This window comes from Nocardia sp. NPDC051321 (assembly GCF_044455225.1).
Classification (GTDB): domain Bacteria; phylum Actinomycetota; class Actinomycetes; order Mycobacteriales; family Mycobacteriaceae; genus Nocardia.
This window is the reverse complement of sequence record NZ_JBITEM010000022.1, coordinates 1-55,653: the sequence shown is the minus strand read 5'-3', so window position 1 is coordinate 55,653 and position 55,653 is coordinate 1. Positions and strand designations below refer to the sequence as shown.

55 protein-coding genes and 1 pseudogene (1 of these 56 only partly in view) are annotated in these 55,653 nt (G+C 65.9%); 30 read left to right on the top strand and 26 right to left on the bottom strand.

Translation table 11 applies throughout. The features are described from left to right. Positions 1-334 carry the 3' portion of a type I polyketide synthase gene (locus ACIA8C_RS39310; protein WP_397143897.1) on the top strand. It extends 5,168 nt beyond the left edge of the window, so only the last 334 of its 5,502 coding nucleotides appear in the window; its start codon lies off the left edge, out of view; its stop codon occupies positions 332-334. Continuing rightward, the gene (locus ACIA8C_RS39305) at positions 331-7,989 is read left to right on the top strand and encodes an amino acid adenylation domain-containing protein (protein WP_397143894.1); all 7,659 of its coding nucleotides are present in this window, start codon (positions 331-333) and stop codon (positions 7,987-7,989) included. The genes ACIA8C_RS39310 and ACIA8C_RS39305 overlap by 4 nt, the downstream gene beginning before the upstream one ends. A gap of 53 nt (positions 7,990-8,042) precedes the next feature. On the opposite strand, the gene ACIA8C_RS39300 is transcribed toward ACIA8C_RS39305, so the two are convergent. The 5 genes from ACIA8C_RS39300 to ACIA8C_RS39280 form a co-directional block, all read right to left on the bottom strand. Beyond that, positions 8,043-8,585, bottom strand: coding sequence for a hypothetical protein (locus ACIA8C_RS39300; protein WP_397143892.1), 543 nt, complete (start codon positions 8,583-8,585; stop codon positions 8,043-8,045). Further along, complete coding sequence (locus tag ACIA8C_RS39295) at positions 8,582-8,857, bottom strand: helix-turn-helix transcriptional regulator (RefSeq protein ID WP_397143890.1); 276 nt, start codon at positions 8,855-8,857, stop codon at positions 8,582-8,584. The genes ACIA8C_RS39300 and ACIA8C_RS39295 overlap by 4 nt, the downstream gene beginning before the upstream one ends. A gap of 309 nt (positions 8,858-9,166) precedes the next feature. Continuing rightward, positions 9,167-9,370 (bottom strand): hypothetical protein, encoded by a 204-nt coding sequence (locus ACIA8C_RS39290; RefSeq protein ID WP_397143888.1) that lies wholly within the window; start codon positions 9,368-9,370, stop codon positions 9,167-9,169. A 40-nt stretch (positions 9,371-9,410) separates the two neighbouring features. Then, the gene (locus tag ACIA8C_RS39285) at positions 9,411-9,605 is read right to left on the bottom strand and encodes a hypothetical protein (protein WP_397143886.1); all 195 of its coding nucleotides are present in this window, start codon (positions 9,603-9,605) and stop codon (positions 9,411-9,413) included. A 71-nt stretch (positions 9,606-9,676) separates the two neighbouring features. Continuing rightward, the gene (locus ACIA8C_RS39280; protein WP_397143884.1) at positions 9,677-10,405 is read right to left on the bottom strand and encodes a hypothetical protein; all 729 of its coding nucleotides are present in this window, start codon (positions 10,403-10,405) and stop codon (positions 9,677-9,679) included. 111 nt (positions 10,406-10,516) lie between these two features. Here ACIA8C_RS39280 and ACIA8C_RS39275 point away from each other — a divergent pair, with 111 nt between their 5' ends. Next, positions 10,517-11,230, top strand: a complete 714-nt coding sequence (locus tag ACIA8C_RS39275) for a TetR/AcrR family transcriptional regulator (protein WP_397143882.1) — start codon at positions 10,517-10,519, stop codon at positions 11,228-11,230. Between the two features lie 59 nt (positions 11,231-11,289). Here the strand turns inward: ACIA8C_RS39275 and ACIA8C_RS39270 are convergent, their stop codons facing one another. Together ACIA8C_RS39270 and ACIA8C_RS39265 are read right to left on the bottom strand one after the other, a co-directional pair. Continuing rightward, entirely contained in the window at positions 11,290-11,742 is a 453-nt protein-coding gene (locus ACIA8C_RS39270) for a hypothetical protein (protein ID WP_397143880.1), read from the bottom strand. 18 nt (positions 11,743-11,760) lie between these two features. After that, positions 11,761-12,615, bottom strand: coding sequence for an oxidoreductase (locus ACIA8C_RS39265; protein WP_397143878.1), 855 nt, complete (start codon positions 12,613-12,615; stop codon positions 11,761-11,763). Between the two features lie 113 nt (positions 12,616-12,728). On the opposite strand from ACIA8C_RS39265, the gene ACIA8C_RS39260 reads away from it, so the two are divergent. Next, positions 12,729-12,908: a hypothetical protein gene (locus tag ACIA8C_RS39260; protein WP_397143876.1), complete on the top strand. Its 180-nt coding sequence runs from the start codon at positions 12,729-12,731 to the stop codon at positions 12,906-12,908. A 166-nt stretch (positions 12,909-13,074) separates the two neighbouring features. Here the strand turns inward: ACIA8C_RS39260 and ACIA8C_RS39255 are convergent, their stop codons facing one another. From ACIA8C_RS39255 to ACIA8C_RS39240, 4 genes are all read right to left on the bottom strand, one after another. After that, positions 13,075-14,313 carry a hypothetical protein gene (locus tag ACIA8C_RS39255; protein WP_397143874.1) on the bottom strand — a complete coding sequence of 413 codons (1,239 nt, stop codon included), beginning with the start codon at positions 14,311-14,313 and terminating at the stop codon, positions 13,075-13,077. Positions 14,314-14,384: 71 nt separating this feature from the next. Further along, a complete protein-coding gene (locus tag ACIA8C_RS39250) occupies positions 14,385-14,894 on the bottom strand; it encodes a hypothetical protein (protein ID WP_397143872.1) in 510 nt (169 codons plus the stop codon). 461 nt (positions 14,895-15,355) lie between these two features. Further along, positions 15,356-15,577 carry a hypothetical protein gene (locus ACIA8C_RS39245; RefSeq protein ID WP_397143870.1) on the bottom strand — a complete coding sequence of 74 codons (222 nt, stop codon included), beginning with the start codon at positions 15,575-15,577 and terminating at the stop codon, positions 15,356-15,358. A gap of 178 nt (positions 15,578-15,755) precedes the next feature. Further along, the gene (locus tag ACIA8C_RS39240) at positions 15,756-15,899 is read right to left on the bottom strand and encodes a hypothetical protein (protein WP_397143868.1); all 144 of its coding nucleotides are present in this window, start codon (positions 15,897-15,899) and stop codon (positions 15,756-15,758) included. Between the two features lie 874 nt (positions 15,900-16,773). Here ACIA8C_RS39240 and ACIA8C_RS39235 point away from each other — a divergent pair. Beyond that, entirely contained in the window at positions 16,774-17,913 is a 1,140-nt protein-coding gene (locus tag ACIA8C_RS39235) for a helix-turn-helix domain-containing protein (protein WP_397143866.1), read from the top strand. A 270-nt stretch (positions 17,914-18,183) separates the two neighbouring features. Here ACIA8C_RS39235 and ACIA8C_RS39230 read toward each other — a convergent pair whose 3' ends face one another. Then, positions 18,184-18,930: an alpha/beta fold hydrolase gene (locus ACIA8C_RS39230; RefSeq protein WP_397143864.1), complete on the bottom strand. Its 747-nt coding sequence runs from the start codon at positions 18,928-18,930 to the stop codon at positions 18,184-18,186. A 429-nt stretch (positions 18,931-19,359) separates the two neighbouring features. On the opposite strand from ACIA8C_RS39230, the gene ACIA8C_RS39225 reads away from it, so the two are divergent. The 4 genes from ACIA8C_RS39225 to ACIA8C_RS39210 all read left to right on the top strand — a co-directional run bounded on the left by ACIA8C_RS39225 (position 19,360) and on the right by ACIA8C_RS39210 (position 23,758). Continuing rightward, the gene (locus tag ACIA8C_RS39225) at positions 19,360-19,860 is read left to right on the top strand and encodes a MarR family winged helix-turn-helix transcriptional regulator (RefSeq protein WP_397143862.1); all 501 of its coding nucleotides are present in this window, start codon (positions 19,360-19,362) and stop codon (positions 19,858-19,860) included. A gap of 2 nt (positions 19,861-19,862) precedes the next feature. Then, a complete protein-coding gene (locus tag ACIA8C_RS39220) occupies positions 19,863-22,460 on the top strand; it encodes an MFS transporter (protein ID WP_397143860.1) in 2,598 nt (865 codons plus the stop codon). Next, positions 22,457-23,266: a YceI family protein gene (locus ACIA8C_RS39215; RefSeq protein WP_397143858.1), complete on the top strand. Its 810-nt coding sequence runs from the start codon at positions 22,457-22,459 to the stop codon at positions 23,264-23,266. The genes ACIA8C_RS39220 and ACIA8C_RS39215 overlap by 4 nt, the downstream gene beginning before the upstream one ends. Positions 23,267-23,392: 126 nt before the next feature. Beyond that, a complete protein-coding gene (locus tag ACIA8C_RS39210; protein WP_397143856.1) occupies positions 23,393-23,758 on the top strand; it encodes a DUF2834 domain-containing protein in 366 nt (121 codons plus the stop codon). 11 nt (positions 23,759-23,769) lie between these two features. Here ACIA8C_RS39210 and ACIA8C_RS39205 read toward each other — a convergent pair whose 3' ends face one another. The 3 genes from ACIA8C_RS39205 to ACIA8C_RS39195 form a co-directional block, all read right to left on the bottom strand. Then, positions 23,770-24,168, bottom strand: coding sequence for a PPOX class F420-dependent oxidoreductase (locus tag ACIA8C_RS39205; protein WP_397143854.1), 399 nt, complete (start codon positions 24,166-24,168; stop codon positions 23,770-23,772). 71 nt (positions 24,169-24,239) lie between these two features. Further along, the gene (locus tag ACIA8C_RS39200) at positions 24,240-24,716 is read right to left on the bottom strand and encodes a DUF1772 domain-containing protein (protein WP_397143852.1); all 477 of its coding nucleotides are present in this window, start codon (positions 24,714-24,716) and stop codon (positions 24,240-24,242) included. Between the two features lie 193 nt (positions 24,717-24,909). Next, complete coding sequence (locus ACIA8C_RS39195; protein WP_397143850.1) at positions 24,910-25,317, bottom strand: hypothetical protein; 408 nt, start codon at positions 25,315-25,317, stop codon at positions 24,910-24,912. 269 nt (positions 25,318-25,586) lie between these two features. On the opposite strand from ACIA8C_RS39195, the gene ACIA8C_RS39190 reads away from it, so the two are divergent. Then, positions 25,587-25,973, top strand: a complete 387-nt coding sequence (locus ACIA8C_RS39190; protein ID WP_397143848.1) for a hypothetical protein — start codon at positions 25,587-25,589, stop codon at positions 25,971-25,973. A 269-nt stretch (positions 25,974-26,242) separates the two neighbouring features. After that, on the top strand, positions 26,243-27,376 hold the full coding sequence (locus ACIA8C_RS39185; RefSeq protein WP_397143846.1) for an FAD-dependent oxidoreductase: 1,134 nt from the start codon (positions 26,243-26,245) through the stop codon (positions 27,374-27,376). A 42-nt stretch (positions 27,377-27,418) separates the two neighbouring features. Here the strand turns inward: ACIA8C_RS39185 and ACIA8C_RS39180 are convergent, their stop codons facing one another. Continuing rightward, positions 27,419-29,008 (bottom strand): FAD-dependent monooxygenase, encoded by a 1,590-nt coding sequence (locus ACIA8C_RS39180; RefSeq protein WP_397143844.1) that lies wholly within the window; start codon positions 29,006-29,008, stop codon positions 27,419-27,421. Positions 29,009-29,104: 96 nt separating this feature from the next. Between ACIA8C_RS39180 and ACIA8C_RS39175 the strand changes: the two genes are divergently transcribed. Then, positions 29,105-29,701, top strand: coding sequence for a TetR/AcrR family transcriptional regulator (locus ACIA8C_RS39175; RefSeq protein ID WP_397143842.1), 597 nt, complete (start codon positions 29,105-29,107; stop codon positions 29,699-29,701). 150 nt (positions 29,702-29,851) lie between these two features. On the opposite strand, the gene ACIA8C_RS39170 is transcribed toward ACIA8C_RS39175, so the two are convergent. Both ACIA8C_RS39170 and ACIA8C_RS39165 read right to left on the bottom strand, forming a co-directional pair. Further along, positions 29,852-31,330 (bottom strand): amidase, encoded by a 1,479-nt coding sequence (locus tag ACIA8C_RS39170; RefSeq protein ID WP_397143840.1) that lies wholly within the window; start codon positions 31,328-31,330, stop codon positions 29,852-29,854. A 247-nt stretch (positions 31,331-31,577) separates the two neighbouring features. Further along, positions 31,578-32,306 (bottom strand): alpha/beta fold hydrolase, encoded by a 729-nt coding sequence (locus ACIA8C_RS39165; protein WP_397143838.1) that lies wholly within the window; start codon positions 32,304-32,306, stop codon positions 31,578-31,580. A 159-nt stretch (positions 32,307-32,465) separates the two neighbouring features. Here ACIA8C_RS39165 and ACIA8C_RS39160 point away from each other — a divergent pair, with 159 nt between their 5' ends. Then, a complete protein-coding gene (locus ACIA8C_RS39160; protein ID WP_397143836.1) occupies positions 32,466-32,849 on the top strand; it encodes a winged helix-turn-helix transcriptional regulator in 384 nt (127 codons plus the stop codon). Positions 32,850-33,083: 234 nt separating this feature from the next. Next, positions 33,084-33,887, top strand: coding sequence for a HEAT repeat domain-containing protein (locus ACIA8C_RS39155; RefSeq protein ID WP_397143833.1), 804 nt, complete (start codon positions 33,084-33,086; stop codon positions 33,885-33,887). Between the two features lie 11 nt (positions 33,888-33,898). Here the strand turns inward: ACIA8C_RS39155 and ACIA8C_RS39150 are convergent. The 3 genes and pseudogenes from ACIA8C_RS39150 to ACIA8C_RS39140 form a co-directional block, all read right to left on the bottom strand. Beyond that, a pseudogene (locus tag ACIA8C_RS39150) lies at positions 33,899-34,039 on the bottom strand (peptide chain release factor-like protein); the annotation flags it as partial. Between the two features lie 122 nt (positions 34,040-34,161). Next, positions 34,162-34,518 carry a hypothetical protein gene (locus ACIA8C_RS39145; RefSeq protein ID WP_397143831.1) on the bottom strand — a complete coding sequence of 119 codons (357 nt, stop codon included), beginning with the start codon at positions 34,516-34,518 and terminating at the stop codon, positions 34,162-34,164. 122 nt (positions 34,519-34,640) lie between these two features. Further along, positions 34,641-35,102, bottom strand: coding sequence for a MarR family winged helix-turn-helix transcriptional regulator (locus ACIA8C_RS39140; RefSeq protein ID WP_397143829.1), 462 nt, complete (start codon positions 35,100-35,102; stop codon positions 34,641-34,643). 84 nt (positions 35,103-35,186) lie between these two features. Between ACIA8C_RS39140 and ACIA8C_RS39135 the strand changes: the two genes are divergently transcribed. Then, positions 35,187-36,203, top strand: a complete 1,017-nt coding sequence (locus ACIA8C_RS39135; RefSeq protein WP_397143827.1) for an NAD(P)-binding domain-containing protein — start codon at positions 35,187-35,189, stop codon at positions 36,201-36,203. A 69-nt stretch (positions 36,204-36,272) separates the two neighbouring features. Here ACIA8C_RS39135 and ACIA8C_RS39130 read toward each other — a convergent pair whose 3' ends face one another. After that, a complete protein-coding gene (locus tag ACIA8C_RS39130; RefSeq protein ID WP_397143825.1) occupies positions 36,273-36,701 on the bottom strand; it encodes an O-methyltransferase in 429 nt (142 codons plus the stop codon). A gap of 77 nt (positions 36,702-36,778) precedes the next feature. On the opposite strand from ACIA8C_RS39130, the gene ACIA8C_RS39125 reads away from it, so the two are divergent. The 5 genes from ACIA8C_RS39125 to ACIA8C_RS39105 all read left to right on the top strand — a co-directional run bounded on the left by ACIA8C_RS39125 (position 36,779) and on the right by ACIA8C_RS39105 (position 40,834). Further along, on the top strand, positions 36,779-37,366 hold the full coding sequence (locus ACIA8C_RS39125) for a TetR/AcrR family transcriptional regulator (RefSeq protein WP_397143822.1): 588 nt from the start codon (positions 36,779-36,781) through the stop codon (positions 37,364-37,366). Between the two features lie 245 nt (positions 37,367-37,611). Beyond that, complete coding sequence (locus ACIA8C_RS39120) at positions 37,612-38,451, top strand: SGNH/GDSL hydrolase family protein (RefSeq protein WP_397143820.1); 840 nt, start codon at positions 37,612-37,614, stop codon at positions 38,449-38,451. A 54-nt stretch (positions 38,452-38,505) separates the two neighbouring features. Then, entirely contained in the window at positions 38,506-39,219 is a 714-nt protein-coding gene (locus ACIA8C_RS39115) for a PP2C family protein-serine/threonine phosphatase (RefSeq protein WP_397143818.1), read from the top strand. A gap of 189 nt (positions 39,220-39,408) precedes the next feature. Continuing rightward, positions 39,409-39,903, top strand: coding sequence for a beta-class carbonic anhydrase (locus ACIA8C_RS39110; protein WP_396989995.1), 495 nt, complete (start codon positions 39,409-39,411; stop codon positions 39,901-39,903). A 499-nt stretch (positions 39,904-40,402) separates the two neighbouring features. Next, positions 40,403-40,834 (top strand): 2-keto-3-deoxygluconate kinase, encoded by a 432-nt coding sequence (locus ACIA8C_RS39105; protein WP_397143816.1) that lies wholly within the window; start codon positions 40,403-40,405, stop codon positions 40,832-40,834. Positions 40,835-40,887: 53 nt separating this feature from the next. Here ACIA8C_RS39105 and trxA read toward each other — a convergent pair whose 3' ends face one another. Beyond that, positions 40,888-41,262, bottom strand: coding sequence for a thioredoxin (gene trxA / locus ACIA8C_RS39100; protein WP_357391371.1), 375 nt, complete (start codon positions 41,260-41,262; stop codon positions 40,888-40,890). Positions 41,263-41,581: 319 nt separating this feature from the next. Between trxA and ACIA8C_RS39095 the strand changes: the two genes are divergently transcribed. The 4 genes from ACIA8C_RS39095 to ACIA8C_RS39080 all read left to right on the top strand — a co-directional run bounded on the left by ACIA8C_RS39095 (position 41,582) and on the right by ACIA8C_RS39080 (position 45,449). Further along, positions 41,582-42,655, top strand: coding sequence for an isocitrate/isopropylmalate dehydrogenase family protein (locus ACIA8C_RS39095; RefSeq protein WP_397143814.1), 1,074 nt, complete (start codon positions 41,582-41,584; stop codon positions 42,653-42,655). Positions 42,656-42,834: 179 nt separating this feature from the next. Continuing rightward, positions 42,835-43,701: an ABC transporter substrate-binding protein gene (locus tag ACIA8C_RS39090; protein WP_397144002.1), complete on the top strand. Its 867-nt coding sequence runs from the start codon at positions 42,835-42,837 to the stop codon at positions 43,699-43,701. Between the two features lie 3 nt (positions 43,702-43,704). Continuing rightward, positions 43,705-44,664, top strand: a complete 960-nt coding sequence (locus ACIA8C_RS39085; RefSeq protein WP_397143812.1) for an amino acid ABC transporter permease — start codon at positions 43,705-43,707, stop codon at positions 44,662-44,664. Between the two features lie 32 nt (positions 44,665-44,696). Then, positions 44,697-45,449, top strand: coding sequence for an amino acid ABC transporter ATP-binding protein (locus ACIA8C_RS39080; RefSeq protein ID WP_397144000.1), 753 nt, complete (start codon positions 44,697-44,699; stop codon positions 45,447-45,449). 109 nt (positions 45,450-45,558) lie between these two features. On the opposite strand, the gene ACIA8C_RS39075 is transcribed toward ACIA8C_RS39080, so the two are convergent. Then, positions 45,559-46,467 (bottom strand): LysR family transcriptional regulator, encoded by a 909-nt coding sequence (locus ACIA8C_RS39075; RefSeq protein WP_397143810.1) that lies wholly within the window; start codon positions 46,465-46,467, stop codon positions 45,559-45,561. Between the two features lie 71 nt (positions 46,468-46,538). On the opposite strand from ACIA8C_RS39075, the gene ACIA8C_RS39070 reads away from it, so the two are divergent. From ACIA8C_RS39070 to ACIA8C_RS39055, 4 genes are all read left to right on the top strand, one after another. Beyond that, positions 46,539-47,894, top strand: a complete 1,356-nt coding sequence (locus tag ACIA8C_RS39070; protein WP_397143807.1) for an FAD-binding oxidoreductase — start codon at positions 46,539-46,541, stop codon at positions 47,892-47,894. A 114-nt stretch (positions 47,895-48,008) separates the two neighbouring features. After that, positions 48,009-48,893: an SPFH domain-containing protein gene (locus ACIA8C_RS39065; RefSeq protein ID WP_397143805.1), complete on the top strand. Its 885-nt coding sequence runs from the start codon at positions 48,009-48,011 to the stop codon at positions 48,891-48,893. 5 nt (positions 48,894-48,898) lie between these two features. Then, entirely contained in the window at positions 48,899-49,051 is a 153-nt protein-coding gene (locus ACIA8C_RS39060; RefSeq protein WP_110293694.1) for a toxin-antitoxin system HicB family antitoxin, read from the top strand. A gap of 134 nt (positions 49,052-49,185) precedes the next feature. Then, positions 49,186-49,785 (top strand): hypothetical protein, encoded by a 600-nt coding sequence (locus ACIA8C_RS39055; protein WP_397143803.1) that lies wholly within the window; start codon positions 49,186-49,188, stop codon positions 49,783-49,785. 21 nt (positions 49,786-49,806) lie between these two features. Here ACIA8C_RS39055 and ACIA8C_RS39050 read toward each other — a convergent pair whose 3' ends face one another. Further along, positions 49,807-50,655, bottom strand: a complete 849-nt coding sequence (locus tag ACIA8C_RS39050; protein WP_397143801.1) for a class I SAM-dependent methyltransferase — start codon at positions 50,653-50,655, stop codon at positions 49,807-49,809. 245 nt (positions 50,656-50,900) lie between these two features. On the opposite strand from ACIA8C_RS39050, the gene rpsA reads away from it, so the two are divergent. Together rpsA and ACIA8C_RS39040 are read left to right on the top strand one after the other, a co-directional pair. Beyond that, positions 50,901-52,379, top strand: coding sequence for a 30S ribosomal protein S1 (gene rpsA, locus ACIA8C_RS39045; RefSeq protein WP_397143799.1), 1,479 nt, complete (start codon positions 50,901-50,903; stop codon positions 52,377-52,379). 103 nt (positions 52,380-52,482) lie between these two features. After that, entirely contained in the window at positions 52,483-53,115 is a 633-nt protein-coding gene (locus ACIA8C_RS39040) for a TetR/AcrR family transcriptional regulator (RefSeq protein WP_397143797.1), read from the top strand. Here ACIA8C_RS39040 and ACIA8C_RS39035 read toward each other — a convergent pair. After that, complete coding sequence (locus ACIA8C_RS39035) at positions 53,102-55,312, bottom strand: MMPL family transporter (protein WP_397143795.1); 2,211 nt, start codon at positions 55,310-55,312, stop codon at positions 53,102-53,104. The two genes, ACIA8C_RS39040 and ACIA8C_RS39035, sit on opposite strands and share 14 nt — an antisense overlap. Positions 55,313-55,653 lie beyond the last annotated feature (341 nt).

Genomic DNA, 55,653 nt, shown 5'->3' with positions numbered 1-55,653 from the left:
CGCGCTGAACACCCCGCTCACCGCACTGGGTTTGGACTCGTTGATGGGCCTGGAGCTGAAAAACCGTATCGAGTCCGCCTTTTCGATCCGCGTGCCGACCGCACTCATTCTGCGAGGACCGACGCTGCGCGAGTTGGCTGAGCATGTCGCCGACCAGCTTGCGACCCCGGCGGCGGTGTCGCGGGACAACCTCGCCCCCGAGACGTTGCTGGGCCGACTCGACGAGCTGTCGGATACAGAGCTGGACACACTGCTGGCCGAATACGCCGACGATGCCGAGATCGACGGGCCGGGACAGATCATCGGGTCGCAACAGAAGGGCCACCGAGCATGACGAACTCCCCTGTCGCCGAAACCGATCCGGTCCGGCACCTCTCATCGACCGAGAAGCGCCGGCTGCTGGCCACGCTGCTGCGTGACCGTGCACAGCGACCCCCGATCCGATGGCCGCTGTCCTACGGGCAACGTGCCCTGTGGTTCCTGCACCAACTCGCGCCCGACGCCACCGCCTACAACCTCGGTGAAGCGTTGGTGTTGCGCGGACCGCTGGATTCGGCCGCGCTGCACCGCGCGGTGGCCAGACTCGCACAGCGTCATCGCGTGCTCTGCTCCTGCGTCGTCACCGACGACAGGGGAGAACCGCACCAGGAGCAGATTCCGACCGACACGCTACGGATGTCGGAGACCGACGCCACCGGATGGGAAAAGCGGGAACTGACAGCACATCTCGCTCGAGAGGTCGACCGGCCCTTCGACCTGACCGCCGGTCCGCTCATGCGGCTCGGCATCTACCGCACCGCCCCGGATGAACACGTCGCCCTGCTGGTGGTGCATCACATCGTCGGCGAGTTCTGGACGCTGGTTCTGCTGGTGAACGATCTGGCCACCCTCTACCAGGCCGAAATCGCCGGCACCGAACCGGTACTGCCCCCGGTGACCCGGCACTACGCCGAGTTCACGCGATGGCAGACCCGAATGCTGGCCGGCCAGGAGGGTGCGCGCCTGTGGGAGTACTGGCGCGATAATCTCGCCGGTCCGCGCCCCGTGCTCCAACTGCCGACCGACCGACCGCGGCCGCAGACCAAGTCGTTCCGCGGCGCGATGCACGGGTTCCGGATCGAGGCTCGGACCGCGGACCGGGTGCGTGAGTTCGCTCGCGCTGCCGGTGCGACCACCTACCAGACCCTGCTCGCGGTCTTCGCGGTCTTCCTGCACCGGCACAGCAATCAGCACGATCTGCTGATCGGCACCCCGATGACCGGTCGAACGGACGCTGAATGGGCGTCGGTGGCAGGCTATTTCGACAACGCGCTGCCGCTGCGGGTCGGGGTGGATCCGACGACGTCCTTCGATGATCTGGTGCGGCAGGTGCGTTCGACATCCGTTGAGGCACTGATCCATCAGGCACTGCCGTTCCCGATGCTGGTGGAGCGGTTGCGGGTGCCGCGGGATCTGAGCCGCTCGCCGCTGTTCGACGTCATGTTCGTGCTGCGCCAGGCGCGGTCACGGGAGATGAGCAGCCTGGCGTTGATGGGGATGGGCGGCGCGGGCGGGCACATCGCCCTGACCTCCGAGTTGACGGCCACCTCAGCGGAATTGCCGCGCACCGTCTCCCAGTTCGATCTCACCCTGTCACTGGCGGAATCCGCCGACGGCCTGCATGGCAGTTGGGAGTACAGCACCGATCTGTTCGATCCGGCCACGATCGAGCGTTTCACCGATCGCTTCATGGTCCTGCTGGACGGACTGCTCGCTGCCCCGGAACTCCCGGTCGGCTCGGCACCGATATTGCCCGCCGCGGAGTATCGCCGCGTCGTCGAGGAATGGAACGACACCGCGGGACCGGTGCCGTCCGATATCGCGTTGCACGACGGATTCCGGGCCATGGCGGCGGCGCGCCCGCAGGCCGAGGCGGTCATCGATCATCGGATCCGGCTCAGCTATGCCGAGTTGGACGAGTTCTCCGATACCGTCGCGGCCTGGTTGCAACGCGCGCAGGCTCGTCCCGGTCAACTGGTGGCGATCTGCATGCGTAAGGGCTGGGAGCAGATCGTCGCGGCATTGGGTGTCTGTAAATCCGGTGCGGCCTACCTGCCGGTCGACGCCGAGCTGCCGCCCCGGCGCATCGCGGAGTTGCTCCGGTTGGGTGGCGTCGACCATGTGCTGGTCCAGCCCGAGACGCGGGCAGCGCTACCGGAATTCGCCGGACAGGTCTTCGAGGTGGACGTCTGCACCCTGCGTGCGACTCCGGCGACACCTCGGGTCTTGCCTGCCGACCCGCACCGGCTCGCCTACGTGATCTTCACCTCCGGCTCGACCGGCACACCCAAGGGGGTGATCATCGATCATCTCGGCGCGACCAACACCATTCGTGACATCAACTCGCGCTTCGTCGTCGACGAGAACGACCGGGTACTCGCCTTGTCGTCGCTCAGCTTCGACCTGTCCGTCTACGACATCTTCGGCGTGCTCGCCGCAGGCGGCACCATCGTGTTGCCGCAGTCAGCTGGGCTCAAGGACCCCGGACATTGGCTGGAATTGGTGCGGCGGGAACGGGTGACGATATGGAACTCGGTCCCCGCACTGGCGGGGCTGGCCGCCGAAGAGGCAGAACACAGCACCCGCGACGCTCTGCAGTCGTTGCGGATCTGCCTGCTGAGTGGTGACTGGATTCCACTGAGCCTGCCCGATCGACTCCGTGCACTGATTCGATCCGTGCGGGTGATCGGCCTCGGCGGCGCCACCGAGGCGTCGATCTGGTCGAACTGGTATCCCGTGGCGGAGGTCGATCCGCGGTGGAACTCCATCCCGTACGGGCGCCCGATGACCAACCAGCGGTTCCACATCCTCAATGAGGTCGGTCACCCCTGTCCGCCGGGGGTCACCGGCGAACTCCACATCGGCGGTATCGGTGTGGCGCAAGGCTATTGGCGGGACAGCGAGCGCACCGAGGAGCGGTTCGTCGACCATCAGGAGTTCGGCCGCCTGTACCGCACCGGCGACCTCGGGCGGTATGGCCGAGACGGGCTCATCGAATTTCTCGGCCGAACCGACCAGCAAGTCAAGATCGGCGGATTCCGGGTCGAACTCGGGGAGATCGAAGCGGTGCTGCGTGAGCACACCGCCATTCGCGACGCCGTTGTGCTCGCCACCGGCGGACACCTGGTCGGCTACGTTGTCGCGGACACCGACACCGAGGTGGCCGCGCTCGCTGCCGAGCACTGCCGAGCTGTCCTACCCGGCTACATGGTGCCCCCGGAAATCGTTGTCGTGGCACGATTCCCGCTCAGCGGCAACGGAAAAGTCGACCGCAACGCACTCGTTGCGATGGCCGTCGGCCGCGGCGCCGATGTAGCGCGACCCACCGACGAGCGTCAGACGCTGTTGTGCCGTCTGCTCGCGGAACTGCTCGACCGACCGGATATCGGTATCGGCGCGGATTTCTTCGCCCTCGGCGGTGACTCGGTGCTGGCGATCAGACTCAGCGCGGCGGCGCGCCGAGCCGGTCTGCTGCTCACCCCGGAGCAGATATTCGCTCATCGGACGGTCATCGAGATGGCCGCGGCGAGCACGACGGCCGAACACGATCTCGACGCATACTCGAACCTGGACGCCGAAACGACGCAGTCTCACCAACTCTCACCCATGCAACAGACCATGCTGTTGCACTGCGTCACCCAGGAGTCGCCGCAGCTGTACTGCGAGCAGGTTCGCCTCCAGCTGAGCGGGCCCGTCCGAGTCGCGGCATTGCGTACCGCCTGGCAACACGTGCTGGACCGGCACGAGACGCTGCGGATGCGCTTCGGCTTCGATTCGGCCGACCGGCCCGTCCAGCATGTCATCGCCGAGGGAGATGTCACGATCGCGGTCATCGATCTGCGTGGACTCGACCCCGCCGAAGGCGATCGGCGGATGGCACAGTTGCTCGAGACCGACCGGGAGCGCGGTTTTCCGGACCTCGCCGGGCCTCTGCTGATGCGCTGGACACTGGTGTGGCGATCCGCGGAGCAGTTCGAGCTGATATGGACCCATCACCATCTCCTGCTCGATGGATGGAGCCTCGGGACCGTACTGCGCGAAGTAATGTCGTGCTACCAGGCGGCATTTCAGGATCAATCGCCCATACTCGTTGAGCCACCGGCATATTCGGCGCTCTTGGCGCGGCGGGCGGCCTTGCACGCCGAACGCGCCGCGGCGCAGGAGTCGTTCTGGCGCACGGAGTTGGCCGGTCTCACGGCACCCACCAGGGCACTGCCCGCGGGTAACGCATTGCCGGGCAGCGCACTTCGCCACGGCGTTCGAGAGTTGCGGTTCACCGAGGACGAAACGGCCGCGGTGCGGCGCGGCGCGATCGCGCTCGGCGTCACGGTCAACACACTCTTCCAGGCCGCGTGGGCGCTGCTGCTGGCGCGGTGGACCGGTGAATCCGACGTCGTGTTCGGCGTGACGACCACCGGACGATCCGCGGAGCTGAACGGTATGGAGTCCGCGGTCGGATTGTTCATCAATACGCTGCCGCTACGGGTTCCGGTCGATCCGGCCATGCCCGTTGCGGCATGGCTGCGCGGTATTCAGGATCGTCAGCTTCGGATCAGCGCCAACGACGGCCTCACCCTGGCCCAGGTGGAGCGGTGCGGCGGGGTGGCGCGGTCCGTCGGCGAAATGGCATTGTTCGACACCATCATGGTCTTCGAGAACTACCCGGCGGCAGACGATCTGGCCGCCGAGGGGACCGGTCTGTCGATCACCGACGTCCAGTTCGACGAGGTGACCGGAACTCCACTGATGCTGTACGTGATTCCGGAGACCGAGATGGTGCTGCGTGCCACCTTCGGTGCCGCCCTCGACGGACAGCACGCGCACGGCATGCTCGCCCAGGTACGGACCGCTGTGCTGGAATTGCTCGGCGGCTCCGATCGGCCGATCGCCCAAATCCGTTCGCTCCCCGCGTCCGAACGCGACCGAGCCGTACTGGACGGCGGTCCGTTGTCCACACCCGGGCGATCCGTGGTCGATCTGATCCTCGAATGCGCTCGTCGGCAGCCCACTGCCATCGCTATCGAGCAGGGAACGCGGCAGCTGACCTATCAGGAATTCGCTTCGGCCGCACAACAACTGGCCGACACCGTGCGCCGACGTGGCGTTCGACCCGGCCAGCTTGCCGCGGTGCTGTTGCCGAACGGCATCGAAGCGGTGGTGGCGATAGTCGGAGTACTGCTGGCGGGTGCGGGGTATCTGCCGATGGATCCCCTGGGGCCACGGTCGCGGCGGGCGGCCATCCTGGCCGACGCCGAGCCGTGCGCGATCATTACCACGGCGCAGCACGTCGACCTGGTCGAAAACCGCGGCGAGGACGTGATATTGATCGATGACGCGATGTCGGGCGGTTCGGACTTCAGTAACGCGTTCGGGCCTGTCTCATCGGCAGGGACCGATGATGCGGCCTACGTCATCTACACCTCCGGTTCCACCGGTCACCCCAACGGTGTGCTGATCACCCGAGGCGCGCTGGCGAATTTCGTTGCGGGGGCGCGGGATAGCTACCGTCTGGCGCCGGATGACCGGGTATTGCAGTTCGCCCCATTGCATTTCGATGCCAGCGTCGAAGAGATATTCCTGACCCTGGTGACCGGTGCCACCCTCGTCGTGCGCACCGCGCAGATGCTGCAATCCATGCCGAATTTCGTCGACGCCTGTGTGCGACACCGCATCAGCGTGCTCGACCTGCCGACAGCGTTCTGGCACGAACTCACCCATGCCCTCGCGACGGGCCTTGCGAACTTGCCGAACAGCGTGCGGATGGTGATCATCGGTGGCGAGGGGGCGCTGCCCGAGCGGATCGTCCAGTGGAACAACGTCACCGATGGTTCGGTGCGCCTGCTCAACACCTACGGGCCGACCGAAGCCACCGTGGTGGCGACCACGGCCGAGCTGAATGTCGCAGGCGGACCGGGAGATACGGTGCCCATAGGTGTGCCTCTCCCCGGCGTACGCGCGGCGGTGCTCGATCAGCACGGACAACCGGCGGCCCCGAACACCGTTGGTGAGTTGTATTTGACCGGCGCCGGATTGGCGAGGGAATACGTGCGCCGACCCGAGCTGACCAACGAACGGTTCGTGTCACTACCAGAATTGGCGGGTCGGCCGCGCGCATATCGCACCGGCGACCTGGTCCGTCGCGGCGAAAACGGACAGCTCGTCTTCGTCGGCCGGATCGACGAACAGTTCAAAATCAGTGGCCACCGGGTGGATCCGGCCGAGATCGAGACGCTGCTGCTCGGTCATCCCGGCGTCGCGGAGGCCGCGGTGGTCGGACGGGTCCTGGCCGATGGCGCGAAACACCTGTCCGCCCATGTCGTTCCCGTGGCGTCGGCGGTCTGTCCGTCCCCGGCCGAACTTCGAACGTATCTGGGCTCGGTCTTGCCCGCCGCCTCGATTCCGGGCTCGGTGGTCATGGTGCAGCGGCTGCCGAGGACGCCTTCGGGGAAGGTGGACCGAGGTGCCCTGCGGAATTCCCCGCTAGCCACCGACACGACACAGTCGAGCGGGACCGCACCGGCAACGGAATTGGAAAGCACGGTGCTGACCGTGTGGGAACAGGTACTCGGTGTGCGGATCCGGTCTACGACGGACGATTTCTTCCAACTCGGCGGGCAATCGCTGCAGACCATTCAAGCGGTGAACCGGATCGGGGCCGCGCTGGGCCGCGATGTTCCGGTCGCCCTGCTGTTCCGCCACCCCACGGTGGCCGGACTCGCGGCGGCCCTCGACAGCGGGCCCGGCGCCGCACCACAGCGCATCACCGGCATGCCCGCCGCGGCGCTGGCCGATGCGATCCTGCCCGACGATGTGGTGTCATCGATAGTGACCCCGGCGCTCGTGTCTCCGCCGCGACGCGTACTTCTGACCGGCGCAACAGGTTTCGTGGGCGCGCACTTGCTCTCCGCGCTGTTGGCGCAGTCCGAAGCGCAGGTGGTGTGTTTGGTCCGGGCCGACGATCCGGCACAGGGCTTGGCGAGGATTCAGCGGGTGCTTGCCGAGCAAGGATTGTCCGCCGCGGCGCTGAGCGACCGCGTGGTAGTGCTGCCTGCCGATCTCAGCATGCCGCGCTTGGGATTGGACGACCGGCAGTTCACCGAGCTGTCGGTAAGCTGCGACGCGATCTACCACAACGCGGCGGTGATCGACATCCGGCGCGCGTACTCGAGTTTGCGGGTGACGAATGTGGTTGCGACACATGAGATCCTGCGCATGGCCGCCGCACATCGGTCGATACCGGTGCATTATGTCTCGACCCTGTCCGTCGCGGCTCCGGCACGCATCCACGCCGACGTGGCCGAGGAGTTCCTCCCCGCGCACGAAGAGCTGTGGGATGGCTATCCGCAAACCAAATGGGTATCCGAGCGGCTGCTCCAGCAGGCCGCCGAACGCGGGCTGCCGGTGGCCGTCTACCGGCTCGGGCGGGTGACCGGCGCCACCGGCACCGGCATCGTCAATCCGAACGATTTCCTGTGGCGAATGCTGTTGGCCAGCATTCGAACCGGGACCGCCCCCGATCTCGACGCCACCGAGGTCTGGACACCGGTGGACTTCGTCGGCTCGGCGATCGTCCGGCTCTCGCTCGCCGAACGGCCCGACGGTCGAGTGTTCAACCTGGCCCCCGTGCCCGCGGTGAACCTGGCCGACATCTTCTCCTGGGTCCGCGAATACGGTTTCCCGCTCACCACCCGGCCGATCATCCAGTGGCGCGACACCCTGGCCGCCGACCCGACGACCGATCCGACCGTGCTGGCCTTCCTCGAGCTCCGATCCGAGGACGCCGACCGAGCACTGTCCTTCGACAGCCTCGGTCGGGTGCACAGCGCCAATGTCGTTCGCGGCCTTGCCACCAGCACGGTGCGCTGTCCCCAGATCGATCGTGAATTGCTGCACCGATACCTGGACCACTGCATTCGTACCCACCTCCTACCGCCGCCGCACAGCAGGTGACGGGAGTGCGGTGGCGAGCATGATCGGCACGAATGGTCTTGCGGTGCAGTCGCTCAAGATTCTTGGTCCGGATCCGGTCGAGTCCAGCCGAGGATCATCGCCGGCGAGCAGCCGCCGGCAAGCAGCGCGGCCAGCGCCATGATGCCACCGGCGTAAGCCGTCTGAAAGGCGTTGGCTTCCGGGAAGATCGCGCCGCTGTAGACCAGATAGAAAACCGGCGCGATGACCAAGGCCTGCGTGATGGTGAGCCCGACGGAGCGAGCTGTGTTGCGCTGTGCGATCTCCCATTCGTCGAGCGTCTGCGCGGGTGCGTGGTCATGACCCTGCGAGGCGATGCGCAGCATCGTCCACGAGGGCAGGAACACCAGCACGGCGGGCAGGCTGACCATCGGTGCCCATCGCAGATCGAAGGCGGATAGCACGCCGGTCGCGAACATGGCGAAAAGGCTTGCGACGACTGTGATCACCAGCGCGCGGCGCCGTGCCCGGGTGCGCCAGCGGGGCAGCATGCCCGCCAGTCGCTCGTCGCGGACCTGCCAGCGGCGCACTCGATAGTCCTGGTAGCGATCGAGCAGGCCGATTGTCGGATGAGTCATGACTGTCCTTTCGGGCGCGAGTAGACCTCGGCCGAGAGCGGGCTGAATTCGGTGCGCGAGAACACGGCCTCGACGGGCAGGCCGAAGACGTCGCAGATGCGCATGGCCAGGTCGAGGCTGGGGTAGTGGTCGCCGCGCTCGAGCGCGCCGACGGTCTGGGTATTGACGTTCACGGCCTCGGCCAGGGCGGCTCGGCTCATGCGATGTTCCGCCCGTAGTACTGCGATTCGGTTGAAGATTGGGAGGGTTTCACCCCTTCTCACTGGGCTCACACAACAAAGTGTTGTAAAAACCCAACAAGATGTCAAGTGGGTATCCACACCCGAGTTCGACACCGCCGCGTTGGCAGCGGGCAGGCAATGGCAGCCCCGGCAGGCAACCGTGCGGCCTGGATAATGGTCAGGCCGTGGGCAATCCGAGGTCGGTGCACTGGGCGAGCATGGTGCGAGGGTGCTGCGTCAGAGTACGTCTGGGCGGAGGTGGAAATGCCGACGCCGACGACCCCCCGGCCGCCGGCGTCGGCATGCTATCTCGTTGTCAGGATTACTGCGGCGACGGCCGCGATGGTCCCGATTTCATGGCTAGGCGCAGGACGCGGGGCCTTGGTTGAGCAGGATGAGCCGCAGGATCGTGCACGTGAGCGACTGCATGGACGAGCCACTGCTACCGTCGGCGCTCACCTGCTCCAGCGCGGGCTGCGGGGCCTCGGCCTGTGCGGGCGCGAGGGGGAGCAGCACCGCGGCCGAGAGGAGAACGCCCGTGGTGAGTGTGGAAATTCGGTTCATCGTGAAAAGCCCTTTTCAGCAATAGTTTCCGGAAAGATTCTTACGCCGACTGGCTGGCGATCAAGCACCACGCGCCGATCAACGGATTCAGGTCGCACCATCCTCCGGCGACCGGTTCGCTGGAAAGTGGCGCGGGCGTTTCGAGTGAAAGTGGCGCGGCCTCAGCCGGTGTGGGGCAAATGAGGATCGAAATGCCGACCAGGCTTCCGGTACCGAGCGCACGCAGTACGCGCATGTAAAAACTCCTATCGGTGTGTGATTGCGTTGCGTGTGGATCCGATGTGATGCCACCGCCGGGCACTGCGTTTACCCCTGTCGAGTCGCCGGCGATTTCTTCCCGGGCAGCAGGGCCAGCACGTCGCCGACCGATTTCCGGGACCCGGCGTGGCGGTCGGGCAGCACCGCACGTAGCGCTAGCCACGCCACCACGCCGAGGACGTATCCGTAAACGACGACCAGACCGTGCGCGTTGTCTTGGGCGAGCCACAAGCACATACCCGCTACCGGCGCGGCCAGCGAGCGCAGGCGTTCGGGCAGCGAGCTGGCGCTGAGCAGCAGGACGGCCGCGGCGGTGGCGCCGAGAAAGTATGTCGCGCCGGAGCTTCCGGCGAAATTGCGGGGATCGGCACTGACGCTGCTCAGGCCGAAGAGGGCGTCGAGATGACCGGGCACGAGCGCGCCGACGAGGAACAGCGCGAGCATGACGGCGGCGCCCCAGAGCCATTCGGCGAGCACGGCGATCACGGCGAGCGTGACCAGGTTCCATATCGCGCCGCTCACGCCGCCGTTCTGCATGAACACCGAGGTGAGCGGACGCCACCAGCCGGATTTGCCCGGGTCGCCATCCAGCGCGCCCATTGCCCCGGACCACAGCAGTTGGGTGAGCACCGCGGCGACCGCGATCACCGTCAATGCGGTTGCCGCCCAGGGGATTCGACGGTGCGGGATGGTTTCCGGCCGGACCGCGGTGCGCGCGGCGGCGAACAGCAGCACGAACAGGGCCGCGGTGGTCAGGTTGTACAGCACGGTGTCCATGTGCGGCCCTACCTCCTTTTCAAACAGTGTTTGAATTCGTCGCTGACGACCGTAGCTCATGCATAGGGGGTAATTCAAACGTTGTTCGAAAATCCGCTAGAGTGGGAGCCGATGAAGCTGACCATCGAACGGATCGTCGACGCGGGGATGGCTACGTTCACCGAGGTCGGCTATCAGGGGCTATCCATGCGCCAGGTTGCCGAACGGCTCGATGTGCACGCCGGAAGCCTCTACTACCACGTCAAGAACAAAGAGAGTCTGTTACGCCTCATGGCGGAAAGAGTCGCGCGCGGGGGCTACGAGGCGGGCAGTTCCGCGCTGGCGCGGTTGCCTGCCGAGGCGGACTGGAGCGCGCGGGTGGAGGCGCAAATCGTGGCGTTGCGGCAGAGCATCCTGCACCATCCCGGCGGCGCCCTCTTATTGGCCGAGAGTCCGAAATCCCTTAGTGATAGCGCGCTTTCGCTCATGGAGCGGCTCTTGGACACGTTGGTCGACGGCGGCGTGCCCACGAGCGACGCCATCATCGCCGCGGACACGATGTTGAGTCATGTCACCGGCTTCGTGCTGCAGGAACAAATCGAACCGCACCCCCTGCCCGTAGACGTGTCAGTGGTGGCCGATCTGCGGGCGCGCTATCCGCTCACCACCTCCGGAGCGGCAGCCTACGAGCAAGACGAGCAGTTCGTGCGCAGCGTGCGACTGATCTGCTGGGGCATACGCGCGCTGATCACGGAGTCGGACGCGCACGGTGACGCGGGGCGCCCGGGACACGGAACCCTCAGTGCCGGTGAGACGTTGAGTGATCTCCTCGGCGATCGGCCATGACGGATCGCCGAGGAGATCGTTGCCGAAGTCCTCGGGCGGGGCTCCGGTGCTCGTCGGGGTCAGCGTAGGACGACCAGCGGCTGGTCGCGTTCGGTGTGCAGCCGCCACAGCTCCTCGGCCACCGCGTCCGGTTCATGCCGGGCCCCCGGGCCGATCGGGCCGACGACCGTGACCTGCGCGGCGTGCACGCCCTCAGCGGCGAGTGTGTCGTGCAGCATCCGCACGTAGGCCGACTCGGCCGCGTAGGCGATGCCGGACACCGCGCGGTCGCGGTGCGGCTCGACGGCGGCGCCGCCGGTGGTGAACAGCAGGGTGCCGCGTCCTCGGTGGCCCATGTCCGGCAGGACCGTGCGGACGGCCGCAACGGCGGCGAGCACGCTCAGCGCCAGCGCGTTCGCGACGTCCGACGGCTCGGTGTCGAGCACCGGCTTGATCCACCCGAGGCTCGGTCGCGGGCTGAACAGCACCGCCTCGATCGGGCCGAGCCGTTCGCGTAACGCGCTGAGCGCCACCTCGAGCGCCTGCGCCGCTCATGCTTCCACCAGGTCCGCGCTCTGGGTCAGTGCCTCATTGGCGTCGATCGCGCGTCGCGTCCGGTCCAGGCGGGCGCGGGCTCCGGCGAGCGCGTCGGAGCCGAGTAGCAGGCGCAGGGGTGGTGTTTCGGCGTCCACGACTGTTGCGATCGCCGCGGCCGCTCGTGCCGGGTCGCCGGGCTGGCGGCCGGAAACGGCCAGCGTGGAGTCGCGGCGCTTGCCCGCGGTCTGCTCGTAATCGTCGAGGCGGGTAGGGGATTGGCGCATCGACGTGCCTGCCCACTCGGTGCGCAGGCCACCCGGCTCGGCGATCGTCACCGTGATGCCGAGCGGCGCGAGCTCAGCGGCCAGCGATTCCGACAGACCCTCCAGCGCGAACTTCGTTGCGTGGTAGTAGCCGGTCGCGGCGAAGGCCGCAAGGCCACCGAACGACGAGACGTTGACGATCCGCCCCGAGCGGCGGCCCCGCATCCCGGGCAGCACCGCCTTGAGGACGGTCACCACGCCGTGCACGTTGGTGTCATACAGGGCGCGAACTTCGGCGTCCTCGCCTTCTTCGATGGCGGCCAGGTAGCCGTATCCGGCGTTGTTCACCAGGACGTCGACGCGCCCGAATGTTTCCTCGCACGCCTGGACGGCCGCGGTCACCGACGCGGGTTCGGTGACGTCGAGCTCCAAGGCCAGCGCCCGGCCGCCGTACCGGTCGGCGAGATCGGTCACGCTCGCGCGGTCGCGGGCGGTGACCGCGACCCGGTCACCTCGGCCGAGGGCGTGTTCGGCCAGGGCACGGCCGAGGCCGCTGGAGCATCCGGTGATCAGCCACACCGGCGGTTCGAGTATTTCGTTCGACATCCCTCCATGCCACCAGCGCGTCCGACAAGGTGCCACACCCCCTCGAGGGTGGCTCTCACAGGGGTAGCTTCCGCAAGTGATCGAGCTGGTGGGCGCCGGTAAGGTCGTTCTGGATGGCACTCGACGACAACCAGCTCGGCTCCTTTCTGCGTACACGCCGGGAGAAGGTCGATGCCGCCTCCGCCGGGGTCGTGGACACCACACGACGGCGGGTCACCGGGTTACGCCGCGAGGAACTGGCCCTGCTTGCCGGGGTCACATCTTGGTTACGCACTACAAAGACGCGGTCGTGAAGGCTGTGTGGCAAGCCCCGAAGGGGTGCGGCAGCGTTCTGAACCCGCGACGGCGTGGGGCTATGCGGAACCTTTCGCGGCCTGCGGTTCCTGTTATTGCTGTTCAGGGTGATGAATGGGCTTTCCGACGATCGCGAATCGAGATCGTTTATTCGCTGTCGAGCCGTCAACGGTCGCGCGACTGCCCTCGTTCGCGTCCTTGTCCTTGCCCGTCTCTGCCGTGGCCCTGAACCGGGGGCGCGTGTCCGGGTGGCTCCCGCACCGCTCCACGCGGGTCTGTGCCTTGGCCTAACCAGTGGAGCCGTTGTACTTCGGTGAGTCGACCTTGTTCCTGTAGTCGTTCGTAGGCTGCGTTGCGGGCGGCGTCTTGCTCTCTGGCCGCCTCGCGGGCTTGTTTCTGCGCCTGGTCTGCCGCTTCGCGTTCAACGGTGGCAGCGTCGGCCAGCTCCGGGGTAGACCGTTCCCCGATCTCGATGGTTTCCCGTTCTCTGGGCTTCTCGGGCACCGGGAACGGGAATTCCCTCGCCACCCGTTCGGCCGCTTCCCGCGCGACTCTGGCGCGTGCAGCTTCGGGTGTCTCGCGTTCGGGAGCGGTCTTCTCGAGTGCTTTGCCTGCCGGGGTAGGCCCGGCCGCAAGTCGGGCCTGAAATTCCCGCACCGCCTTCTCGGCCGCTTCACGGACTGTCCGATCGCGCTCGGCCTGCGGGGCTTCTCGCGACTTAGCCCGCTCGGTCTGCTCCCGTGCCCGCTGCGCCCGTTCGGCTTGCACTCGTTGGGGTGCTTCCACCCGACCACGAATGACTCCCTCCCGGAACTTTTGCATGTTCCGAAACTTCTCTCGTACTTCACGAGCCTTGGCGAGCCCCGCTTGCTTATCTCTGGCGTTTTGGAGTGCCTGCGCCTTGCCCTCTCGCGCTTTCTCGCGGACCTTATCTAATTCGAGCTGCTGACCGAGTCTTTTACTGACTTCTTTTTGTTGACCCTTGGCCCAGATTTCACGCGCGGTCTCTCGGTCGATGACTAGATGCGTGGACTTTTCCGGAAAATCTCGGCGTATTTTGTCTATCAGCTCCTGACATCGCTCGGAAATAAGCTCACGCTCCACTGTGCGCAAGGTGTAGTGGTCGATCCTGCCCGTCCTGATCAGCTCGTAGACGACTTCCAGCTGCTTCTCGTCCTTCGGCCCCTTCATTTGTCCGGAATTCTCTTCGATGCTCCGAACCTTGTCGCCGACTTGCTTGACTTTGTCGAATTTAATCTTGACGCCAGCGGCACGGTATTTCTCCGAGCCTTGTACATAACCGTTTTCACGGTCACGGAAGTGCTCGTACGTACCGTTTTCGAATATCCTCCCGCGCGAGTTGTTATCGTATCCGTCGCGGTCTTTGTCGTATCCGTCCGGCATAGCTGACCACCCCCCGGTGCGCTGGAATTTCTAGATAATAGACACTCGGCCGTCAGCTGCTACGTGACGGCTCAGGCTTCGCTGCGGCGCTTCTCTTCGTGATCGGTGGCGTAATCGCGCAAGGCTGCTGCTGCATACGAAAACATGCCGTCGTAGCTGCCGTGGGGATAATTGATCATGTCGTTCATCAGTGCCCACACCGATATTTCATCCTCGTCCTGGGTGTCGCATTCCAAGGCGGGATTGATGTTGTCGTAAAACGCGTCTTCGCCATCAACCCATTCCCATTCGATCCACTTCGCCCCTGCGAATCGGATATAGCATTCACCTATGAAGCAAATGAAGGCGTCGGCAATGTCGGAGCCCTTAGCCGTATCTATATCCGGGAACAGCTCTGCGACGATCGGATCCAGCCGTTTAACCTCTGTCGAGTCTTCCGGCCACGGCTCCGAAGGAATCTCGCTTATGCCCGCGCGGTCCATGAATTTCTGAGATTGTGATTGTCGGCGCTCCGGGTCGACCCATTTGCCCCATGCGGTTTGCTCTACGCCCAGATCCATACTCAGCTGTTCGTCAGCCATAATGCTTCCTTCGGTAGTCGGTACCGTCTGCCTGTATTCAATCGAACAGGACAGTATGTCGGGTGCGCCGGTCGGGTTGTCAGTGGTTCTCGCGGCACTTGGTGCGTCAATCCCGGGGCGGGGTGTTGAGGGCTTGTTCGAGAGGTTTCATCCAGCCCGGAGGCAGGCTGTCTCTGTCGTCCACGACACGTAGCCCGGACCAGGCGCACGTGCCGCCCCGCAGGTTCATGTGAGGCACGATGCGTCCGTCGAGTAGGGCCACCCATTCCAGGGCACACCACAGCGACCGGCACGACACGAACTCGATGACCCCGGAGTCGTCGTTGATGTGGGCGGCACCGCATTGTGACACGTTCAACCACGGCTCACCGTCGCAATCACACACGCCCCTCGACTTGCGATAGGACACGTGGATGCCGTTGTGGCGCAAGATTTTCCAGTCATTTCGGCGAAAGATCATGTCATGGCCCGTCGTAGAGTCGTTCGGTTGGCAAGCGCGGCAAACCCGTTGCCGCTCCGGGGATTACGTCTACCGAGTCCGCGAAATGCCGTAGACCCTGCTCCTGGAGGAACCACAACGCGGAGGTGAGACCCGCGGCGAAGTTGAGTCGTTGCCCGTCCAGCGTCACCGCTAGGTGTACGTCGGGCTGTTCTGGATGTGGAGACGCAACAGCGGCAGTCATCACGCTCTCCGATCACTCAGGAACGCTTCGAGTTCATCGAGGGAACCTGACGCGACGGCTGTGTGCTCACCGACGTCAAATAGCTCCCAGCCGTAGGGCGGCCGGTGCTGACGCCGTATCCCGTATCCGGCGCGAGCCGCCTGTAGCAACACGCGCTGACGTAGATCCTCGAACGAGCTCATGAGCGCGCTCCCGGCTTCGCTTCCTCGGACACGAAGTCGGCGTAGTCATCGACTACCCGCGTACCGATCCACGGGCAGTGCCCTGGCACCTTCCCCTCATGGTGGCCGATCCGCCCGGCGACCAACGGAACCAGCTTCATGCAGAACACCGACGGGCACCGCACCTGTGACAACTCCCCCGATGGACCCCACGTTCCGACCGCGCAATGCGACAGTTTGATCCACGGACCACACCCACAACCACAACCGCAATCAGCCACGATGCACCGCCAACGAACGCGAATCGCGATGGATACCAGTGCACCCACGGATCGCGTCGACCACGACACGGCCGGAGGGACGAAAGGTGTTGCGTGGTAGTTCTATCCATCGTCTGCTGCCGCCTCCGGGTTCGCCGGTCGGCGACGGCAGCGGGATCGCTCCCTCCCGAACGATCATCACGTTGAACCGGAACAAATCGTTGAACAGTCGGGTGTCGTCATCGGGAACATCAGGCCGAACCAGGAACGACCACCGGTTCGAGCCGACGTGCGCCACGATCGGACCGACCGCGACGCCCTGGCGCTGCATATGTTGGCGCAGAACACTTCCCAACGGCCCAGGCATAGTCAGCGCACCGGTACTCCCGGCAAGGAAAGTGATCCGCTCGGACCCAGGCGGATCGATGTTGGCGGCCAATCCGCACACCAACCGGTAGTAGACACATCGAGAGACGGGTGTATCCCCGAACGAAATATTCTTCATCGTGTCTCGGTCCCCTTTAGTCGCGCGGATGGTGGGGCACCCGACGCCAGGGACTACGACGGCTGGTCGGTTCAACCCGACACCCGGGTACCGGCTACCACGATGTCGTGGGTCGCCCCTTGCCGTGCAGTGGCAACAATCGTGGCATACGTCGCAGTCCGCGGTTCTTTCTGCGGTGGCGAAGTACGGGTAGTGGCATCGGGAGTGGCATCCACGCCGTGCGAGGTCTGATCGCTTTCCTATCGGCGTCGGCCAGGGAATGATCGAAGGATGAGTAGCGAGACCGGCGACCTTATCCGCCACCTTCGCTTGGCCAAGGGTTGGTCGCAAGGTCGACTGGCCGATGAGCTGTGTAAGGCATCCGGTGCCAACATCAGCCGCGAGTACATCTCCCGTCGCTGGGAGTCGAATCAGACTGAACCCTCAGGCTTTTGGATGCGCCACCTCGCGGCGGTACTGGATTGCCCATCTGAGCTGTTGGAGGCAAACGTGAACCGGCGAGAATTCTTGAGTCACCTAGCGGCTACTTCCATCGCACCGGTAGTCGCGTCCGATCTCTTGACGGAGGGATTTTCTGCCCGTCTGGGTACCTCAGCGCCGGGAGCGGACGAGTGGGAAAGCCGACTCGTCACGTACGGACACGACTACATGAGCGCCGGGGCGGCCGAGATTCAACGACGGTTGGCAGCAGACATGATCGTGCTGCAACAGCAACTGGACACACCACGGATGTGGGCGGTTGCGGCGCGACTGATGACGCTGTACGCCAAGACATTTCCGGGCAGCGACGGCCGCAAAGCGATCAACTGGTATTCCATGGCCGCGAAGGCAGCCGATCGCTCAGACGACACGAACATTCGCGTGTGGGTCCGTGGACGTGCGGCCATAGCATTGGGGTACGAGGGCGCAGCGCTGCCAGTAGCGCACCAGCTAGCGGATGAAGCGTTGGGTATCAGTGACCGCCCAAGCCTGGGGCGACTCAACGCGCTCTGGGGCAAAGCCCATGCCGCCGCACTAGAAGGGGATACCGCGACTGCACGCGAACTGATCGATACCGGGCGGCGTGAGTTCGATGATTCGGGATCCGAGGATCAAGCGAGTGATTACTCGGTCCCGTGGTGGCGCATGAACGTTTTCCTTTCATTGCTCGCCGCTCGTCTCGGCGACGAACGAGTAGCAATCGCGGCCCAGGAGGCGGCGAGGGCAAACTTGCCTGAGTCCCTGCCACGGTTCCGCACCCACCTGGACATGCACCAAGGGCTGATGCTGGTTCGCGACGGCGACCGCGCTGAGGGAGTGAAGCTGGCCCAGAACGCACTGAACGCGCTGCCGCCTGAGAAGCATTCGCTCACCCTGAGGATGCTAATGGGCGAAATCACTAGGCCGACGACGCCCTCGGTCCTCCAGTAGGAACATTGGTAGCCAGTGTTGGCCAGGGCACCCCGGAGCCCCTCGTCTGAACACGGCACCCGCTCAATTCATGGTTGGAAACGAGGATCCATCGCACAACACGCCGACGTCTGCGAGTCCGCGTGCTCCCGGCCCCGATCAGTGGCGCAAGCTGCCGCACCGCACAACCCGCACGGGCTCGTGGGGCCACCTTACGCTCGGGAAGATCGACCGGCCGAAATGATCTCGGCCAGCCGAACGCACGGAAATGCCGATTACAGCCCGAGTCGGTCAGTCGTGTTCGGCCCAGAACGAGGTGAGTACTCCTGCACTGCGGACCGGGTCCTGCACCATCCAGTAGTGGTTCAGACCGTCCAGCACGGCGACACGGGCACCTGCCCGGGCCGCCGATCGTCGACGCATCTCCACCGAGCCGACGAACCGATCCTCGGTGCCGAGAACGGCCAAACCGGGACGTTCGGCCGCGGCGGGGAGATTACGGCCCAGTTCAGCCATGGTCGGCTGGGCGGCGGAGCGGTAGAAGGCGAGGATCGCGCGGCCCATCTCCGGTCCCTGGGCGGCGGCGATCCGGGTGGCGACCGGTCTGGCGAGCCCTACCGCGACCATGCGCTCGACGCGGTCGCCGACCGTGCCGCCCATCCAGTCCGCGATCGACTTCTCCCCCACCTCGGGCATCTGCCATTCCCGGGCCAATCCGTGCCAGACGTACTCCGGATCGAACACGCCCAGAGAGTCACTGGCCCAGGTTCGTAGCAGGTCCGGTCTGGTCATGGCGACACCGACGACCGTGCTGCCGCCGACATCGTGGCCGACCAGGTCGACCGGTTCACCCAGCGCCACCAACTCGCCGACCAGCCAGTCGCGATAGCCCGCCACCGTGCAGTCGAAACCTGCCGGGACAGGCGCCCCGAATCCGGGCGGAGACACCCGCAGCACATCGGTGCGCTCCAGTTCGGCGAGCAATGGGTCCCAGATCGCTGCGCTTTCGGGATTGCCGTTCACGAATACCGCAGTCACACAGGTCCTTACCGCAGGCCGAACATGATCACCACCAGGGTAGCCGCCGACCGCGCCATGCCGTCAACGCATCCGATAATGGCTCCCCTTTAGTCAAGACGTGGATATGAGTCCGGGGTTAGCCTGGTGGGTGGGTCCGGGTTGTGGCTTGTCCGAAGGATCGGTGTGCGGGTTGGAACCGGTCGCGCTGGAGTCAGTAGTCGTTCCCGTTTGCCCTCCCGGGCCCGCTAATTCAAGCCGTTGCTGGTCGGTGAGCATGCGCGTATAGACGACGTTGGACAGTCGTCGTTTGAGGGCTCGTAGTGCTTCTTTCGACGTATCCGTTTGCCATCGGCCATGGCGTGTCGGGGCGGGTCGAATGTATAGTTGGCAGAAGCAACTAGTTATACGTGCTAAGCAAATCCTGTAGGTGCAAGAAGGTGAATCGCGATGACCGCCGGTCTCGATCCCACGGCCGCCGCCGGTGCGTTCGACGACGCCGATCGGCTCGGCACGCAGCTGGTCCGGTTCATGCGCCTGATCAACCGGACGAAAAGCCAACTGTCCGAACACGGTCCGGGCGGCTTGGAGCGGCTCGCCTACGCGGTGCTGTTCTGTCTCGTACACGATGGGCCGCAACGGACCGGCAAGCTCGCCGAGCACCTGCACTCGGAGATATCCACGATCAGCAGGCAGACCAGATCCCTAGTGGAACACGGCCTTATCGAGCGCCGGGCCGATCCGATCGACGGCCGCGCGTGCGTGCTCGCGGCCACCGCGGAGGGCGTGCGAATCTTCGAGCGGACCCGCAGGCGCCGCAACCTCTGGATGGCCGAACTCCTGGCCGACTGGCCCGTCGAGGAACGATCCGTGCTGATCGACCTGCTCGACCGGTTCAACACCGCGATCGAAACCACCCCGCCCCGTATTGCCGAACCCAATAGGTCTTGAATATGACGAATCCGACCACCCAGGCACCGCCGGACTCGGCTGCCGGTGTGAGAGCGTCACTCTCGCACCGGCAGATCATGACGATCCTGTCCGGCCTGCTGCTCGGCATGTTCTTGGCCGCGCTGGATCAGAACATCGTGAGCGTGGCGATCGTGCGAATCGCCAACAGCCTGCACGGTTTCAACGAACAAGCCTGGGCCACAACGGCCTACCTCATCACCGCGACCATCAGCACCCCGCTGTACGGCAAGCTCGCCGATATTTATGGGCGAAAGCCGTTCTACCTCACCGCGATCGGGATCTTCGTGCTCGGTTCGGCCGCGTGCACGTTCGCGACCTCGATGTACGAGCTCGCCGGGTTCCGCGGCTTCCAAGGTCTCGGCGCGGGTGGACTGATGTCGTTGGCGTTCACCATCATCGGCGATATCGTGCCGCCCCGTGAACGGGTGCGCTATCAGGGCTACTTCATGATGGTCTTCGGCAGCGCGACGGTGCTCGGCCCGGTACTCGGCGGCTGGTTGTCCAGCTACGACAGCCTCGGCGGGATCGACGGCTGGCGCTGGGTGTTCCTGGTGAACGTGCCGATCGGCGTGATCGCGCTGGCCGTGGTCTTCCGGGTGCTCAATACGCCACATCAGCGACAGAACCACCGGGTCGACTGGTTCGGGGCGGTGGCACTGGCGATCTGTGTGGTGCCGCTGCTGATCGTCGCCGAGCAGGGGCGCGGCTGGGGTTGGGGATCGAACCGCGCGATCATCTGCTACGCGATCGGGGCAGTCGGTCTGCTGCTGTTCGTCGTCATCGAGTATCTGATGAAGGACGCGGCACTGATTCCGTTGCGGCTGTTCAAGAATTCGACGTTCAGCGTCACCATTGCCGGTGGCTTCATCGTCGGCGTCGCGATGTTCGGCGCGCTGTCCATGGTGCCGCTGTATTGGCAAGTGGTGCGCGGCTATTCGCCGACGAAGGCCGGTCTGCTGATGCTGCCGCTGGTGGCGGGCATCATGATCGGCTCGCAGATCGCCGGGCGCGTCACCAAGATCACCGGCCGATACAAGTTCCTGCCGGTGGTCGGTACTTTCGTCATCGCGTGCGGCGCGGCACTGTACGCGCAGGTGCAGTTCGACAGCCCGGTGTGGCAGCCGCTGCTGTACAGCGGCATCGTCGGGTTCGGTCTCGGTGGCTGTATGCAGACGCTGATCATCGCGGCACAGAACGCCGGACCGCCCTCCGATATGGGGGTGTCCACCGCATCGGCGACCTTCTTCCGCCAAATGGGCGGCACGCTCGGCGTCGCGGTGTTCCTGACGATCATGTTCAACTTGTTGCCGCACAAGATCATCGACGCGTTCGGCGGGCAGTTGCCGCCCGGATTCGCGCCCGCCCAGCTCGACAGCCTGCAGAGCAACACCAGTGGCATCGCCGCACTGCCGGACCTGGTCAAGCAGCCGATCCTGATCGGCTTCACCAACTCGCTGCACGGTGTCTTCTACTCCGCTGCCGCGGTGGCGTTATTGGCCTGTGTGGTCCTGCTTTTCATGAAGGAGATTCCGCTGCAAGATGCCGGGGCGCCGGCTCCCGAACCGAGCGAGGAGGTCGCGGCGAGCGCCGACTCGTGGGACGAGACGCAGGTGTGGGAGGGTGCCGCCCAGGCACTCAGCGAACCCGAACCGGTGCTGGCCGGCGCGGTCGGGCGCAGCAACGGCAGCCGGGCACAGTCGAATTCGGTGGGGTTGACGCAACTGACCGCGGTGCATTCGACCGCCGGATTCGCCGCTCCCACCGGGGGAGCCGGTTCGATCGGCGGCCGCGTCATCCGCGAGGACGGCCGCGCGGTCACCGGTGCCGCACTGACACTGATCGACCAACGTGGACATCAGGTTTCGCGCGCGACCGGCGGTTCCGACGGCGGCTACCGCATCGACGCCCCTGCCGCGGGCAGATATGTGCTGATCGTGGCGGCGAGTGGGCTGCAACCCGCGGCAGTGAACGTCACCGTCGGCGACCAGCCGCAAGCGCTCGACCTCACGCTGCTCGGATCCGGTGAACTATCCGGCGTGGTGCGCACGGCCGGACGCCACGAGCCCGTCCCCGCCGCGACTGTCACCCTCACCGATATGCGCGGCGAGGTCGTCGGCGCGGCGGTCACCGGCGCGGATGGCGCCTACCTCTGCCACGGCGTGCTGTCGGGTACCTACACCCTGGTGGCCGCCGCCGAACGCATGCGGCCCAGTGCGATCACGCTCACCGTGCCCGACAGCGGCCTGCTGCGCCACGACATCGAGCTTTCGCCGATGTCGGTGCTGACCGGGTCGGCATCGGCCAACGGACGGGTGGTGCCGGACGCCTACGTCACCGTGCTCGACGCGACCGGCGAACCGATCGCCGCCACCCGCACCGACGAGAACGGCCAGTACGTCCTGCGCGATCTGCCCGAGGGGCAATACACCGTGGTCGCCCGCGGCTATCCGCCCGTGACCAGCCAGATCACCCTTGCCGGTGACGAGATCACGCACGATGTGCGGTTCGGCTACGACGATGCGGAGGCGGCCGACGTGACCACGCAAGACCCGGGTCTCTCGGAGACAGCTCGGTCATGAGCGGGCTGACAGCACGTATTCACACGGCGGACGGCTGGCCGGCACCGGACGCGGTTCTGACGGTGACCGATATGAGCGGCCGCCAGATCGCGCGGGCGGCCACCGATGCGACCGGGACGGCGCGCACCGAGCCGCTGCCCCCTGACACGTACACCGCCGTCGTGACCGCTCCCGGGTTCCGGCCGGTAGCGCAGATGGTTCGCGCCGGCTGGGCTCGGCTCGAGATCACCATGGAACCGGAGGCGGGTGTGGTCGCCACCCCGCCGCCCGGACCGTGGACCATCGATCCGGTGCACTCGACCGTGATCGTCACCGCACGCCACCTGGGCATCGCCAGCATCAAGGCCCGCTTCGCCGAGGTGAACGGCCGACTGAACATCGCCGAGACTTTCGACAAGTCAACCGGTTTCGCCGAAATCAAGGCCGCGAGCATCGACACCGGGATCGGCATGCGCGACGACCACCTGCGCTCCCCGGACTTTCTCGACGCCGAGCGATATCCGGTAATCAGCTTCACCGGCAATAGTTTTCGCCGAACCGGCGGCGACACCTGGGTAATGGCAGGCGAACTCACCCTGCATGGACAGGTCCACCCGATCGACCTCGATGTCACCTACGGCGGCTGCGGCCCCGACCCATGGGGCGGCGTCCGTGCCGCCTTCCACGCCGAAACCCTCTTGCACCGCAACGATTTCGCCATCGACTACAACGTCCTCGTCCGCGCGGGTGTCGCGGCCGTCGGCACCACCGTCAAGATCGACCTCGATATCGAAGTGGTGCAGGGCGAGCAGCTGCCGCAGATGTAGATCCGAGCCACGCACTGGTCGACCCCCGATTGTATGTAACGATAGGTAGCTGGTATTTCCGCGGCTTCGGTTACCTGACGGTCGCCAAGGCCAACGACCTCGCGTCACGACTTCAGGAGAACTGCCATGTCCGACGGTATAGCGGGTTCGTCCTGGCGACGGCCCACCCTCATCGCGACGCTCGTCGCCGCGTTCATCACGCAGAACTCGATCGCGCTGCCCTACGTGCGGCGCAACGGGCCGAAGTCGGCGCTGGATTTCTTCGTCGGCGACATCAACAAGACGGTGCCGGGCCGCTTCGCCATGGCCGACCTCGCGTTCGTGGTGCTCGGCTTCCACACCTGGGCCTTTTCCGAAGCGCGCAGGCTGGGCATCGTGCGTTGGTGGGCCATCTCGTTCGTCCTGACTTTCGCGGTGGGTATCGCCACCGCGATACCGTTCTTCCTGCTGGTCCGTGACTTCACGGTCGACAAGGCGGCAAGCGGGCGATAAGTCGCCGCTGACTACTCGGCGCCGCGGCTGGTGAAGTCGAAGGATCCGCCGTCGATGCCCCAGGAGATGACTCGATCGGGGTGAATGCGGATGACCGCGCGTTCCTGGGGCTGGAACGGAGGCTCCTCGTCCTCGAGCGCCTCGGCCGTGCCGCGTACCTCGATGCCACGAATCACGTAGGGCTCCAAGGAAACCTGTTGATCGATGACGAACGACACCCGGCTGCCCGACTCGACATTGCGGTACTTTCGACTGGTGCGCATGCGCATGCCCCCGATGTCGATCGTGCCGTCGGCGTTGACTCGATAGCTGGTCGGGTTGTTCTGCACGACGCCGTCGGGCGACACTGTGGCCAGCCGGCCGATCCCGGCCTCGGCGAGGAACTGCTGCTCGTTGGTGGTGAAGGTCATGTCGGTTTTCTCCTCGGTGAATTCGATGTCAGGTGTGCCCCCGGCGGTCGGCCGGAAGTTGTTGGGTGAGGTCAGAACAGGATCAGCGCGGCGCACAGTCCGGCGATGGCGATGAACTGCAGGGCGACCCGGTACTTCAGAATGCTGTCCCACTTGTCCTGCAGCGCACGGGCATTGGCCGGAATGATGCCGCTCTGGGCGGCGGCGGTCTGCTGGGCATTGATCGGCTTGGCGATGCGGACGTAGAAAGCGAGCCAGGTCAGCAGCGCCGCCACCGTGATCCCCGCCGCGACCGCGGCGCCGATTTGCCCGGCCAGCAGCGCGATCAGCAGCGTGAGCACCGCGGTGACCACACCGCCCGCGCCGACAACCGGCATGCGCCTATCGCCGTAATAGTGACCCCATCCCGCGCTCACGGTCACGGTCGCATCATCGAGCCTGCGGTACACCGACCGCATGATCACGGCTCCGCAGACATCGGTGCCATAGACGATGGCATTGGCGAGAACTGCGACGGCGGCGATGATCTGGCCGGTGACAACGAGCATTTTCGGCTTCCTTTTCTTGAAATCTAGCAGCGCTAGAAGCTGGAGCAACGGTAGCACCCGTCCACTAGCTTGTCTAGCGCTGCTAGATTTTGGCGCGCTACCGCGGGATCGCGCTCGGGCGCGGCCACGCATAGAGTCCTACGGAAACGCACTCATCTGCTGCGAACCGCGCGCTTGATCAGGGGCAAGTAGGTCAGCGATCGACTCTGCCGGTGCGGGTTTCGCTGTGCTCGGCGGACGTTACCGCGCAGCGGATGGTGCTGGCCGGGATGGTGTAGGGGAGCAGACCGCTGTTCTTCGACAGGATCGTGTTCAGCCGCTGTTCGCAGAAGTCCGCACGCGCAGTGGTGCCAGGCCATGGTGCATCAAGGATCACTTCGCCGAAATGCGGTCCAGAACAGGGCTTTAGGTGCACACGCTCGTTGAACCTGGTGCTGTAGTCCCAGCAGTCGCCGACCCGTAGATACGTATGATCCTCGGACCCGCCATCATAGAAGTACAGCGAGGCCATGCCGACCAGACCGAGCGCGCCGAGCGCACCGACCGCGAGTCCGTGGCGCGCGCCGCGGCAGAGTGTTGCGACCGTGGGACGACTACGCATCGTCGAGGACTCCAGTTGTCTTGTGCACCAACCGAAACGGTGCGACCGTCTGTCGCGTCACAGCTCGACGCGATGGAGGCAACATAGCAACGCGCGCAGCCTGGATCGGGTACCTACACAAGAGCTGCACAACAGCTCCACATTTACCGAGCGGGAAAACGGACAAGTGGCGGTACGGTCGGTCACAGATCGGAAACAGGTTGTCCCTCAGCCTGTCTCGATACACATAAACCATGCGCAATATCACGACTATCGAGGACTAACTCACGATGTCTCTGTCCAAGGCCGGTATGACCGCGGCCGCTCTCGTTGCCGTCGCCGCCTTCACCGGCTGTTCGCTCGATGGCGACTCAGAACGCGCTACCGTACAGCAGATTCTGTCCGCCTCCGCCGCGGCTACGACGACACCGGCGGCCAAGACGACGACGGCCGCCGTGCCCGCACAGCTGCGTCACATGACATGCGAACAGATATTGGGCCTGATCGCCGCCGACGCCGCACTCAACAAGGCCGACTCCACCTGGACCCCGGCGAAGTTCGTCGAGGGATTGATCAGCACAGCGCAAAGCGCACCCGGATGGGAAGCCCGCCCACCGGCAGAACGCGACGCCTACCTCGACGGCTCGCGCGACGCTCTCACCGGTTCCTGCCCGTAGCAGCACCGGTGCGGCCGCGCCTGCGGTGATCCATCTGGCTTGTCGGGCAAGGGATTCGAGCACTGATGCGCGCTGGCGAGGCGGTGATCGAATCTGGTAGTTTCGGGATGGAGGACGCGCGAAGACTTATTCCGGTACGGGTTAGTCCGGAAGATTCGCCCAGCATCTCGCGGCCGTCGTCGGCGGCGCGAGAACCTGTGCGTCCCTTTCAGTCGATACGTCTGTGAAGGGGCTGTGCTGTGTCAATCAATGCTGCGTCGGGAAGTGCTGTGCCGCAAAGGCGACGGCCGGACAACGGCGTTCTCGTGATCGGGGCGGGGATCGGCGGACTGTGCCTCGCGCAAGGGCTGAAACGCGCTGGAATTCCCTGCGCCGTCTACGAACGGGATGAGACGCCGGAGTCGCGGCTCCAGGGATATCGGCTGCACATCGATGTGACGGGCATTCGCGCGGTGCGAGAGGTGCTGCCGGACGAGTTGTACGCGCGGTTCGAGGCAACGTCGTTGCGGCCGCAGCCAACTGTCATGCGCTATGACGACCAGCTCGCGTTGCAATCCGTGCTGCGCTTCCCGGAGCCCGGGGTGAACGTCAACCGAATGACGTTGCGGCGCATCCTGCTCAGCGGTCTCGACGATGTCCACTTCGGAAAACGGCTCACCCGCTACGACACCGACGCCGACGGGGTCACGGCGTACTTCGCCGACGGCAGCACAGCGCGCGGCGGCGTGCTCGTCGGCGCGGACGGAGTCAACTCACCGGTCCGGCGCCAGTACCTGCCGCACGCGCGGATCGAGGACACCGGGCTGCGGCAGCTGTACGGCAAGATCCCGCTGCACGAGCAGACCCGGCCGCTGTTCGACGACGAAATGCACGCCGTGTACAGCATGATCCTTGGGCCAGGCCACACGATGGTCGGCGTGGCGCCGGTGGCGCACCCGGAACCGTTCATGACCTGTTCGGTAGGACTGCGGCGGGAGGCGATCGGTCTGTTCGACGAGGAACTGGCCGGGCTCTCGGGCGAGCGGCTGCGGGAGCTCGCGCTGCGGCAGGTGGACCGGTGGCATCCGCGCGTGCGGGCAATGGTGTCGAGCTGGGCGCTGGAAACCGTTTTCCCGCTGGTGATTCGGACGAGCGTGCCGTTCGCGCCGTGGGCGTCGAGCCGGGTGACGCTGCTCGGCGACGCGGTCCACGCGATGAGTCCGGCGGCCGGGGCGGGCGCGAACGCGGCGCTACGTGACGGGGCCGCACTGGCCGCGGCGTTGCGCGAAGGGCCGGACGCGGCCGTCACCAGTGGTGCGATCGCCGCTTACGAGGAGGCCATGATCGCCCACGGGTTCGCTGCCGTGCGCGAGTCCGCAATGAACGGGCACCAATTCCTGGGTCAGGACCCGCTGCCGGTTTGAGGTTGGCTACGTGACAGAACCGACGCGCTTTCCGGCGCCATGTCAGCAGGCTGTAATTCGGGCACGGCCGAGTGCTCGACGGATGGCGTCGGCGAAGGCGGCGGTGTCATCCGAGGTGAGATGTTTTGCACGCCAGGCGATCACGTGGTCTGGGCGGACCAGTAGGGCGCCGTTGTTGCCGAGGCCGTAGGCGGCTAGGCGTGACGACGGGTCGGCGGCTATGTGATGAGTCAGCGCCGTCGTGTCGAGAAAGGCTGCGCCCGGGTCGATTTCGCGCGCAACCCGAGTCCAGGTGTGTCCCTCGGGCCCGGTGAGCAGGAGATAGCGGCCGTCGCGGACTAGGTCGAGTGTCGAGCCGCCGTCATCGAGCGGCAGGTGGGGCAGCCGAGTGCCGGGCTCGCCGTGCCAGCGGCCGGGCTCGTCGGCGTCGGGCAATGCCGAGACCGTGGGATCGGCCGTTGGCACCCCGTAGCGGTAGCCGATGGCCACCGCGGCTTCGCTGAGCAGCGGCCCGTCCTCGACCGGCAGTTCGCCACGGTGCCGGATTCGTAGCAGCGCTTGGCGCACGGTCAGCTGGCCGACGGCGCGGCGCTCGGGTTCGTAGTTGTCGAGAAGTCTGGGGTCGGCGTCACCACGCACGACGGAGACCAATTTGGTCGCGAGGTTCCAGGCATCCTGGATGCCGGTGTTGGCGCCGAACCCGCCCACCGGCGGGGTCACGTGTGCCGCGTCGCCGAGCAGAAAGACCCGGCCCGCACGGTAGGAGTCGGCTACCCAGCCGCTCATATGCCAGGGTCGGGCTCGGGTGATCGTGATCTGCGCGGGGGTCAATCCCAATGCGCGCGAGACGATTTCGCGGCACTGCTCGCGGTCGAACGTGTTGTCGGTGCCGGCGGGATCGTATGTCACCGATACCGCCCCGCCGTCGTGTGCGGTGTGCCACGACAGGAAGGCCCGTTCGGGTGGCGCGGTCCAGGCCATGGCGAGCCGTCGTCCATCGAGGATTCGGTGTAAATCGGCGGCGAAACCGATTTCCATGTGGTGCGAGACGATTTCGTCGCCGCTGCGGCCGATGCCCGACATCTTCCGGATGGCGCTGTCGTTCCCGTCGGCGGCCAGGAGATAGTCGGCCGTCACGGTATACGGTTCGCCCTCGGCGTCGAGTAGCTGCGCGACGACGTGATCGTCGTGCTGCTGCAGGTCGCGGAATCGGTGGCCGAACCGCAGGTCCGCGCCCGCGGTCCCGGCATGCGCGCGTACCACCTCCTCGAGGTCGGCCTGTTTGACGAAGGCGCTCGGACATGGCGAGATGTCGCTGAAGTCCGCCGCTGCGGGCAGTGGCCAGCGCCGCAATTCCGGCCCGGCGAGCGAGGTGACCACGGCGGCGTGATCGGCTGGGGGAAGACCGTGCTCGACGGAGTACACATCCCGATCGGCGCCGACACTGCGGTACGCCTCCATGGTCCGTGGATAGAAGAGCTTGGCGCGCAGTCGCTTCGACACCCTCGGATGCTTTTCCACCAGGATGGGCCGGACACCGCGAGCCGCTAAAAATAGCGCGGCCGAGACTCCCACGATGCTGCCGCCCACGATCAATACGGGGACGTGCTGATCGGCGATTCGGTTGACCATCGGACTCCTTTATGAAACAGAACAGTGCTGTTCCGAATAGTAGCGCTGATGGCTGCTAAACGGAACAGCACTGTTCTGTTCTGATATGGTGTAGCCATGGAACCGGTACCACGCCTGGTCGGGCGTCAGCGCGACCCGCGTACCGACCTCGCCGCGGTGGACGCGGTCCTAGACCTGGTCGCCGCCGGCGCGACCCTGTCCGGTTTGTCCCTGGTGACGATCGCCGAACGCGCGGGGGTTTCCCGCAACACGCTGTATCGGCGATGGAAGACCAAGGACGACCTCTACCTCGATGTCCTCGGCGCGATCAACCGGCCGCTGCCGGGCTTCGACGGACCGACCGCCCGCGACGACATGATCGCCCAGCTGGCCGTCCTGATCGAGCGCGCCATCGACGGCCGGGCGAGCGGTATGGTCCGTGCCCTCCTCGCGGAGGCCGCAGCCTTCCCCGAGGTGCATCGCCGCTACTTCGACGAGGTCGTCACGCCGCGCCGCGAGGCGATGTATCGGACCATCCGCCGAGGAATCGCCGCAGGCGAGATCCGCGCGGATGCCGACGTAGCCCTCGTCAACGAGATGCTCACCGGGCCCATCCTGGCGCGCGCGGGATCCGGTGCGACCGAGGACCTCGACCCCGCCGAGACCAGTCGGCGAATCGTCGACCTCGTCCTCGAAGGCATCCATAGCCGCTGAGATCGATCGAGACCCGCGCGAATTGCACGACGCGTCGTCAAAGCTGTTTTCGCCCCGGGGTGGAGTGACCGGACCACGCCGTCGGCGAGCACACGCTGGCGCGTGCTCGCATCACGTCCGTCGCTGTCGCCGACCGGTTGGATCTCGTTGCTAGAGCGAGGGTTCGAGTTGACTCCAGGGTTGGGCTTGTTCGAGTTGGGCGGCCAGTTGCAGGAGTAGGAATTCGGAGCCGAGGGGGCCGACGAATTGAGTGCCGAGGGGGAGACCGTCGGCGGTGCGGTGCAGGGGCACGCTCATGGCGGGGCGGCCGGTGATGTTGGCGAGTTGGGTGAAAGGGACCGGTGCCAGGTTGGTCAGGACGAGGTCGCGGTAGATCGGGGTGCGCGTGATCGCCGTGCCCGCACGGAGTTCCAGGAGCAGGCCCATGATCTTCTCCAGTGCGGCAGGCGGTTTCGTCTGTCCGATGCGCAGTGGCGGCTCGGCGAGCGTCGGCGTGAGCAGCAGATCGTAGGTATCGTGGAATTCGGCGAGCGCGCGCGTGTAGGTGTTCCACCGGCCATGGGCCTCGATCAATGTCGTGGCGGAATGCGCGCGTCCGGCGGCGGCGACCACGCGGGTGGTGAGGTCGAAGTCGGAGTCGCTTGCGCCGCTGAGCTTTCGGGCCTCGGCGAGGCGGGCGGCCAGGTTGGCGGTCCACACCGTCATGAAGTCGTGCGCCATCTGCCTGCTGTCCAGCCGCGGCGCGGCGAGCTCGACGTGATGGCCCAGCTGTTCCAGCAGCGCCGCGGCCGCCTCGACCGCGCGCACGGCCTCGGCGTGCACCGGTGTGCCCAAAGGGGATTCATGGGTGAACCCGATCCGCAGGCGGCGCGGTGGCGTATCCACCGCCGTGGCGTAGGACTGGGCGGACCGGCCCGACAGGTAGGGGCCGCCGGGATCGGGTTCGCTGAGGAGGTCGAGCATCACCGCCGAATCGCGGACGCCGCGCGACAGCACACCGGCGGTGGCGGCGCCGAAGATGTGCTCGGCGAAGTCGGGACCCGCCGGGACCAGCCCGCGCCCGGCCTTGAGCCCGAACAGCCCGGTGCACGCCGCCGGGATGCGGATGGAGCCGCCACCGTCGCTGGCACCGGCCATCGGCACGATCCCCGCCGCGACCGCGGCCGCCGAGCCCCCCGACGAACCACCCGGCGTGCGGTCGAGATTCCACGGGTTGCGCGTCGCGCCGTAAGTCCGGGTTTCGGTGACCGCGACGGCGCCGAACTCGGGCGTGGTGGTCTTACCGAAGATCACCAGACCGGCATCGATCCACCGCTGCACCACCGTGCTGTTCTTGTCGGCCTTCACTTTTCGCAAGGGGCCGGTACCGGACGCCGTCGGATAGCCCGCGAAATCCTGTCCGAGATCCTTGAGCAAGAACGGCACGCCGGCGAACGGTCCGTCGAGCGGTTGTGCGGCGGCCGCCCGCCCGGCCTCGTCCATCCGCAGGCTGATCGCGTTGATCGCGGGGTCGACCTGTTCGCGGCGGGCCGACGCGATTTCCAGCAGCTCGGTCGGAAGTATTTCCCCTTTGGCCACCAACTCGGCCAGGCCGACCGCATCGTAGGTCCGGTATTCGTTGTACCGCATAAACGTTCCTTTCCGCCGTGACCACCGGCGGCGGCAAGGCGACTTGGCGGACGAGTTCGGGGATTTCGCGCACGGCCATCATGCACTTCGATCGTTTCACATCATGGTCGGCGGGGCTGTTTCCGCCTGATCGGCGGGGCTGTTTCCGCCTGATCGGCGGGATGAAATAAGTCGGTCGGCGCAGTTATTCCGCCACCCGGCTGACTTCCGTGCGCGGCGAGTGTCGAACAGCTGGATGGCAGCGCTGCTAACTGCTGAGCTCGAGCAGTAGTTTGCTCAGCTCGACGGGCATGGTGATCATGCAGTCGTGGCCGGTCGGCAGTTCCCACACCTGAGCCGGAGAGCCGTTGGGCTGTATCGGGGGGACGGGCCTGCGGGTGATGCCTGCTGGCGTGGCGCCGACGCAGTGCACGTGCGTGCGCGGAATCACCTGCGCGGCAGGGTTGTTCAGCCGGACCGGTTGCTGAAGACAGCGCACCGGTTGGTCGGAGAGCATCGTGCGCAGCCAGATCACATCCGCCGGGTCGGTGACCCCGAACAGACCGAAGGGCGGTGACTGTTCCGGGAGCGGCGGAATGCGCCAGCCACTGCCGGACGTCGCGGCGAGATCGATCAGGTGCTGGCTCATGGGTTGAACGTCGACCGCGGTCTCACCGTCCTCCGGCACCATCGCATCCAGATAGACCAGGTGTCCGATCCGGTCCGGAATGTGGTTGGCCACCGATGAAATGACCAGTCCGGCATAGCTGTGCCCCACCAGGACCACCTCGCTGAGGTCCTCCTCGTCGATCAGCGTGACGATGTCGTCGACGTGTGTTTCGAGTCCCACCTCGGGGCTCAGCAGATGCGCCTTGTCGCCGTAGCCGGTCAGCGACGGCGCGAGCACTCGGTGGCCGTCGGACTCCAGCAGCGGCGTCACCCGCTCCCAGCAGAGTCCGCTGTGCCAAGCGCCGTGTACCAGCAGAAATGTTGACATGGTTGCCACGATCTTCCTGTTCGAGGCGCGGAGGCGCGCGAAGAATGTGGAGTTACTATTGGTAACTCGGTACGGTTTGAGAACCACAATCATCATGATCACTCGACACACCGCAGGCAATAAGGCACATTTCGGTGCTCGGGTTCCTTGGAGGTAACCATGACCACGACCGGCAGCGAGCCGCGGCAGGACAACGCGTGCCGAGCCCGGGTGGTGCTCGGCATCGTCGGGGACAAGTGGTCACTGCTGGTCGTGCGCAACCTCCGGCACGGGCCGCGCCGCTTCACCGAACTCAAGCGCGACATCGACGGGATCAGCCAGCGCATGCTCACCGTCACCCTGCGCAGCCTGGAACGCGACGGAATCCTCACCCGCACCGTGCGCAACGTCATGCCGCCGCACGTCAGCTACGAGCTCACCCCGATGGGCAAGACGCTGCGTGAAGCCACCGCGCCGCTATTGGATTGGAGCATCGCGCATCTGACGCACATCGACGCGGCCCGCGCCGAATACGACGCGCGCGCCGAGACCCCACCCGCCTAGAAGTGGCCCCTCGGCGCGGTCGATGACCACCACCGCTGCTCGGCGGCGTCATAGCGCATGCCGCGCGAAGCCGAGCAGGTGCTGATCGGTTGACCGTCGACGCAATACTGTCGCGGCCGCACTTCGACTGTCGGCCAAGTCTCGCGCCGGTTGGCGATGCGGCGCTGAATCGACCGCGCTGACCACCCGAAACGTGGTCGGAGGACGGAGATCATCGCCAGGTACCGTTGTGCGGTGAACCCAGCTGATGCGCGATCCCTCAAAGACGGCGATCTCGAGACCCGTGAGGACAATCTGCGGCTGCTGCTCGTGCGGGCCGCTGACTGCGACGCATCCGCCAAGGAAGTGCTGTGCGCGCTTGTCCGCGACTATCCCGATTACCACCGGTCGCTGTACAGCAGGGCGTTGAACCGGGCGGCGGTCTTCGGCGACGACACACTGCGGGCACCGCTGCTCGCGGCACTGGCCGACACTCGGTACAACTGTCAGGCGTGGGCGGCGATGGGTTGCGCGGCGCTCGGCTTCCGCGACGCGGTCCCCGGCTTGGTCGCGATGCTGGACCATTCCCAGCAGATGGCGCGAGAGCAAGCGGTGATCGCGCTGGGCACCCTCGGCGACGAATCGGTCGTCCCGGCGCTCGCACCCGTGCTGCGAGACTCGATCGGCGGAATGCGGGAACGCGCCGCCGAAGCCCTCGGCAAGATCGGCGGCGACGCGGCACTGGCCGCACTGTGGGACGAATTCGAGAACCGCCGCTACTACCGCATCGGCTATATCGCCAGCGCGCTGGCCACATTCACGCCGGACGTCATCCCAAGGTTGTGCGAGGCCGCCGACAGCGACGACCCGGACCGCCGATACTGGGCCGCCGTCGCCCTCGGTTCGACCGGCGACAACCGCGCCGTACCAACGCTGGAACGGCTGATGGCCAACGACCGCGGCGCAACAGTTTTCGACGGCATGGTGAGCGTCGCCGCGAAAAAGGGCCTACGCACGCTACGCCGAATCCAAGCCGCAATCGCCGCCCGCGAATCCTGAAAGTCCTACTGCCGCAGGCAATCTGGCACGCTGCCGAACCCGGCCGCCATCGACAACAGCTCAACCCGACTGTCGGTGGTGTTGACGTGCTGCCCGCCCGGACCAGACGACCGCAAGAACCGCTCACGCAACTCGGACCCGGGTATCACCAGCGATCAGCCGCGGAGCGCGTGTTCCGGGCACGCCTCAGATCGGTCGTCCACCAACGCCTTTGGAACCTCCGCAGCTGCCGACCGGCCGATGCCATCACGGCATGTACTGGGTGCGCCGTCGTTCAAGGTCGTAGTCGGCCCGATTGGCAGTCGTAGCAGACCAGACCGTGCACCTGGGCGAGCCCCGCCACAAACTCCGACACTTCGGCCTCTCTGCCCCACTGAATCAACACGGTCAAAGACGAGCCATCGGCATCGCCGGTTCCACCGGCAGACCAGGGGCTGCCTTCCTGGCCGCAGTCGGGCCAGCGCCGGAGCAGGGACTGTACGAAGTCGACGATCGCTGGGCTTGGCGGATCGGGTGGTTCCCCTGCGACAACGCGACGTTCCATATCCTCGCTGATCCTGTCCAGCACCCGGCGAAGTTCGGCATCGCTGCTCGGCCTCTCGCCTTCCCAAATTTGGAGGTCATAGCTCATAGGCTGTGATCTTGTCTCGAGCCACCGACAGTCCGCAGCGCCGAGCGCACTCGATGCCGCGTATCGCGCTGCCGAATCAGCCGCGAGTCCGGCGAAACTACGACCGCGTCTCGCTGTCGAGTTCACCGCTTTTTGTCGTCCATGAACCAGAGTTCGTCGCCCATCGATGTCGCGGCGAGGTGGCGGAAGAAGTGTGCGCGAACCGAATTCGCATGCACCGCCAGCGCTGATTGGTAGGTTTGCCGTCCCGCATCGGTGAGCGAGATCGTCATGAGGCGACCGTGGCCTGCGGCGGACCGATCGACAAAGCCTCGCCTCTGCATCCTCGTGAGCTGGTGTGACAGCCGTGTCGTGGTCCAGCCGACGAGTTCGCCGAGTTGCTTCTGGCCGAGCCGTTGTTCATCGGATTCGTTGAGGCGGGCCAGGATCTGGAAGTCGGCGCCGGAAAGTCCGGTCGCGGCGAACAGGTCGCGCTCGACGGCGGAGATCACGGTTCCGCTGAAGCGCAGGAAACCTCGCCATAGTTCCTTCTCGCGTGTGGAGAGTCCAGTTTGGGGGCCGGTATGCGTGGTGTCGGAATCCATCTCGCTCCCTGACTGATTCGCGGGTGTACGGGTAGCATCGTAGCGTGAGTGGATGCGTCAAGTTGATACATCAGGAAGGTAGCTATGACGACTGTGGCGGTGCTCGGTACCGGTGATGCGGGATCGGCTATGGCGCGGCGACTGCTCGAGCTCGGGTTCGCGGTGCACGCGTGGAACCGGACCGAGTCGCGGGCTCGGCCGCTGGAAAGCGAAGGTGCGCTGGTCTTCTCGACCGCGGTCGAAGCGGCGCGGGCAGCGGAAGTCGTCATAATCACCGTGTTCGACACACCCGCGGTACTCGACGTCCTCGCGCAGGTCGCGCCCGCTCTGGAGGCGAATGCGGTGGTGCTGCAGAGCGCGACCGTCGGCGCGGCTGTCACGGAGGTCGTCGCGGCGGGGACCCGCCTGGGTGTGGCGATCATCGACGCACCGTTCCTCGGCAATCCGGGTCCCGCGCGGCGCGGCGAGCTTACCTTCATGGTCGCGGGCGCGCGGGAACACAAGCGGGCGGCGGCTCCCGTGCTCGAGGCGCTCGCATCGAACGTCGTCGACGTCGCCGATCGTCCCGGTGGGGCGAGTCTGCGGATACCGGCCTCGCCGACCGGGACCTGGCCGCGATCCGCGCGGTACTCGCCGCATAGGACACCCATGATCACCCCTACCGGATTCGACGGAATCCACCATCTGAAGATCTTCGTCACCGACCTGAGCGCCGAGTTGGCTTGGTGGGAGGCCGTTGTCGGTGCCCGTCGTGATCCGCAACTGGACCACCACACCCCCGACGGTGGCGTGTTCGCCCACATCGTGCACATCCCCGGGGTGGAAGCACCGATGGAACTTCGGTTGAACCCAGACGCCGCCGAGCGCACCGCCGCGCTCGATCCCGTGACCTTCGCGGTCGGCACCCGCGACGACCTCGACAGCCTCGCCGACCGCCTCGACAGCCTCGATATCGAGCATTCCCCGGTCCTGCGTGGCCTACTCGGCTGGCTGTTGGTGGCCCGCAGCCCGAGCGGACTGTCGGTCCGGTTCTACACGCGGCAGTCGCACGACTGGGATCCCACAGCGGCCGATTCTGCATCCCCATGGCTCACCACGTAATTCACCACACCTGACAAATAGCAGGATGGCCGACTCGGATAGCTTCCCCGGCACGCGGAAACTCCCTGGTCAGGCGGTGCGGCAGCTGATTTCTGCATCGCCGGGCCGGATCGTCACTGCGTCGGCCACCCCCGCCTCGGCCAGATTCGCCTGTGCGGCGGCGACTTTCGCCGTGCTGAGCTCGGTGCTCAGCACGTGGCCTACGCCGTTGTCGGTGACCGCCGCGGCGAGGTAGATGGTCGAGATCCCGAACGAGGTGCCGAACTCGACGATCGTCGCCGGGCGGGCGGCCCGGACCAGCGCGTAGAGCAGGGTGCCGCCGCGCGCGGAGATCGGCATGAGGACGTCTTCGAGTGCGTCCGCGCGCTGCTGCGCGGACGCGTCGGCGTACGAACGGCCCGCGGGCCACCGGGGCGGGGTTTCGTCGTCGGCGGCGGCCGCGGCGAACAAACGATCGAGGACGGTCCGCACCGATTCGCTCTGCAAGGTGTTGGTCATTCCGCTAGAGTAGACGCAACGTTGCGTTGTGACTAGCTCGAATACGCTCGCTCCAGGACCCGAAGAGGAGAATTCGAATGGCAGGCGAGACCGGCCGCGTCCACCACGGAAACCGGCATCGGCGCAGCGAGGAAGCTCGCCGCGCGGTGTTGGAAGCGACGGACGACCTGCTGGTCGAGCGCGGGTTCGCCGGGCTCACGATCGAAGGGATCGCGGCCAGGGCCGGCGTCGCCAAGCAGACCATCTATCGCTGGTGGCCATCCAAGACCGAGATCCTGCTGGACACTTTTACCGACGACGCCGCCCAGCACCTCACCCCGCCCGACAGTGGCGACCTCGGCGAAGACCTGCGCCTGCACCTGCGGAACCTCGCCGAATTCCTGACGACGTCGGATGCCGGAGCCGTCTTCCGCGCCCTCGCCGGACAGGCGCAGCACGACCCGGAGGTCGCGGCCAAGCTGCGCACGGACCATCTCGGCGAGCAGCGCGATCGCGATCGCCTGCCCCTGCAGCGCGCTCTCGACCGCGGCGCGCTGCCGCCGGACACCGACATCGACTTCCTGGTGGACCAGTTGGTCGGTCCCATCTACTACCGCGTGCTGGTGACCGGCGAGCCCGTTCCGAAGGAGTTCACCGACCAGCTCGTTGCTCGAATACTGCGCTAGCCGTTGGCGGCGATCGCATCCAGCGTCGAACGTCAGGAGCGTGCTGCCCGCGAGAGCGCCGGCCTCGCGAATTCCCCAGTTGTGCATTACCGCACGTCAAACGGTGGGGAACAACGGCTTTCGTTGTGCAGTCGAATAGTTCGTATGGTGATTTTGCCCCCCGTTTTTTACTCGCCACAACACTTAGCCGTTTCTGGTAAACGACAGTGTTTCTATGCTTCCGCGCCGCCTCCCTTGGAGCAAAAATGATTCGCGCCCGTGCATTGCAAGCGACCTTCGCCGCCCTCGTGACCACCCTGCTGCCCGCGGCAGCCGCTGTTGCCGCGCCCGCGCCGGCACCCATCGACTATGTCGCACTTGGCGACTCGTATTCCTCGGGTGTCGGCACCGGCAACTACCGGCCCGACAGCGGCAACTGCCTTCGTAGCGACGCCGCCTATCCCGCACTGTGGGCGAAATCCCATACCGTCGGGTCCTTTGCCTTCACCGCCTGCGGCGGCGCCACTACCCAGGATGTGCGCGACAACCAGCTCGGACCATTGAATGACCGGACCGGCCTCGTCAGCATCACCGCCGGCGGTAACGATGCAGGCTTCGGCGCCATCCTCAGTTCCTGCGTATTCCCGGCCAGCGACGCCAGCTGCGACGCGGCAGTCAACGCGGGCATCGATTACGCCAACCGCACATTGCCCGGCCGACTCGACGGGCTCTACCGGGAAATCAAAGCCAAGGCACCCAAAGCCAAGGTCGTTGTTCTTGGTTATCCCCGGCTCTTCGAGCGGGACGTGTGCCCGCTGAGCTTCAGCCTGCATAAACGCGACTCCCTCAATCACGGTGCCGACGAACTCAATCGGGTCACCGCCGGCCACGCTCAGTCCGCCGGATTCACCTTCGCCAACCCGACCTCCCGCTTCGCCGGACACGGAATCTGTGCCCGAGATCCGTGGATCAACCAACTGAACATCGCCCACCCGGTCGAGTCCTATCACCCCGACGTGGACGGTCACGCCCGCGCCTATCTGCCCACGCTGAACTCGGCCACCGGGAAGCAAAGCCTTGATCCGGTAGCGTCGGGCGGGTCGTAACCGCTTGCCCGCGTTCGGCTCTGCGGCCAAGAGTGGGCATGTCAGAATTCGCGGGTGCGCAATCCCGTGATCGAAGTCGCTGTTGGTAGTGACATCGGCAGACGCTATTCGGCGAATTTCGATGTCACTTACCTTCGTGCGGAACCGCTGCTGGCAGTGGTGGCCGACGGTATGGGGGATGGCCCGGGTAGTGCGGCGGCAGGGCGTACCGCGGTCGATATCTTTGTCGATTACCTCACGCGGGAATTAGAACCCGGGCCGGACACGTTTCGTGCCGCAGTGGCAGCCGCCGACGCCCGGGTAGCCCAGATCGGCCGGGAATTGCGGAGTTTGGCAGGGTGCACGCTGACTGCCATAGTGGCGACGCCGCACTGCCATTGGCTCGTGCAGATCGGGGACTCCCGGGCGTACCGATTACGTGGCGGGCTGCTCGAATTGTTGACGACCGACCACACCATGGCATGGCTCGGGGCCGTGCACGGTTGGTATCCGTTCGACTCGGCGCAGGCGGCATCGGCGCGCTATCACCTGACCCGATACGTCGGCGTCGGCGGTGTGGAACCGGACGTGCTCAGCGTGACAATGCGGCGAGGTGACCGCTACCTGCTGTGCTCCGATGGTGTATCCGAGCAGGTCACCTATGACGACCTCCGTACTTTCCTGCTTCGCGACGAGCCACCGCAATCGGTCGTCGCCAACCTGCTGACGACCTGCGACAAGGCAGGCGGAAACGACAACGCCACCGCCATCGTCATCCGCGTCGACTGATCGAGCGGCGTGTGCTCCGACGTAGTCGATGCACGGGAATGCGCGCAGTGTGAGGTGAGCATGTGTCGCTCCCGCCGCGCCAGTAAACGAATCACGGTGAGCAGGACCGGTCCCGGTGTGCCCGAGCGAGCCTATGGTGAGCCACGCCACACATAAGCGCATACGCATACCGACCGCAGGGGACCTCCCATGACTGTGACCGATGAGTACCTGCAGAACAACGCTGCCTACGCGAGCACCTTCACCGGGCCGCTGCCGTTGCCGCCCGCCAAGCATGTCGCGGTGGTCGCGTGCATGGACGCCAGGCTGAATGTCTATGGCGCGCTTGGTATCAACGAGGGGGAGTCGCACGTCATCCGCAACGCGGGCGGCGTGATCACCGCCGACGAGATCCGGTCGCTCGCGATCAGTCAGCGCCTGCTCGGCACCCGCGAGATCATCCTGATCCACCACACCGATTGCGGCATGCTCACTTTCACCGACGACGACTTCAAGTCGTCCATCCAGCAGGACGTCGGCATCAAGCCGGAGTGGGCGGCGGAGGCCTTCGCCGACCTGGAAACCGATGTGCGCCAATCCATTGCGCGTATCGTCGCCAGTCCGTTCGTGCCGCACAAGGATTCGATTCGCGGGTTCATCTTCGACGTGGCCACGGGCAAGCTGAACGAGGTCCTCGCGGACTGAGGTAAGAACGACACCGACTGATACGTCAGGAGATCCGGGCCCCCGGGCCCGGATCTCGTCGTATCACCGCACCCGACACACCGGCCCGACACGCCTTCCCATATGTCGCGAAGATGACGTGGGGCTGAACATGTGCCGCGTGGCACCCCCATGATCGGCCGCAACGCCGCCGAGCGCCTCTGAGCTGCGCGAACGCTACCGGCCAGTAGACAAATCGGGCATCAAATATGGTTGCTATTGCGCGGAGATGTCCCTATCCTCAAGCGCGTGCCGAATCCCGCCGACCGCCACAGCGCAGCGCTCAACGTCGCAGACCGCGACAGCGCTGGGCTAATTCCGCTTACCGCGATGGTGGCGCAGCGGCGACTTCTCCTCGTAGTAACCCGCCGTAGCGGGGTCTGATTCGGACCGGCCCCCTCGCTGCGGGCTGAACGACTTGTTAGTGCTGGTCCCCTCTGTCAACTGAGCCACGACATTCCTCGGGAAGACCTACTTTCAAATGACAATCCTCACTCTCGATACCAACACGTTCCATGCCGCCGCCCCCAAGGGCCTGCGCCACGAAAGCGCCGATCTCACCCCGGCACAATTCCACGACCGCTACTGCGAACACACCGGGTTGATCAAGCTCGGCGAATGGTCGCCCGCGGGTAGCCGAAGCACCGATTTCGCGGTCACGCTGGAGTTCACCGACCATCTGCGCACGGTCGTCGCCTCCGGCAGCCTCGTCGCGGCGATGACCTCGGCCCTCTACGAGGAGGGCTATCACGTCGAGATCCTGCAGTTCCACCAGCGCCGCACCGGCGACGGCACCGCGACCTTCGTGCAGTGCGAGTGCAACGGCAGGCGCGGCTGGGGCGCGGCGATGGCCGACGACAGCGCCGAATCGACGGTTCGCGCGATGATTGCCGGAGTCAACAAGCTCGGCTGACCTACGACAAAGGGCCGTTCCGCTGAACGGAACGGCCCTTTGGTTCGGCGTATTTACTGCTCGGCGCCGGCCTGCTGCTCGGCGAGCTGCTTGCGCACCTCGTCCATGTCCAGCTCCTTCACCTGGGTGACCAGGTCCTCCAGCGCGGCGGGCGGCAGTGCGCCAGGCTGCGCGAACACCAGCACGCCCTCGCGGAAGGCCATGATGGTCGGGATGGAGCGGATGTTGGCGGCGGCCGCGAGCCCCTGCTCGGATTCGGTGTCGACCTTGGCGTGCACCACATCGGCGTGCTTCTCCGAAGAGGCCTCGAAGGTCGGCGCGAAGCTCTTGCACGGGCCGCACCACTCAGCCCAGAAATCGACGAGTACCACGTCGTTTCCGGTGACTACCTCATCAAAATTCTGCTGGGTCAGCGTCTGGGTGGCCATGACGTCCTCTCGTATACGGTGTGCCAGCTACAACGCCGACAGTTGTCTATATCTTCCACGGACAAAATGGGCGGCGCGCGGATGACGCTTTCGACCTGCTCGGTGTTCGTCGCTGCCGCTGAGTTGTCCTCAGTAGGGTTCTTCCCCGGCAGGGATCGCCTGACACCCGATGATTTCGACCCAGCGCACGATCTCCAGAAAATAGCGGTTGCCGGTGGGTCGGTTCGCCGACCGGGGAAGCGCGGCGCGAGGATGATGCCGTGACCGAGCGTGACGAACGACCCATAAGTACTGCGATGAGCGCCGCCGGGGCACTGTCGTGAGGACGCTGCGGCTCGGGCTGATCGATGGCGACGGCATCGGACCGGAAGTGGTGCGTGCCGCGCGACAGGTCGTCGACGAGGCGGTGTCGGCGGCGGGTGCCGCGCCGATCGAATGGGTGCCGCTGCTCATGGGTCACCGCGCCATCGAAGAACACGGCGACCCGCTGCCCGAGCCGACCCTGACCGCGCTGAACAGCGTCGACGCCTGGATTCTCGGCCCGCACGACAACGCCTCTTACCCAGCCGAGCATCGCACCGCGGTCGCGCCGGGCGGCGCCATTCGCAAGCGGTTCGGCCTGTACGCCAACATCCGCCCGGCCCGCGCGTTCGCCGGTGTCCGGGCGACGGCACCGGACATCGACCTGGTGATCGTCCGGGAGAACAGCGAAGGCTTCTACGCCGACCGCAATATGTTCGCCGGGTCGGGGGAGTTCCGGCCGACCGAGGACGTCGCCATGATGGTCGGCGTGGTGACCAGGCAGGCCTGCGAGCGGATAGCGCACGAGGCATTGCGGCTCGCCTCGGCGCGCCGCAAGCGGCTGACCATCGTGCACAAGGCCAATGTGCTGCCGATGACCATGGGCCTGTTTCGCGACGTCTGCTATGAAATTGCACACGCCTATCCCGGCATCGAGGTGACCGACGAACACGTCGACGCGACGGCCGCCCACCTCGTCCGCGCCGCCGCCGACTACGACGTCCTGGTGACCGAAAACCTCTTCGGCGACATCCTCTCCGACCTGGCCGGTGAGCTGAGCGGCTCGCTCGGTCTGGCCGCCTCGCTCAACTGCTCGACCACCCACGCCATGGCGCAGGCGGTGCACGGCGCGGCACCCACCATCGCCGGGCACAACCGCGCGAACCCGGCGGCGTTGCAACTGTCCTCGGCAATGCTGTTGCGTTGGTTGGGAACTCGCGATAGCGAAAGCACACTGCTGCACGCCGCTGAGCGGGTCGAACGAGCGGTTGCGGCCACGTTCGAAGCGGGCATCGCCACCGCGGACCTGGGCGGACTGGCGTCGACCAGCGAGTTCACCGAACAAGTTTGTGCTAGGGTCCACCGCCGGTAGTCAGAGTGTGGTAGCCCGGAGTGTTCAGCAAGGAACGGATGAATCTTCCGTTACTGTCCAGCACGAAGCGTCTCGGTCGCTTAGATTGCCAACGGGTGGTGACACCCGGGTTTCTTGAATCCGAAATGTGGAGGGCTGCTGTGTCTGTTCGATCGGTTCTTGGCAGGCGCGCCCTGCAGATGACGTGCGCGCTCGCCTGTGGCGCACTCGTGCTGGCGGGCTGTAGTAATTCCGAAGACTCCGGACCTGCCGTGCAGAAGGTGGGGGGAATCGAGAAGGTCGATTCCATCGCCGCGCAGCTCCCCGACAAGATCAAGCAGTCCGGCAAGCTGATCGTCGGCGTGAACATCCCCTACCAGCCCAACGAGTACAAGGACCCGAGCGGCAGGATCGTCGGCTTCGACGTCGACGTGATGGATGCCGTCGCCGCCACCCTCGGCGTGAAGGCCGAATATCTGGAGTCCGCGTTCGAGAAGATCATCCCGACGATCCAGGCCGGCACCTACGACGTCGGCATGTCCTCGATCACCGACTCCAAGGAACGTGAGCAGCAGGTCGACTTCGCCACCTACTTCAGCGCCGGTATCCAGTGGGCGCAGCAGAAGGGCAAGCCGATCGACCCGAACAACGCCTGTGGCAAGCGGGTAGCCGTGCAGGCGACCACCGTCGAGCACACCGACGAGGTGCCTGCCAAGAGCGCGAAGTGCGTCGCCGATGGCAAGCCCGCCATCGACATCAAAGCCTTCGATGAGCAGAGCGCCGCGACGAACGCCCTCGTCCTCGGTCAGGTCGACGCGATGTCGGCCGACTCCCCGGTGACCGCGTACGCGATCAAGCAGAGCGACGGCAAAATCGAAAAGGCCGGTGCCGCTTTTGATTCCGCGCCCTACGGCTGGGCTGTACCGAAGGGCTCGCCGCTGGCCGGCGCACTGCAGAAGGCCGTGCAGAGCCTGATCGACAGCGGCAAGTACCTGGAGATCGCGAAGAACTGGGGCGTCGAGGAAGGCGCGATCACCAAGTCGGTTATCAACGGTGCCGCGAGCTGATCGATGACATCGAACGAAACCATGTCGGCGCCCGGCGATCCCGGGCCCGGCGCGGCAGATTCATCCCAGGAGCCGGAACCGATCAAAGCGGTTCCGCTGCGCAGGCCCGGCCGGTGGATCGCCGCCGCGGCCATCCTGGTGCTCGTCGGACTCTTCGTCTACGGTGCCGCGACCAACGAGGCTTACAAGTGGGATACCTACGGTAAGTACCTGTTCGACAAAAGGATCATCTCCGGTGTCGTCGTCACGCTCGAACTGACTGTGCTCGCGATGGCGATCGCCATTTCGCTGGGTACGTTGCTCGCCGTGATGCGCCTGTCGCCGAACCCGGTGCTGCGCTCCGCCTCCTGGGTGTATCTCTGGATCTTCCGTGGCACACCGGTTTTCGTGCAGTTGGTGTTCTGGGGCCTGTTCCCGTCGCTGTACACGCACCTCGTGCTCGGTGTCCCGTGGGGTCCGCGCTTCGTCGACCTGGACGTGCAGAGCCTGCAGGCGGCGTTCCTCTTCGCGGTGATCGGCCTCGGGCTCAACGAGGCCGCGTACATGGCCGAAATCGTCCGTGCCGGAATCAATTCCGTCGGCGAGGGGCAGCGGGAGGCATCCACCGCGCTCGGCATGTCCTGGAGCATGACCATGCGCAGGACGGTGCTGCCCCAGGCCATGCGGGTGATCATCCCGCCGACCGGCAACGAGCTCATCGGCATGCTGAAGACCACGTCGCTGGTCACCGCGCTGCCGCTGAGCACCGACCTGTTCGGCCGGGCCCGGGACATCTACGGCGTCAACTTCCAGCCCGTCCCGCTGCTGCTGGTCGCCGCGACCTGGTACCTGTTGGTCACCAGCGTGCTCATGGTCGGGCAGTTCTACCTGGAGCGTTACTACTCGCGCGGCCTCTCGCGGCAGCTCACCAGCAAGCAGTTGCAAGACCTCGCCGACGCGCAGACGATCGTGAGGGCGAAATGAGTGCCGACCTGTTCAAAGACCCCGCTCAACCCATGATCGTCGCCGATCGGGTCTGCAAGAACTTCGGCGCGCTGCAGGTGCTCAAGGGCGTCTCGCTGGAGATCGGCCGCGGCGAAGTGCTGTGTGTGATCGGTCCTTCCGGTTCCGGCAAATCCACCTTCCTGCGCTGCATCAACCATCTCGAAGAGGTGAACGCCGGTCGGCTCTACGTGGACGGCGAACTCGTCGGCTACCAGGAGAAGAACGGCAAACTCTACGAGCTGCATCCGCGCGAGGCGGCCAGGCAGCGGCGCGAAATCGGCATGGTGTTCCAGCATTTCAATCTGTTCCCGCATCGCACGGTGCTGGAGAACGTGATCGAGGCGCCGACCCAGGTCAAGAAGGTCCCCAAGGCCGAAGCGGTGGCCAAGGCGAAGGAGCTGCTCGACCGAGTCGGCTTGGCGGAGAAGGCGAACGCCTATCCGGCGCAGCTGTCCGGCGGGCAGCAGCAGCGGGTGGCCATCGCCCGTGCACTGGCCATGGACCCGAAGCTGATGCTGTTCGACGAGCCCACCTCGGCGCTCGACCCCGAACTGGTCGGCGAGGTACTCCAGGTCATGCGCGAGCTGGCCCAGTCCGGCATGACCATGGTCGTGGTCACCCACGAAATGGGTTTCGCCCGTGAGGTAGCCGACAAACTGGTCTTCATGGACGGCGGCGTCATCGTCGAAGCAGGCGCCCCCCGCGAGCTCCTCGCCAACCCCAAACAAGAACGCACCCAAGCCTTCCTGTCCCGCCTCCTCTAGCCCGCCCCTTCCGGGGTCCTATACGTCCCGCAGAGCGTCCATACGGTCCATAGGGTGTTCAGCCCCCCTGTGAAACGAATGGGCGCTCTGTGCGTCTGCGCGAGGACGGTCAGGGGGAGTGCTTCGCCTTGCGGCCCAGTGCGATGCGTAGCTGGCCCAGTAGGACTTTGGCGGCGGGGCCTGCGGGGCGGTCGGTGCGCCACACCAGGGCGAGGCGGCCGCGGAGTTCGGGTTCGGTGATGCGGACGGTGCGGACGCCGAACGCCGCGGCCTCATCGGGGGTCAGGCCCGGGACGACGGCGATGCCCAGTCCGTGGGCGGCGAGTTGGAGCAGGAGTGGGGGAGCGGCGGCCTCGAAGGCGACGTTCGGCTCGAATCCCGCTGCCGCGCAGGAGCGTTCGAAGACGCCACGCAGGCCGGTGCCGCGCGGTAGGCAGATCAAGGGGTGATCGCGTAGGTCGTTGAGGGGGATGTCGTCGCCGTGTGTCCGGTCGTCGGCGGCTACCGCGGCGACGACGGCGGTCTCCAGCACCACGTCCACCCCGATACCGGAATCCATTGCCGCGCCCGTCATTCCGATCAGTGCGACGTCCAGCTCGCCCCGGCCGAGCGCGGCGAGCATGCGTTCCGAGGTGTCCTCGGTGAGGCTGATGCCGACCTCCGGATGGTCGTCGTGGAAGTCCGCCAGGACGGTGGCGACATTGAGCTCCTCGGTCGCGGCGCCGGAGATCAGGCCGACGCGCACGTGGCCGCGCAGCAGGCCGGCGAACTCGTCCACCGTGTCGGTGATGCGTTCGGTCGCGGCGAGCGCGGCCCGGGCGTGCTCGAGCACCGCGGTCCCGATCTCGGTCGGCGTCACCGTGCGGCCACGGTCGAGCAACTGCTGGCCGAGCTCGCGTTCCAGCTGCCGGATCTGCGCGCTCAGCCCTGGCTGGGCCAGGTGCAGGCGGGCCGCGGCGCGGGTGAAATTGGCTTCCTCCACCACGGTGACGAAGTAGCGGAGCTGACGCAGTTCCATAACTGATAATTCTAGCTTCTATATGATCTATCTGTTGTACTTCTCGCTCCGCGACGAGCATCGTCGAACACATGGGAAACAACGCAGAGCACATCGCAGACACCTTCACCGGCCCGGTCTTCCGTCCGGGCGAGGCCGGATACGACGAGGAGCTCGCCGGCTTCCAAACCGCCTACACGCACCGGCCCGCGCTCGTCGTCGGCGCGGTGCACGCCGAGGATGTCCGCGCCGCGGTGGAATACGCCGCGCGGCAAGGTCTTCCCGTCGCGGTGCAGGCGACCGGCCACGGGCTGTCGGTCGCGGCCGACGGGGGTGTGCTGATCAGCACCCGCCGCATGACCACCCTCGAGGTCGACCCCGCCGCCCGCACCGCTCGCGTCGGCGCCGGGGTGCGTGCCGGTGCCCTGGTCGAGGCCGCCGCCGCGCATGGCCTCGCGCCACTGAACGGTTCCGCCCCGTCGGTCGGCGTGGTCGGCTACCTCCTCGGTGGTGGAATCGGCCTGCTGGCAAGGGAATTCGGTTACGCCGCCGACCATGTGCGCGCCATCGAGCTGGTCACCGCCGACGGCCGGGTGCGCAGGCTGGTCCCCGGCGACGAACTGTTCGGCGCGGTCCTTGGCAGCGGCGGCAACTTCGGCGTGGTCACCGCGCTCGAAGTGAACCTGCTGCCTGTCACCGAGGTCTACGGCGGCCAGCTCATGTTCGACACCCCGCTGGTCGAGCAGGCCCTCGAGGTCTGGAAGCAGTGGACCGCAACGGTTCCCGACGAGCTGACCTCCACCGTCGCCATGCTGACCTTCCCCGACATCCCGCAGGTTCCCGCCCCGCTGCGCGGTCGCTACGTGGCCTCGTTCCGCATCGCCTTCACGGGTTCCGCCGAGGAGGGCGAGCGGCTGGTCGCACCGCTGCGCGCGGTGGGCGAGCGCCTGAAGGACGACCTGCGCACGATGCCCTACACCGAATCGCACACCATCCACAGCGACCCCGACCATCCGCACGCCTACGCCGCGACCAACGCGCTGCTCAGTGAACTGACCGGAGAAACGTTGGCCGCCTTGCTATCCGCGGCAGGGCCGGACTCCGGTGCCGGCGCGGTCATCGATATCCGCCATCTCGGCGGGGCGCTGCGCGGCCCGAGCAAGACCGGCACCGTCGTCGATCACCGCGACGCCGCCTACATCGTCCGGGTCATCACCGACCCCGACGACGAGACCGCGGCCAAGGACAAGATCCGCACCGCACTCGCCCCGTGGACGATCGGCCACAGCCTCAATTTTCTCTACGGTGCGGGCGCCGACGCCGACGAGGCCCAGACCCGGGCCGGTTACGCCGCCGACACCTACCGGCACCTCGCGGATCTGAAGGCAAAGTACGACCCGCACAACATGTTCCGCTTCAACCGCAATATCCGCCCCGCCGCGAACTGATCCGCCGCCATGCCCCGGGAACCTCTGCTCCAGAGATTCCCGGGGTTTTCGGTGGTGCCACCACGCCCGGCGTCTGCTATCTTCGTGATATCACTTTGATACCTGGAGGATGTCATGAAGCTTCGGCCCGCATTACACGTCAACGGCTTTCTGGTGCTGGTGGCGTGGCTAGTGCTCACCCTTGTGTTCGGTGGTGCCGCCGCGCTCGGCTACGTCGCGATGGCGCAGCATCACAACGTGCCCGCGCTGGTCGGCGCGATCGTCGCGAGCTTCCTGGTGCTGGTGCTGCTGCTGTCCGCGACCGGGCTCATCGTGGTGAATCCGAACGAGGCGCAGGTCGTCCAGTTCTTCGGCCGCTATGTCGGCTCGGTGAGCGAGCCGGGCTTCTTCTCCGTGCTGCCGCTGACCGACCGCAAGCGAATCTCGCTGCGCGTGCGTAACTTCGAGACGCAGAAGCTGAAGGTCAACGACGCCGACGGCAACCCGGTCGAAATCGCCGCCGTGGTGGTCTACCGCGTGGTCGACAGCTTCAAGGCCGCCTTCGCCGTCGACGACTACGAGGAGTACGTGCAGACCCAGTCCGAGGCCGCGGTCCGCCACCTCGCCACCACGCACCCCTACGATTCGCACGACGACAGCACCACCAGCCTGCGCGACGGCACCGAGGTGGCCGAGGAACTCACCGTCGAACTGCGCGACCGCACCCTGCTCGCGGGCATCGAGGTGCTCGAAGCCCGTATCACCCACCTCGCCTACGCCCCCGAGATCGCCCAGGCCATGCTGGTCCGCCAGCAGGCCGCCCAGGTGGTCGCCGCGCGCACGCGGATCGTCGAGGGCGCGGTCGGCATGGTCGGCCTCGCGCTCGACAAGCTCACCGAGCAGGGCGTGGTGGAACTGGACGAGGAGCGCCGCGCCACCATGGTGTCGAACCTCTTGGTGGTGCTCTGCGGTGATCGAGCCATCCAGCCCGTCGTGAACACCGGCTCGCTCTACAACTGAGCGCCATGGCCGAGCGCAAAAAGCTGCTGCTACGGCTCGACCCGGCCGTCCATGAGGCCATCGCCAAGTGGGCGGCCGACGACCTGCGCAGCATCAACGCCCAAATCGAATACGCCTTGCGCCTCGCCCTCGAGCAGGCGGGCCGCAAACCGAAATAGGCCGCGACAAGATCATGGGGAACTGGTGCCGGAGCGCTCTCGGGCGATGCCGGCACCAGTTCCCCATGATCTTGTTCGCATCGCCGGGGATGGGGGCGCGGTCTTGGGTGTAGCCCGGCGGTTACCGTGAGTGCGTGCCAATCTCGTTCGACACCGGTGGGCTTCAGCCGATCGATAGCAACTCGTGGGGCGATCCGAGTACCGGGGACATCGTCACGATGACCTACTTCGACCTGGTTCCTGACCTGCCCGCGCCGCTGACGGACGTAGACATGCTGCGGCGTGGGCTGGCTGAGCGGTCCGCCGAATCCGGTTGTCTGATCGAGGCTTTCGTCATCTGGGTCGACCGGGAGCCCGCGCTGCTGCGCATGGAGAAGTTTCCGCTGCCGAATCAGCCGAGCGGCCTTGTCTTCGCCGCGTCGATCATCGTGCCGAAAGATCGGTGCAGTGCGGTATTCCAGATCCTCTGCCCGGAGACCGGCACCACCGGGGTTCGCGAGGCGGTGCTGATGTCGCAGATCGGCTACGAGAATATGTTTCCGCCGCACCCGTACGCGCCGGGTCTCAGCGGCAGGCTGCCGTACAACGCCGCCGACGAAATGCGCTGGGATGACCAGTTTCCCGACCATCCGCTGACTCGCGCCCGCAGGTGGGTAGCCCGGACAGTCCCCACCGCCCGCTTGGCTCCCGGCTTCGCAGCCCTACCCCCATTCGCCGGACCATTGCGAACCTGACAGGGATTTCCGTTGCGCCGGCTAGACCGGTTTCTGGGTGATGAAGATGGCGGTGCCGGGGAAGATCTCGCCGCGCAAGGGGCTCCACTGGCCCCATTCGCGGTCGAGCCACTCCGGCCAGTCCGGTTCGACGAGGTCCACCAGCAGGAGCCCGCCCCCGACGATCTCACGGACTCGGTCGCCGATCGTGCGATGGTGTTCGACGTACGTTGGCTCGCCTTCGCTGTCGACCTCTACATAAGGTGTCCGGTCGAAGTAGGGGATAGCCGCAGTGAGCCCCGCCGGGCCGGGATCGTCGGGGAAGATCCACCGCATCGGATGATTTACCGAGAACACCCAGCGCCCGCCGGGCCGCAGCACCCGGGCGACCTCGCGCATCACCTGGGCGGAATCGGCGACGAACGGTATGGCACCGAACGCCGAGCAAGCGAGGTCGAAGGATTCGTCGGCGAAGGGCAGCGTCTCCGCGCCCGCCTGGATCAGCGGCACCTGCGGACCGCCACGTTCCATCGCGGCCCGCCCGCGCGCCAGCATCCCCATCGACAGATCCAGCCCGACCGGATGCGCACCCTGTCCGGCGAGCCAGCGCGCGCAAGGCGCCGAGCCGCAGCCGATCTCCAAGATCCGTTTGCCGGTCACCTCGCCGAGGAATCGCATGTCGCCCTCGTGCAGCCCCTCCGGGCACCAGACGAATTCGCCGTCTGGGGAATCGACACCCAGGAAATCGGCGTGCGTCTCGTGGTACTGGCCCGCGTCGGCGTCCCACCACCGGCGGCTGGCCTGTTGACTAGCGGCGGAGCCGATTCGGGTGCGCGCGGTGCCCGCGGTTCCGAGCAGTGTGTTTGCCTCTGCATGGCGATCTTCCGACACGCCGTCAGCGTATCCCGGCGTGGCGGCCGGACCGGTTTGCCCGCCCGGACCAAGGTCGCGTACGCTGAACGCGCGAGTGCCTTAGGTACAGCCGTACCGGAGTCAACCACCCGTGCTGAGTTTCACGTGCGTTACGTGCGGTACGTTCCTAGTGTCCGTCTTCACACCACCGCGGTGAATTCGCCAGCGTACCGAAAGTTCCAATGTCCGCAACCGACCACAATCCGTCCGGAGCAAACCGACATATGCCCACCACCGTCACCTCGCCGCAGGTAGCCGTCAACGACATCGGCTCCGCCGAGGATTTCCTCGCCGCCATCGACGCCACGATCAAGTACTTCAATGACGGCGACATCGTCGAAGGAACCATCGTCAAGGTCGACCGCGACGAGGTCCTGCTCGACATCGGTTACAAGACCGAAGGCGTCATCCCTTCCCGCGAACTCTCCATCAAGCACGATGTCGACCCGAATGAGGTCGTTTCCGTGGGCGATGAGGTCGAGGCTCTTGTTCTCACCAAGGAGGACAAGGAAGGCCGCCTGATCCTGTCGAAGAAGCGGGCTCAGTACGAGCGCGCGTGGGGCACGATCGAGGAGCTCAAGGAGAAGGACGAGGCCGTCAAGGGCACCGTCATCGAGGTCGTCAAGGGCGGCCTGATCCTCGACATCGGCCTCCGTGGCTTCCTGCCCGCCTCGCTCGTCGAGATGCGTCGCGTCCGCGACCTCCAGCCGTACGTCGGCAAGGAGATCGAGGCCAAGATCATCGAGCTGGACAAGAACCGCAACAACGTGGTCCTGTCCCGCCGCGCCTGGCTCGAGCAGACCCAGTCCGAGGTCCGCAGCGAGTTCCTGCACCAGCTGCAGAAGGGCCAGGTCCGCAAGGGTGTGGTCTCCTCGATCGTCAACTTCGGTGCCTTCGTGGACCTGGGTGGCGTCGACGGCCTGGTGCACGTCTCCGAGCTGTCCTGGAAGCACATCGACCACCCGTCCGAGGTTGTCGAGGTCGGCACCGAGGTCACCGTCGAGGTGCTCGACGTCGACCTGGATCGCGAGCGGGTTTCGCTGTCGCTCAAGGCGACTCAGGAAGACCCGTGGCGTCAGTTCGCCCGGACCCACGCGATCGGCCAGATCGTGCCCGGAAAGGTCACCAAGCTGGTTCCGTTCGGTGCGTTCGTGCGCGTCGAAGAGGGCATCGAGGGCCTCGTGCACATCTCCGAGCTGGCCGAGCGCCACGTGGAGGTGCCGGACCAGGTTGTCGCCGTCGGCGACGACGCGATGGTCAAGGTCATCGACATCGACCTCGAGCGTCGCCGGATCTCGCTGTCGCTGAAGCAGGCGAACGAGGACTACCACGCCGAGTTCGACCCGTCGAAGTACGGCATGGCCGACAGCTACGACGACCAGGGCAACTACATCTTCCCCGAGGGCTTCGATCCCGACACCAACGAGTGGCTCGAGGGCTCCGACAAGGTGCGCGAAGAGTGGGAAGGCCGGTACGCCGAGGCCGAGCGTCGCCACAAGATGCACACCGCTCAGATGGAGAAGATGGCGGCCGACGCCGCGGCCGAGGCCGCGAACGGTGGCGGCTCGTCGAACTACTCCTCCGAGAGTGGCTCGCAGGCAGCGTCCTCCTCGTCCTCCAGCGCGACCGAGTCGGCCGGCGGTTCGCTGGCCAGCGACGCGCAGCTGGCGGCACTGCGGGAGAAGCTCTCCGGCAACGCCTGATAGGTACATGTGACGAAGGCCCCGGTCCACTGGACCGGGGCCTTCGCCCATTCCGGGGCGAGTTGGCCGATTCCGGAGTTGGCTCCCGGTATTCTGAACGGTGATGTCCGATGCCGCTATTGAGCTTCCGTCGACTTCCTGGGAGCGCAGGAAGATCGAGTCGATGAGCCGGATTCAGCGGGTCGCGCTGGATCTCTTCGACGCGCACGGGTACCGGAACGTGACGATCGAACGGGTCGCCGCCGAGGCCGGGGTGTCGCCGAGCTCGGTCTACCGCTACTTCGGCACCAAGGAAATGCTCGTCCTGTACGACGAGGCGGACCCGAAGATCCTGGACGCGGTACGCACCGCGGGCGGCGAAGCCACCGTCGAACCCGCCGACCTGATCGCCGTCGCGCGGATGCTGCTCCCGCTGTTGACCGAATCGCTGCTGACCGAGGAGTCGGAGCACCGGATCCGCCAACGGCTGCAATATACGGCGGCGGTACCCGAGATCAAGGTCGGCCAGACCAAGCAGATGCGTGACCTCGAAGATCAGTTCCGGACGCTGTTCGCCGAACGAACCGGCTTCGACCCCAACGATTTACGGGTACGGATGGCCGCGGCCACCGCAGTCTGGGGCTGTGTGGCAGCCCTGGACCATTGGGCCGGAAGGGATTTCGCCGGACGGTTGAAGGACGTCTACACCGAGGCCATCGGCTCGATCATCGATCAGATCGAGATCATGTTCCGCTAGTCGCGCGGCTTGTCCGCAGCTTCGGTAGCCACCAATTCCAGCGGCCGAACAGGCGCATGAACGCGGGCACCAGCACCAGCCGGACGAGCAGCGCGTCGATCGCGATGGCGACGGCCAGCGCGAAGCCGATCTGCTTCAGTTCCAACACATTCGCGGTCACGAAGCTGGCGAAGACGGCGACCATGATCGCCGCGGCCGCGGTGATCGGGCGTGCCGTGCGCTGGAGTCCGTCCGCGACTGCCGCCGCGTTGTCGTGGTGGACATCCCAGTGTTCCTTCATCCGGCGGATGAGGAATACCTCGTAATCCATGGACAGCCCGAACAACACCGCGAACACCAGCATCGGCAGATAGATCTGGAGAAAACCGGTGCTGTGGAACCCGAGTGCGGACTCGCCGACGCCGTGCTGGAACACCGCGACCGTAATGCCAAGTGCCGCACCGGTGGCCAGCAGATTCAGCAGAATCGCCTTGAGCGCCAGCACAATACTGCGGAACGCGACGACCAGGAAGGTCAGCGAGACCGCGAGCACGAGGGCGATCACCCAGGGGAATCGGCCGGTAATCCGTTGGGACACATCGGCGAACAAGGCCGTGGTGCCGCCGATCTTGATCTCGGCATCGCCGAGTGATGCCGCGCGGGACCGTAGATCGGTGACCAGGTCGGTGGCGGCGGTAGATCCGAACGCGGCGCGGGGGACGACGGCCGCGAACATCCGCCCGTCCGCGTACTGCGGGAGCACGGTCGCGATCCGGTCATCGTGGGAGAGCTGGCCGAGGAACCGGTCGGCTTCCGCGCGGGCATCGCTGGTCAATGGCGACGCGTCCGCGCCGGTCGCGACCACCTCGATCGGGGCGAGCAGGCCTGGGGTGAAGTTCTGTTCGACCAGTGAGATCGCCTGTCCGGATGGGCGATCGGCGAGTGCCTCGGTCCCGACGTCGACGCCGTAGCGCAGGCCGGTGAGCGGGGCCGCCGCGGCCAGCAGGAGCGCAACGCCGATCGCGCCGAACAGCACCGGCCGCGCCATCACGGTGTGCGCCCAGCGCGCCCAAGCGCTGGACGCCGTCGTCGATCGAACCTCCGCGGGACGTAACCGCTCCGGGAGGGCGCCACGATTCACCGCCGGACCCAGCGTGGCGAGCAGCGCGGGCAGCAACGTGAACGCGCCGGTCATTGTCGCGATCACCGCGGTGACCACGCCGACGGCGATCCCGTTCAACATCGGTAACCCGACAACGGCCAGTGAGCACAGCGAGATCATCACGATGAGCCCGGACGCGAGGACCGTCCGTCCGGTGGTGTCCATCGCCGCGCCGACCGCCTGCGCAATGGCGTCGCGATCCTGGCGGTTTCGGACGCCGCGTCTGGTCAACTCCTCGTTGAAGCGGCTGACGATGAACATCGCGTAGTCGATGGCGGTACCGGTGGCGATCATCGTCGCCACCGAAAGCACCAGGGAGTCGAAGGCGAGGAAGGTGGTCAGGCCGAAGAGCGCGCCGACCGCTATCGCAATGCCCGCCGCGGTCACGGTGATCGGTAGCAGCGCCGCGGCCACCGCGCCGAGGGCAAGCACCAGCAGCACCGTCGCCACCGGGATGCCGAGCGCTTCGGCGCGCTGCAGATCGGCCGTCTCGATCTGCATCATCTCGGCCTGAATCGGCGCGTACCCGGTGAGCATGACCTGGGTGTCGTCACCGGATCCGGTCTCGACGGCCGTCCGCAATTCCTGCACGACCCGCACTCGTTCCGAGATGTCACCGTTCACGCCGACGATGCCGAAGGCGGTGTGCCGATCGGCGGATATCTGGGCGGCATTGCCGTCGAAGGGACCGATCGCCCCGGCGATACCCGAGGTCTGCCTGGCGATGCCGATGGTCCGATCGATCGTTGCCCGGTAATCCGGTGCATCGACGGTGCCGCGTGCCGAGTGGAAGACGATCAGATCCTGCTCGATTCCGAACTGAGCGAAGTGTTCGGCGACAAGCCGGTCGACCGCCACCGAATCGGACCCCGGCACGGAGTAATCGGGCGTCCCGAGCCGGGCATGCAGTGCCGGGTACGCCGCCCCGCACACCACCACGAGCAATAGCCAAACCCCCAGCACCACCTTGCGATGCCTGGCCATCGCGACCCCCCACCGCCCGGCCGCCCCCCACCGCCGCGTCGGCGGTTCCGGCCGTTCAAGGATCGTCGCCATCGGCCCTCCAGGATTCAGTATCTGATAGTCACTATCAGGTTCCGTGGGCAAGCATACGAATATCGAGGGAAACTTAGCAAGGGACTGTCAGATATGGATGTCGACCGCACGCCTCCTGGCTTCCCGCATACCGGCTCGCCGGTATGACACGCGTGCGTGTGTCATGAGGTATGCGTCTGTGGCAGGGGGCTAGCGCCGCATGCGGATTGTTGTATCCGCCGCACACCTTTTGATTCCCCGCACAGCGGCGGATTCAAGGAGTTAATGCAACACCCCTGATCAGGGAGTGTTATGGCGCCTCGTGTGTCGCGTGTTGTGTTGGGTCGGTTCTGGGGTTTGGT

Excerpts from the sequence above, each read along its gene's own strand:
- ACIA8C_RS39305 (WP_397143894.1), top strand. The coding sequence starts at position 331 with ATGACGAACTCCCCTGTCGCCGAAACCGATCCGGTCCGGCACCTCTCA.
- ACIA8C_RS39300 (WP_397143892.1), bottom strand. The coding sequence starts at position 8,585 with ATGACTCATCCGACAATCGGCCTGCTCGATCGCTACCAGGACTATCGA.
- ACIA8C_RS39290 (WP_397143888.1), bottom strand. The coding sequence starts at position 9,370 with ATGAACCGAATTTCCACACTCACCACGGGCGTTCTCCTCTCGGCCGCG.
- ACIA8C_RS39285 (WP_397143886.1), bottom strand. The coding sequence starts at position 9,605 with ATGCGCGTACTGCGTGCGCTCGGTACCGGAAGCCTGGTCGGCATTTCG.
- ACIA8C_RS39280 (WP_397143884.1), bottom strand. The coding sequence starts at position 10,405 with ATGGACACCGTGCTGTACAACCTGACCACCGCGGCCCTGTTCGTGCTG.
- ACIA8C_RS39275 (WP_397143882.1), top strand. The coding sequence starts at position 10,517 with ATGAAGCTGACCATCGAACGGATCGTCGACGCGGGGATGGCTACGTTC.
- ACIA8C_RS39265 (WP_397143878.1), bottom strand. The coding sequence starts at position 12,615 with ATGTCGAACGAAATACTCGAACCGCCGGTGTGGCTGATCACCGGATGC.
- ACIA8C_RS39260 (WP_397143876.1), top strand. The coding sequence starts at position 12,729 with ATGGCACTCGACGACAACCAGCTCGGCTCCTTTCTGCGTACACGCCGG.
- ACIA8C_RS39255 (WP_397143874.1), bottom strand. The coding sequence starts at position 14,313 with ATGCCGGACGGATACGACAAAGACCGCGACGGATACGATAACAACTCG.
- ACIA8C_RS39250 (WP_397143872.1), bottom strand. The coding sequence starts at position 14,894 with ATGGCTGACGAACAGCTGAGTATGGATCTGGGCGTAGAGCAAACCGCA.
- ACIA8C_RS39245 (WP_397143870.1), bottom strand. The coding sequence starts at position 15,577 with ATGACTGCCGCTGTTGCGTCTCCACATCCAGAACAGCCCGACGTACAC.
- ACIA8C_RS39240 (WP_397143868.1), bottom strand. The coding sequence starts at position 15,899 with ATGAAGCTGGTTCCGTTGGTCGCCGGGCGGATCGGCCACCATGAGGGG.
- ACIA8C_RS39235 (WP_397143866.1), top strand. The coding sequence starts at position 16,774 with ATGAGTAGCGAGACCGGCGACCTTATCCGCCACCTTCGCTTGGCCAAG.
- ACIA8C_RS39225 (WP_397143862.1), top strand. The coding sequence starts at position 19,360 with ATGACCGCCGGTCTCGATCCCACGGCCGCCGCCGGTGCGTTCGACGAC.
- ACIA8C_RS39220 (WP_397143860.1), top strand. The coding sequence starts at position 19,863 with ATGACGAATCCGACCACCCAGGCACCGCCGGACTCGGCTGCCGGTGTG.
- ACIA8C_RS39215 (WP_397143858.1), top strand. The coding sequence starts at position 22,457 with ATGAGCGGGCTGACAGCACGTATTCACACGGCGGACGGCTGGCCGGCA.
- ACIA8C_RS39210 (WP_397143856.1), top strand. The coding sequence starts at position 23,393 with ATGTCCGACGGTATAGCGGGTTCGTCCTGGCGACGGCCCACCCTCATC.
- ACIA8C_RS39205 (WP_397143854.1), bottom strand. The coding sequence starts at position 24,168 with ATGACCTTCACCACCAACGAGCAGCAGTTCCTCGCCGAGGCCGGGATC.
- ACIA8C_RS39200 (WP_397143852.1), bottom strand. The coding sequence starts at position 24,716 with ATGCTCGTTGTCACCGGCCAGATCATCGCCGCCGTCGCAGTTCTCGCC.
- ACIA8C_RS39195 (WP_397143850.1), bottom strand. The coding sequence starts at position 25,317 with ATGCGTAGTCGTCCCACGGTCGCAACACTCTGCCGCGGCGCGCGCCAC.
- ACIA8C_RS39190 (WP_397143848.1), top strand. The coding sequence starts at position 25,587 with ATGTCTCTGTCCAAGGCCGGTATGACCGCGGCCGCTCTCGTTGCCGTC.
- ACIA8C_RS39180 (WP_397143844.1), bottom strand. The coding sequence starts at position 29,008 with ATGGTCAACCGAATCGCCGATCAGCACGTCCCCGTATTGATCGTGGGC.
- ACIA8C_RS39175 (WP_397143842.1), top strand. The coding sequence starts at position 29,105 with ATGGAACCGGTACCACGCCTGGTCGGGCGTCAGCGCGACCCGCGTACC.
- ACIA8C_RS39170 (WP_397143840.1), bottom strand. The coding sequence starts at position 31,330 with ATGCGGTACAACGAATACCGGACCTACGATGCGGTCGGCCTGGCCGAG.
- ACIA8C_RS39165 (WP_397143838.1), bottom strand. The coding sequence starts at position 32,306 with ATGTCAACATTTCTGCTGGTACACGGCGCTTGGCACAGCGGACTCTGC.
- ACIA8C_RS39160 (WP_397143836.1), top strand. The coding sequence starts at position 32,466 with ATGACCACGACCGGCAGCGAGCCGCGGCAGGACAACGCGTGCCGAGCC.
- ACIA8C_RS39145 (WP_397143831.1), bottom strand. The coding sequence starts at position 34,518 with ATGAGCTATGACCTCCAAATTTGGGAAGGCGAGAGGCCGAGCAGCGAT.
- ACIA8C_RS39140 (WP_397143829.1), bottom strand. The coding sequence starts at position 35,102 with ATGGATTCCGACACCACGCATACCGGCCCCCAAACTGGACTCTCCACA.
- ACIA8C_RS39135 (WP_397143827.1), top strand. The coding sequence starts at position 35,187 with ATGACGACTGTGGCGGTGCTCGGTACCGGTGATGCGGGATCGGCTATG.
- ACIA8C_RS39130 (WP_397143825.1), bottom strand. The coding sequence starts at position 36,701 with ATGACCAACACCTTGCAGAGCGAATCGGTGCGGACCGTCCTCGATCGT.
- ACIA8C_RS39125 (WP_397143822.1), top strand. The coding sequence starts at position 36,779 with ATGGCAGGCGAGACCGGCCGCGTCCACCACGGAAACCGGCATCGGCGC.
- ACIA8C_RS39120 (WP_397143820.1), top strand. The coding sequence starts at position 37,612 with ATGATTCGCGCCCGTGCATTGCAAGCGACCTTCGCCGCCCTCGTGACC.
- ACIA8C_RS39110 (WP_396989995.1), top strand. The coding sequence starts at position 39,409 with ATGACTGTGACCGATGAGTACCTGCAGAACAACGCTGCCTACGCGAGC.
- ACIA8C_RS39105 (WP_397143816.1), top strand. The coding sequence starts at position 40,403 with ATGACAATCCTCACTCTCGATACCAACACGTTCCATGCCGCCGCCCCC.
- trxA (WP_357391371.1), bottom strand. The coding sequence starts at position 41,262 with ATGGCCACCCAGACGCTGACCCAGCAGAATTTTGATGAGGTAGTCACC.
- ACIA8C_RS39090 (WP_397144002.1), top strand. The coding sequence starts at position 42,835 with ATGACGTGCGCGCTCGCCTGTGGCGCACTCGTGCTGGCGGGCTGTAGT.
- ACIA8C_RS39085 (WP_397143812.1), top strand. The coding sequence starts at position 43,705 with ATGACATCGAACGAAACCATGTCGGCGCCCGGCGATCCCGGGCCCGGC.
- ACIA8C_RS39080 (WP_397144000.1), top strand. The coding sequence starts at position 44,697 with ATGATCGTCGCCGATCGGGTCTGCAAGAACTTCGGCGCGCTGCAGGTG.
- ACIA8C_RS39075 (WP_397143810.1), bottom strand. The coding sequence starts at position 46,467 with ATGGAACTGCGTCAGCTCCGCTACTTCGTCACCGTGGTGGAGGAAGCC.
- ACIA8C_RS39070 (WP_397143807.1), top strand. The coding sequence starts at position 46,539 with ATGGGAAACAACGCAGAGCACATCGCAGACACCTTCACCGGCCCGGTC.
- ACIA8C_RS39065 (WP_397143805.1), top strand. The coding sequence starts at position 48,009 with ATGAAGCTTCGGCCCGCATTACACGTCAACGGCTTTCTGGTGCTGGTG.
- ACIA8C_RS39060 (WP_110293694.1), top strand. The coding sequence starts at position 48,899 with ATGGCCGAGCGCAAAAAGCTGCTGCTACGGCTCGACCCGGCCGTCCAT.
- rpsA (WP_397143799.1), top strand. The coding sequence starts at position 50,901 with ATGCCCACCACCGTCACCTCGCCGCAGGTAGCCGTCAACGACATCGGC.
- ACIA8C_RS39040 (WP_397143797.1), top strand. The coding sequence starts at position 52,483 with ATGTCCGATGCCGCTATTGAGCTTCCGTCGACTTCCTGGGAGCGCAGG.
- ACIA8C_RS39035 (WP_397143795.1), bottom strand. The coding sequence starts at position 55,312 with ATGGCGACGATCCTTGAACGGCCGGAACCGCCGACGCGGCGGTGGGGG.